General features: G+C 38.1%; 51 protein-coding genes, 7 pseudogenes and 1 riboswitch (1 of these 59 running past the window's edge). Of the genes and pseudogenes, 10 read left to right on the plus strand and 48 right to left on the minus strand.

Features of this window, described 5'->3' with window-relative positions; translation table 11 throughout:
* Positions 1 to 396 (plus strand): LPXTG cell wall anchor domain-containing protein (locus MAQA_RS12165; RefSeq protein ID WP_036074257.1); only part of this gene is annotated, 396 nt, incomplete at its 5' end.
* Positions 397 to 784: 388 nt separating this feature from the next.
* On the opposite strand, the gene MAQA_RS12170 is transcribed toward MAQA_RS12165, so the two are convergent.
* The 8 genes and pseudogenes from MAQA_RS12170 to MAQA_RS12195 all read right to left on the minus strand — a co-directional run bounded on the left by MAQA_RS12170 (position 785) and on the right by MAQA_RS12195 (position 9234).
* Positions 785 to 2944: a DNA topoisomerase III gene (locus MAQA_RS12170; protein ID WP_036074259.1), complete on the minus strand. Its 2160-nt coding sequence runs from the start codon at positions 2942 to 2944 to the stop codon at positions 785 to 787.
* A gap of 19 nt (positions 2945 to 2963) precedes the next feature.
* A complete protein-coding gene (gene recQ, locus MAQA_RS12175; protein WP_036074262.1) occupies positions 2964 to 4745 on the minus strand; it encodes a DNA helicase RecQ in 1782 nt (593 codons plus the stop codon).
* A gap of 683 nt (positions 4746 to 5428) precedes the next feature.
* The gene (locus MAQA_RS12180; RefSeq protein ID WP_036074265.1) at positions 5429 to 5965 is read right to left on the minus strand and encodes an O-acetyl-ADP-ribose deacetylase; all 537 of its coding nucleotides are present in this window, start codon (positions 5963 to 5965) and stop codon (positions 5429 to 5431) included.
* Positions 5966 to 6021: 56 nt separating this feature from the next.
* Positions 6022 to 6540, minus strand: coding sequence for a Crp/Fnr family transcriptional regulator (locus MAQA_RS13900; RefSeq protein WP_052008598.1), 519 nt, complete (start codon positions 6538 to 6540; stop codon positions 6022 to 6024).
* Positions 6541 to 6559: 19 nt separating this feature from the next.
* Positions 6560 to 6700: a hypothetical protein gene (locus tag MAQA_RS14665; protein ID WP_173400319.1), complete on the minus strand. Its 141-nt coding sequence runs from the start codon at positions 6698 to 6700 to the stop codon at positions 6560 to 6562.
* 143 nt (positions 6701 to 6843) lie between these two features.
* Positions 6844 to 8464, minus strand: a pseudogene (gene abc-f, locus MAQA_RS12190) (ribosomal protection-like ABC-F family protein).
* Positions 8465 to 8597: 133 nt separating this feature from the next.
* Positions 8598 to 8726 (minus strand): hypothetical protein, encoded by a 129-nt coding sequence (locus MAQA_RS16280; RefSeq protein ID WP_277619988.1) that lies wholly within the window; start codon positions 8724 to 8726, stop codon positions 8598 to 8600.
* Between the two features lie 76 nt (positions 8727 to 8802).
* The gene (locus MAQA_RS12195) at positions 8803 to 9234 is read right to left on the minus strand and encodes a VOC family protein (protein ID WP_036074266.1); all 432 of its coding nucleotides are present in this window, start codon (positions 9232 to 9234) and stop codon (positions 8803 to 8805) included.
* Positions 9235 to 9382: 148 nt separating this feature from the next.
* On the opposite strand from MAQA_RS12195, the pseudogene modA reads away from it, so the two are divergent.
* A pseudogene (gene modA / locus MAQA_RS12200) lies at positions 9383 to 10169 on the plus strand (molybdate ABC transporter substrate-binding protein).
* 64 nt (positions 10170 to 10233) lie between these two features.
* On the opposite strand, the gene MAQA_RS12205 reads toward modA, so the two are convergent.
* The 9 genes and pseudogenes from MAQA_RS12205 to MAQA_RS12245 form a co-directional block, all read right to left on the minus strand.
* The gene (locus MAQA_RS12205; protein WP_036074267.1) at positions 10234 to 10449 is read right to left on the minus strand and encodes an LPXTG cell wall anchor domain-containing protein; all 216 of its coding nucleotides are present in this window, start codon (positions 10447 to 10449) and stop codon (positions 10234 to 10236) included.
* Positions 10450 to 10839: 390 nt separating this feature from the next.
* Positions 10840 to 12018 carry a nitrate/nitrite transporter gene (locus tag MAQA_RS12210; protein ID WP_036074345.1) on the minus strand — a complete coding sequence of 393 codons (1179 nt, stop codon included), beginning with the start codon at positions 12016 to 12018 and terminating at the stop codon, positions 10840 to 10842.
* A gap of 115 nt (positions 12019 to 12133) precedes the next feature.
* A pseudogene (locus MAQA_RS12215) lies at positions 12134 to 12776 on the minus strand (response regulator).
* On the minus strand, positions 12776 to 13774 hold the full coding sequence (locus MAQA_RS12220) for a sensor histidine kinase (protein ID WP_036074270.1): 999 nt from the start codon (positions 13772 to 13774) through the stop codon (positions 12776 to 12778). The pseudogene MAQA_RS12215 and the gene MAQA_RS12220 overlap by 1 nt, the downstream one beginning before the upstream one ends.
* 45 nt (positions 13775 to 13819) lie before the next feature.
* Positions 13820 to 14281, minus strand: coding sequence for a GAF domain-containing protein (locus MAQA_RS12225; protein ID WP_052008599.1), 462 nt, complete (start codon positions 14279 to 14281; stop codon positions 13820 to 13822).
* 69 nt (positions 14282 to 14350) lie between these two features.
* Positions 14351 to 15028 carry a respiratory nitrate reductase subunit gamma gene (gene narI, locus MAQA_RS12230; RefSeq protein WP_036074273.1) on the minus strand — a complete coding sequence of 226 codons (678 nt, stop codon included), beginning with the start codon at positions 15026 to 15028 and terminating at the stop codon, positions 14351 to 14353.
* A complete protein-coding gene (gene narJ / locus MAQA_RS12235; protein WP_036074275.1) occupies positions 15018 to 15593 on the minus strand; it encodes a nitrate reductase molybdenum cofactor assembly chaperone in 576 nt (191 codons plus the stop codon). Before narJ ends, narI begins: the two co-directional genes overlap by 11 nt.
* Positions 15586 to 17154, minus strand: a complete 1569-nt coding sequence (gene narH, locus MAQA_RS12240; RefSeq protein ID WP_036074276.1) for a nitrate reductase subunit beta — start codon at positions 17152 to 17154, stop codon at positions 15586 to 15588. The genes narJ and narH overlap by 8 nt, the downstream gene beginning before the upstream one ends.
* Positions 17144 to 20844: pseudogene (locus tag MAQA_RS12245) on the minus strand (nitrate reductase subunit alpha). Before MAQA_RS12245 ends, narH begins: the two are co-directional and overlap by 11 nt.
* A 574-nt stretch (positions 20845 to 21418) precedes the next feature.
* Between MAQA_RS12245 and MAQA_RS15880 the strand changes: the two are divergent.
* Positions 21419 to 21967, plus strand: coding sequence for a hypothetical protein (locus MAQA_RS15880; RefSeq protein WP_241463238.1), 549 nt, complete (start codon positions 21419 to 21421; stop codon positions 21965 to 21967).
* Positions 21968 to 22016: 49 nt separating this feature from the next.
* The gene (locus tag MAQA_RS12250; RefSeq protein ID WP_241463239.1) at positions 22017 to 23636 is read left to right on the plus strand and encodes a Cna B-type domain-containing protein; all 1620 of its coding nucleotides are present in this window, start codon (positions 22017 to 22019) and stop codon (positions 23634 to 23636) included.
* A gap of 151 nt (positions 23637 to 23787) precedes the next feature.
* Here MAQA_RS12250 and MAQA_RS12255 read toward each other — a convergent pair whose 3' ends face one another.
* Together MAQA_RS12255 and MAQA_RS15885 are read right to left on the minus strand one after the other, a co-directional pair.
* A complete protein-coding gene (locus MAQA_RS12255; protein ID WP_338151632.1) occupies positions 23788 to 24363 on the minus strand; it encodes a carbonic anhydrase in 576 nt (191 codons plus the stop codon).
* A gap of 53 nt (positions 24364 to 24416) precedes the next feature.
* The gene (locus MAQA_RS15885) at positions 24417 to 24554 is read right to left on the minus strand and encodes a hypothetical protein (protein ID WP_241463240.1); all 138 of its coding nucleotides are present in this window, start codon (positions 24552 to 24554) and stop codon (positions 24417 to 24419) included.
* A 1191-nt stretch (positions 24555 to 25745) separates the two neighbouring features.
* Between MAQA_RS15885 and MAQA_RS12265 the strand changes: the two genes are divergently transcribed.
* On the plus strand, positions 25746 to 26141 hold the full coding sequence (locus MAQA_RS12265; RefSeq protein WP_036074282.1) for a hypothetical protein: 396 nt from the start codon (positions 25746 to 25748) through the stop codon (positions 26139 to 26141).
* Positions 26098 to 26391 (plus strand): GHKL domain-containing protein, encoded by a 294-nt coding sequence (locus MAQA_RS16700; protein ID WP_149023367.1) that lies wholly within the window; start codon positions 26098 to 26100, stop codon positions 26389 to 26391. The genes MAQA_RS12265 and MAQA_RS16700 overlap by 44 nt, the downstream gene beginning before the upstream one ends.
* Positions 26392 to 26560: 169 nt before the next feature.
* Here MAQA_RS16700 and MAQA_RS12275 read toward each other — a convergent pair whose 3' ends face one another.
* From MAQA_RS12275 to MAQA_RS12350, 18 genes and pseudogenes are all read right to left on the minus strand, one after another.
* Positions 26561 to 27457 carry a hypothetical protein gene (locus MAQA_RS12275; RefSeq protein WP_149023368.1) on the minus strand — a complete coding sequence of 299 codons (897 nt, stop codon included), beginning with the start codon at positions 27455 to 27457 and terminating at the stop codon, positions 26561 to 26563.
* A gap of 49 nt (positions 27458 to 27506) precedes the next feature.
* Positions 27507 to 28910: a polysaccharide biosynthesis protein gene (locus MAQA_RS12280; protein WP_052008600.1), complete on the minus strand. Its 1404-nt coding sequence runs from the start codon at positions 28908 to 28910 to the stop codon at positions 27507 to 27509.
* A gap of 79 nt (positions 28911 to 28989) precedes the next feature.
* Positions 28990 to 30291, minus strand: coding sequence for a lipopolysaccharide biosynthesis protein (locus MAQA_RS12285; protein ID WP_036074288.1), 1302 nt, complete (start codon positions 30289 to 30291; stop codon positions 28990 to 28992).
* Positions 30288 to 30794 carry a glycosyltransferase family 4 protein gene (locus MAQA_RS14275; protein ID WP_077913623.1) on the minus strand — a complete coding sequence of 169 codons (507 nt, stop codon included), beginning with the start codon at positions 30792 to 30794 and terminating at the stop codon, positions 30288 to 30290. The genes MAQA_RS12285 and MAQA_RS14275 overlap by 4 nt, the downstream gene beginning before the upstream one ends.
* A gap of 157 nt (positions 30795 to 30951) precedes the next feature.
* Positions 30952 to 31434, minus strand: a pseudogene (locus MAQA_RS16705) (glycosyltransferase family 4 protein); the annotation flags it as partial.
* 45 nt (positions 31435 to 31479) lie between these two features.
* Positions 31480 to 32085: a sugar transferase gene (locus MAQA_RS12300; protein WP_036074295.1), complete on the minus strand. Its 606-nt coding sequence runs from the start codon at positions 32083 to 32085 to the stop codon at positions 31480 to 31482.
* Positions 32086 to 32125: 40 nt separating this feature from the next.
* Positions 32126 to 33418, minus strand: coding sequence for a nucleotide sugar dehydrogenase (locus MAQA_RS12305; RefSeq protein WP_036074297.1), 1293 nt, complete (start codon positions 33416 to 33418; stop codon positions 32126 to 32128).
* A 23-nt stretch (positions 33419 to 33441) separates the two neighbouring features.
* Positions 33442 to 34701, minus strand: coding sequence for a nucleotide sugar dehydrogenase (locus MAQA_RS12310; RefSeq protein ID WP_036074299.1), 1260 nt, complete (start codon positions 34699 to 34701; stop codon positions 33442 to 33444).
* Positions 34698 to 35102, minus strand: coding sequence for a glycosyltransferase (locus tag MAQA_RS13905; protein ID WP_149023369.1), 405 nt, complete (start codon positions 35100 to 35102; stop codon positions 34698 to 34700). The genes MAQA_RS12310 and MAQA_RS13905 overlap by 4 nt, the downstream gene beginning before the upstream one ends.
* Positions 35068 to 35310, minus strand: coding sequence for a hypothetical protein (locus MAQA_RS13910; RefSeq protein WP_052008602.1), 243 nt, complete (start codon positions 35308 to 35310; stop codon positions 35068 to 35070). The genes MAQA_RS13905 and MAQA_RS13910 overlap by 35 nt, the downstream gene beginning before the upstream one ends.
* Positions 35311 to 35374: 64 nt before the next feature.
* Positions 35375 to 35923, minus strand: a complete 549-nt coding sequence (locus MAQA_RS13915; protein ID WP_149023370.1) for a glycosyltransferase — start codon at positions 35921 to 35923, stop codon at positions 35375 to 35377.
* Positions 35924 to 35929: 6 nt separating this feature from the next.
* On the minus strand, positions 35930 to 37219 hold the full coding sequence (locus MAQA_RS12320) for a hypothetical protein (protein WP_149023371.1): 1290 nt from the start codon (positions 37217 to 37219) through the stop codon (positions 35930 to 35932).
* 108 nt (positions 37220 to 37327) lie between these two features.
* Positions 37328 to 38149, minus strand: coding sequence for a polysaccharide biosynthesis tyrosine autokinase (locus MAQA_RS12325; protein WP_036074302.1), 822 nt, complete (start codon positions 38147 to 38149; stop codon positions 37328 to 37330).
* Positions 38150 to 38245: 96 nt separating this feature from the next.
* The gene (locus MAQA_RS12330) at positions 38246 to 38581 is read right to left on the minus strand and encodes a Wzz/FepE/Etk N-terminal domain-containing protein (RefSeq protein WP_036074304.1); all 336 of its coding nucleotides are present in this window, start codon (positions 38579 to 38581) and stop codon (positions 38246 to 38248) included.
* Positions 38582 to 38600: 19 nt separating this feature from the next.
* The gene (locus MAQA_RS12335) at positions 38601 to 38897 is read right to left on the minus strand and encodes a hypothetical protein (RefSeq protein WP_036074306.1); all 297 of its coding nucleotides are present in this window, start codon (positions 38895 to 38897) and stop codon (positions 38601 to 38603) included.
* On the minus strand, positions 38884 to 39099 hold the full coding sequence (locus tag MAQA_RS12340) for a hypothetical protein (RefSeq protein ID WP_036074308.1): 216 nt from the start codon (positions 39097 to 39099) through the stop codon (positions 38884 to 38886). Before MAQA_RS12340 ends, MAQA_RS12335 begins: the two co-directional genes overlap by 14 nt.
* Before the next feature lie 68 nt (positions 39100 to 39167).
* Positions 39168 to 42506: an Ig-like domain-containing protein gene (locus MAQA_RS12345; protein ID WP_036074310.1), complete on the minus strand. Its 3339-nt coding sequence runs from the start codon at positions 42504 to 42506 to the stop codon at positions 39168 to 39170.
* Positions 42507 to 42601: 95 nt separating this feature from the next.
* Positions 42602 to 43255: a cyclic nucleotide-binding domain-containing protein gene (locus MAQA_RS12350; RefSeq protein ID WP_036074313.1), complete on the minus strand. Its 654-nt coding sequence runs from the start codon at positions 43253 to 43255 to the stop codon at positions 42602 to 42604.
* A 347-nt stretch (positions 43256 to 43602) separates the two neighbouring features.
* On the opposite strand from MAQA_RS12350, the gene MAQA_RS12355 reads away from it, so the two are divergent.
* Entirely contained in the window at positions 43603 to 44307 is a 705-nt protein-coding gene (locus MAQA_RS12355; RefSeq protein ID WP_036074315.1) for a response regulator, read from the plus strand.
* A gap of 271 nt (positions 44308 to 44578) precedes the next feature.
* Here the strand turns inward: MAQA_RS12355 and thiE are convergent.
* From thiE to tenA, 4 genes and pseudogenes are all read right to left on the minus strand, one after another.
* Positions 44579 to 45218 (minus strand): annotated as a pseudogene (gene thiE, locus MAQA_RS12360) (thiamine phosphate synthase).
* The gene (gene thiD, locus MAQA_RS12365; protein ID WP_036074317.1) at positions 45215 to 46018 is read right to left on the minus strand and encodes a bifunctional hydroxymethylpyrimidine kinase/phosphomethylpyrimidine kinase; all 804 of its coding nucleotides are present in this window, start codon (positions 46016 to 46018) and stop codon (positions 45215 to 45217) included. The pseudogene thiE and the gene thiD overlap by 4 nt, the downstream one beginning before the upstream one ends.
* Positions 45981 to 46831 (minus strand): annotated as a pseudogene (gene thiM, locus MAQA_RS12370) (hydroxyethylthiazole kinase). Before thiM ends, thiD begins: the two are co-directional and overlap by 38 nt.
* A complete protein-coding gene (gene tenA / locus MAQA_RS12375) occupies positions 46818 to 47498 on the minus strand; it encodes a thiaminase II (RefSeq protein ID WP_036074319.1) in 681 nt (226 codons plus the stop codon). Before tenA ends, thiM begins: the two are co-directional and overlap by 14 nt.
* Positions 47499 to 47610: 112 nt before the next feature.
* A riboswitch (TPP riboswitch) is annotated at positions 47611 to 47716 on the minus strand.
* Positions 47717 to 48555: 839 nt separating this feature from the next.
* Between tenA and MAQA_RS12380 the strand changes: the two genes are divergently transcribed.
* From MAQA_RS12380 to MAQA_RS15895, 3 genes are all read left to right on the plus strand, one after another.
* Positions 48556 to 49200 (plus strand): histidine phosphatase family protein, encoded by a 645-nt coding sequence (locus MAQA_RS12380; protein WP_036074321.1) that lies wholly within the window; start codon positions 48556 to 48558, stop codon positions 49198 to 49200.
* 142 nt (positions 49201 to 49342) lie between these two features.
* On the plus strand, positions 49343 to 49492 hold the full coding sequence (locus MAQA_RS15890) for a putative holin-like toxin (RefSeq protein WP_241463242.1): 150 nt from the start codon (positions 49343 to 49345) through the stop codon (positions 49490 to 49492).
* Between the two features lie 735 nt (positions 49493 to 50227).
* The gene (locus MAQA_RS15895; protein WP_241463243.1) at positions 50228 to 50635 is read left to right on the plus strand and encodes a hypothetical protein; all 408 of its coding nucleotides are present in this window, start codon (positions 50228 to 50230) and stop codon (positions 50633 to 50635) included.
* A gap of 686 nt (positions 50636 to 51321) precedes the next feature.
* Here MAQA_RS15895 and MAQA_RS13920 read toward each other — a convergent pair.
* The 7 genes from MAQA_RS13920 to MAQA_RS12420 form a co-directional block, all read right to left on the minus strand.
* A complete protein-coding gene (locus MAQA_RS13920; RefSeq protein ID WP_052008604.1) occupies positions 51322 to 51564 on the minus strand; it encodes a hypothetical protein in 243 nt (80 codons plus the stop codon).
* Positions 51565 to 51712: 148 nt separating this feature from the next.
* Positions 51713 to 52210 (minus strand): TMEM175 family protein, encoded by a 498-nt coding sequence (locus MAQA_RS13925; RefSeq protein ID WP_052008605.1) that lies wholly within the window; start codon positions 52208 to 52210, stop codon positions 51713 to 51715.
* Between the two features lie 86 nt (positions 52211 to 52296).
* Entirely contained in the window at positions 52297 to 52689 is a 393-nt protein-coding gene (locus MAQA_RS12400) for a DUF4064 domain-containing protein (RefSeq protein ID WP_036074351.1), read from the minus strand.
* A gap of 402 nt (positions 52690 to 53091) precedes the next feature.
* Entirely contained in the window at positions 53092 to 54498 is a 1407-nt protein-coding gene (locus MAQA_RS12405) for a MucBP domain-containing protein (protein WP_077913625.1), read from the minus strand.
* A gap of 402 nt (positions 54499 to 54900) precedes the next feature.
* On the minus strand, positions 54901 to 56040 hold the full coding sequence (locus MAQA_RS12410; protein ID WP_036074329.1) for a globin domain-containing protein: 1140 nt from the start codon (positions 56038 to 56040) through the stop codon (positions 54901 to 54903).
* A gap of 733 nt (positions 56041 to 56773) precedes the next feature.
* Entirely contained in the window at positions 56774 to 57484 is a 711-nt protein-coding gene (locus MAQA_RS12415; RefSeq protein WP_036074331.1) for a LutC/YkgG family protein, read from the minus strand.
* Positions 57477 to 57671, minus strand: the final stretch of a protein-coding gene (locus MAQA_RS12420) for a LutB/LldF family L-lactate oxidation iron-sulfur protein (protein WP_036074333.1). 1281 nt of this gene lie beyond the right edge of the window; the window shows 195 of its 1476 coding nt (coding positions 1282–1476); its start codon lies beyond the right edge, outside the window; its stop codon occupies positions 57477 to 57479. The genes MAQA_RS12415 and MAQA_RS12420 overlap by 8 nt, the downstream gene beginning before the upstream one ends.

Below are 57671 nucleotides of genomic sequence, written 5' to 3' on the forward strand. Positions count from 1 at the left end.
ATTGAAGTTCACGCGATTTCCGATAGTTTAACAAGAAAAACAGCAATAGCACCAATGCTTTCCACTAAAATAACATTTAAAGTAGCGGAAGAACTATCAAAAGAGGATGACGTTACTCCTCCAGAGGGTAAAGAAGCGACATCTGATGACAAAGAGGCTATTCAAAATAATAAAATTTTCAAAAAAGAGCCGATTGTTATTGAAAAACCAACAAATAAAAAAGATAGTCGCATCATAGAAGATCCTAAGCAGTCGACTGTCAAAGGTAAAAAGTTGCCTCACACAGGAGACACTGACCAAAAAAATATAGTGGTACTATCATTAGGTATATTACTATGCTTGCAAGGTCTATATATCTGGACCAGACGAAAAGTGGATAGATACAGAATGAAATAAAAAAGGGCCATGAAGGCCCTTTTTTTATTTTGACTGATAATAGGTTATCCATCCTAGCGTGCTAAAACGATACCTACAATAAATAATACCGTGCTTAAGATAGATAGAATCTTGATACTTTTATTAATTTCATTTCGATTACGAAAACCCGTATTCTTTCGCTAAAAAAGGCTAGAATTTATAAATTCTAGCCTTAGAAAACATATTATAGATTATCCAAACGCTAATTTCTCAGGAAAAATCGGAATTAACGTTTGGATTTTTTATTTCATTCTTAAAAATTTTAAAAAAATTAACTTCTTCCTAAAAACAACTCAATTAGCCTAGTAGAGACGTCAGTCTTAAGTCGCAAAAAAGCTACTGATTTAGAACCAGCAGCTTCTTCTTGTTACTTATCTAATTTCAACTTCGCAAGAGCCTCCGCCATTGGATTATTAAACGGCTCCTCTTCTGTTTGATCTTGCTTTTTCATGTAATTTGCTACATCTCGCTTGGATACTTTTCCTTTTTTCTCCTTGCCGCGACGTGCTTCGAATGCGGAGAGTTTTTCACGATGCCCACAAGTTGCGCAAACGAAAATTTGTTTATCCCCTTGACCTCGCAACTCTAATTTGCGATGACAATTCGGGCAACGTGCATTTGTAAGCTTCGCAAGCGGTTCACGATGCCCACATTCCCGGTCTTGGCAAACAAGCATTGTGCCGCGTTTGCCTTTCACTTTAAGCATCAACTTGCCGCAATCTGGACATTTTTGTGAAGTCACATTATCATGCCTAAATTTCTTTTCATTTTGCTTAATTTCAAGTACTGCTTTTTTGGCGTATTCACGCATTTCGCCAGTGAAAGCTTGCTCCTTCAATTTACCTTTTTCAATTTGAGCGAGCTTCTGCTCCCACTTGGCTGTTAATTCTGGGGATTTCAAATCGACCGGGACAAGCTCCAGAAGTTGTCTGCCTTTTGAAGTGATGTGTAGCTCTTTTCCTTGTTTCTCGATCAAAAAGCTATTAAATAATTTATCAATAATGTCAGCGCGTGTCGCAACCGTCCCAAGTCCACCCGTTTCGCCAAGTGTCTTCGCCAGTTCCTTATCTCTTGAATCCATATACTTCGCAGGATTTTCCATCGCAGAAAGTAGCGTTGCTTCATTAAAGCGAGCTGGCGGCTTTGTTTTACCTGTATTGAGCTTTACAGCTCGCACTGGGATTTGATCGCCTTTTTTCACCTTCATTACTAGATCCGCTTCCTCATCTTTCCCGTAAATGGCTTTCCAGCCAAGCGATTTTACTACTTTCCCTTTCAGTTCAAAGTTTTGATCGCCGATTTTCGCTTCTGCTCGCGTTTCTTCATAAACATATGGCTCGGAAAGCACTGCTAAAAAGCGTTTCACAACGAGTTCATAAATTTTCCGCTCGCGATCTGATAAATCGGCTAAGGAAACACTTTCTTCTGTTGGGATAATCGCGTGGTGATCGCTTACTTTTCGATTATCCACAAACGAAGCATTCGCTTTAATCCCCTTATTTAAAATCCCCCGAGCAGGTTTCGCAAATTCACCGCGACCACAAGCTTCAAGACGTTCCTTTAACGTTGGCACAATGTCATCCGACAAATAACGCGAATCCGTTCGTGGATACGTTAGTGCTTTGTGGCGCTCGTAAAGCGTCTGCATGGCAGCAAGCGTTTCTTTCGCCGAAAAATCATAGCGCTTATTGGCATCCCGCTGCAGTTCTGTTAGATCATAAAGCCCCGGCGAGAAACTTTTCTTTTCCTTCATGGAAACCGATTCAACAACTGCATCGCTCCCGCGCAAGCTCCGCTCAATTTTTTCCGCTTTTTCCTTGTCGAAAGTTTGCCCTTCTTTCCAGACAAAATTTCCATTTTCCGTAACAGCCGTGAGCGTGTAAAATTCTTTAGGCTGGAAACTTTGAATGTCCTTTTCACGATTCAGTAGCATCGCAAGTGTTGGCGTTTGAACACGGCCACAAGATAATTGTGCGTTGTATTTTGTTGTAAGCGCCCGGGTAGCATTGATTCCAACGACCCAGTCCGCAACAGACCTCGCAACAGCAGAATGATACAAATTCTCATAATCACGACCAGGACGAAGTTTCTTGAAACCTTCGCGAATCGCCTTATCTGTCACAGAAGAAATCCAAAGACGTTTCACAGGCTTTTTCACCTTAGCATAGTCAAGGATCCAGCGTGCAACAAGTTCACCTTCACGACCTGCATCCGTTGCAATCACGATATCCGTAATATCGCTACGATTCAATAATTTCTTTACCGTTTCATATTGCTTGCGCGTTTCGCGAATAGGAACAAGCTTCATTTTATCCGGTAAAATGGGCAAATCATTCAAGTCCCATGATTTATATTTATTATCATATTGTTCAGGATCCGCTAGTGTAATCAAATGGCCAAGTGCCCAAGTGACAACATAATTTGAACCTTCCAAAAAGCCATTTTTTCCGCCGCCTTTTGCACTAAGTACACGGGCGATGTCTTTTCCAACAGAAGGTTTCTCTGCAAGTACAAGTGTTTTCGTCATTTTTAAACCTCTCTTTGTTTCAATCTTGATCTATCTTTTCATTTTGCAAAATCTGCAAAAATGTCATTCCATATTTTTCTAGTTTCACAGCTCCAACGCCTTTAATTCGCAACATTTCTTCTTCGTTTTGAGGCAAATAGCGACACATTTCTCGAATTGTTTCATCCGAGAAAATAACATATGGCGGAACGTGATCTCGCTCTGCCAGTTCTCGGCGTTTCTCGCGTAAAAGTTCAAACAAATCAGCATCAACATCCACCGCAATTCGCGTCGCTTCGGCCGCTTCTTTGCGCATAACTTTTTCTTCGCCGCGAAGGACTTGAACCGCTTTCGCTGTTAAATGAAGTGAAGGAAACTGACCATCTGCAGCCTCTAGAAACTTCTCCGCCGTCAAGTAATCAATCAGCTGTAAAACATCTTTTTGCGAGCGTTCTTTCATTAATCCATGCGTGCTAAGCGTTTCAAAATGCCATTGCTTAATCTTTTGATCTTTAGAACCCGTAAGCACTTTAGCAACCATAACTTTGCCGAATCGCTCTCCCATTCGCTTCACACAAGAAAAGACTTGCTGAGCCAGAATGGTCACATCCGTTTCAGTACGCGTATCTAAACAATTGCTGCAGTTTCCGCAATCCTCACATTCTTCCCCGAAATAGTGAACGATATATTTTTGCAAACAAATTTCCGTGTAGCCGTAACCCGTCATTTCTCGCAACTTGCGAAATTCGTTTTCCTTGCGGTCTTCAGGAAGTTCTGACTGCTCAATCAAGTAATGCTGCAGATGTGCATCTTGCGGTGAAAAAAGTAGCACACAATCACTTGGCAGTCCATCCCGGCCAGCTCTTCCCGCTTCCTGGTAGTAAGCTTCCATGTTACGCGGCAAATTATAATGAATCACGAACCGCACATTCGATTTATCAATGCCCATCCCAAAAGCATTGGTCGCAACAATCACCTGAACATCATCGTAAAGAAAAGCCTCTTGTGTTTCTTCTCGAAACAAATCCGAAAGCCCCGCATGATACTTCGCCGCTTTGATGCCTGACTTTGTGAGCATCGCTTCAATTCGTTCAACTTCTTTACGGGTAGCCGCATAGACAATCCCGGATTCTGCTTCATTTTTGCGCAAGTAATCAATCAAGAAGCGATCCTTATCCTGTCCTTTGACCACTTGAAAAGCCAGATTTTCCCGTGAAAACCCCGTTTGCACACGATTTTCCTTTCGAATTCGAAGCAACTTACAGATATCATCTGCGACAGCCGGAGTTGCCGTTGCTGTGAGAGCCACAACAAGCGGCCTTTCCGGCATCTCATTTAGATGCTCACAAAGCCGCAGGTAACTTGGACGAAAATCATGTCCCCACTGTGAAATACAGTGCGCCTCATCAATTGCAAAAAGCGACACTTCCACTTCTTGCAAAAGTTCTTTAAATCCAGCGGCCTCAAGTCGTTCAGGCGCAATATATAGCAGTTTAATCCCACTACCTGCGCGAATCAAATTCAAACGTTCATTTGTTTCACGCATCGTTAGCGAGCTATTAATAAACGTTGCTTCAATTCCTGCCGCTTGAAGAGCATCCACTTGGTCTTTCATCAGTGAAATAAGCGGTGAAACAACGATAGTCAGTCCATCAAAAATAAGTGCCGGAATCTGATAACAAAGCGATTTCCCGCCGCCCGTTGGCATGACAGCAAGCGAATCCTCGTGATTAAGCAAATGCGCAATCACATCTTCCTGTCCCGTTCTAAAAGTTGGATAACCAAATTGTTGTTGTAAAATAGCGCGGGCTTCTTCCATCATCACGACCGGCCTCCTTTTCAATATATTTAGTATAAAGCTTTTAAAGCTAAATAAAACCCTTTTGGAGAAAAACGTATTTTCAAGGTGTTTCTTTGAGATCCCAAGCTTCGTTTATCATTTTGGATATATAAAAATGGGGCTTTGAACCGTGGCTCAAAACCCGTTAAGTCTTTCAGGTCCCTAAACATCCCAATGATCACTTAACTTTTTTCCACACAAAAAACCAGTGTGGAAAAAGGGAGGAAACCACACTGGTCAAAAAAGGGAGTTTTGGGTTTTTCATTCAAAAAAGAGAAAGAATGAAAAAGTTGTGTTTGTTGTTAGCTTATAAATATATAATACCTTTCCTCGACTAAATTTCACTGTGTAGCAAATGAAAATTCACTAAGAAAATCATGTTTTTCTTTTCATCTATCTAACAATTTTAACTACGTTTTTTTACATATAAAAACCAGTGTGGAAAAAGGGAGGAAACCACACTGGTCAAAAAGGGAGTTTTGGGTTTTTCATTCAAAAAAGGGAAAGAATGAAAAAGTTGTTTGTTGTTAGCTTATAAATATATCATAACCACTTTTAACTAAATTTCACTGTGGAAAAAATGAAAATTCACTAAGAAAAGCATTATCTTTTTTTTAAAAAATAAAGCAAGCCTACGAAACTTCTTTGCAGGCTTGCTTTTCTATTTATATCAGATTATGTTCCACCATTTTTTGTTCATACCAGTTATAATTCTCATCATCGAAGCACACAAAATGAATTTCTTTAAGCACCGAATCATACGCCGTTTCTTCAATCCATTTTTTCACCGTGTAAGTCACAACCTCCGCAGCAAGCTCCTTTGGGAATCCATAAACTCCCGTTGAGATATTTGGAAAAGAAATACTTGCCAGTCCTTTAGATGCTGCAAGGTCAAGGGATTTAAAATAGCAAGAAGCGAGTGCACTTGTTTCTTGCTTGTCGCCGCCATGCCAAACTGGTCCCACCGTGTGAATCACGTAATCCGCTGGAAGAGCGTAACCTTCCGTTAAAACAGCTTCTCCTGTCGGGCAGCTCCCGATCCGCTTAATCACTTCTTTACATGCCGCTAAAAGTTCTGGACCTGCTTCCTTGTGAATAGCACCATCCACACCGCCCCCGCCTAGAAGCGTGTGGTTTGCGGCATTTACGATCGCATCCACGTTTTCTTTAGTAATGTCGCCTTTTATCAGTTTCACTTCCACGAAAAAAGCACCTCCTTTTTCTATTGTAAGCGATAGAAAAAGAAAGTGCCAGCGTCTTACAAACGATCCACATCCAAAATAATCCAAGGCTTTGGACGTACTTGTAAAATCCCTTCACAGGTCAACTTTTTAATAATCAACGCGACAAATTCACGTGTTGCTGTTGAGAAACTTGCGATAATCGGTTGTGTAATCGCAGCAGGTAATACGATTTCCCCGTTTTCACCTACCGTTCCAAGCTGTTCACCGATTTGTTTGATGCACATTCTGACGCGTTCTTCTTTAGATGTTGTACTCTTCCTTAAGTGGCTGAATGTATCTCTTGAAAGGCCTAGCAATTCATGGATGATGAACTGCTCTTTCACGTCATATTCCGTCAAAATCCGGTCAAAAAAGTAGCGGTCAATGACCCAACATGCACCGTCTGAGAGAGCCTTCACTTCGCTCGTTGACGGATAAATTTGAGAGAGCAAGTTCTTAGAAAACAATTGATTTTCTTTCACAAAATTTAAAATGATCTCGTTTTCTCCATTTTCATCAAATCGAACTGTAAGCATCAATATTCCCGTAATCAAGAAAAAAATCTTCCCGTTACTATCCGTCAAATCGAAAATCTTTTGGTTTTTTTTTAAAATAAATGGTCTTTGCATATTTATGAAATTCCGGATCTTGTTTACAAAGGGCCAAAATCGTATCTGCAGAATACATTTTTTTACGTTCTTTTGTCATGTACATCTTCACAATCTCCTTAAAATGTATTTACTGATGCAATCATACTTTATTACTACCGAGATGTTAACACTTTTTTCAAAAAAAAAAATTGATGCAGCAAATAAAAATTCACAAAAAAGACACAAATTCAGTTTTAAATTCGAGGATTACGTACTCTTTTTCACTTTTTGAGCAAAGTACGTATAATTTCCCGAATAAACATTTAACCGTCCTTCGTGCAAATGAATCACTTTCGAACAAATTTGGTCGATGAAATAACGGTCATGTGACACGGTAATAATTGTTCCTTTAAAGTTCCGAAGCGCTTCCTCCAGAACCTCGCGCGAAGCAATATCAAGGTGATTCGTTGGCTCATCCAAAATCAGTGTATTTACCGGTTGATGGATGAATCTGGCCAAGCGAAGCCGCATCCGTTCCCCTCCGCTCAGATTTGCTACTTTGCGAAAGACCATTTCCTGATAAAACATAAATCCGGCAAGCATATTTCTAGCTTCCCCTTCTGTCACTCGCACTTGATCACGAAAGGCTTCAAGCACTGTCTGGTTTGCATCAAGCTCCTCCATTTGTTGCGACAGATAAGCTAACTTGACGCTAGAGCCGAGTTTCACAGCTCCCGCATCAGGGATTTCTGCGCCCGTCAACAGTTTAAGCAAAGTCGACTTTCCAGCCCCATTATCGCCTACGATCGCGACACGCTCCTTCTGGTGAATCGTTAGCACTGCCTCAGCCAACAAGACTTTTTCCCCGTAACGCTTTTCTACACCTTCAAAAATCGCCACTTCGTCTCCGCTCCGCTTCGACTCCTCGAATGCTAAATTCATTTCTTTTTGTGCAAGAACCGGCCGTTTTACTTTCTCCATTTTGTCGAGCATTCGTTCCATGTTTTTCGCTCGACGGAAAAAAGCGTCATTGGGCGGATTAGCTCGCGCACCCCATTCGCGCAATTGTTTAATCGCTTGCTTCATTTTTTTTGATTTGCTTTTGTTGGTCCTTATACGCTTGAAACTCACGTAAAAGTCGCTCTTCACGCTCCTCCAAATAACCTGAAAAGTTCGTCCGGTAAGTAAAGAGTTTCTTATTTTCAAGTTCAACCATCTTCGTCACCACCTCATCGAGGAAATAGCGATCGTGTGACACGACTAAAACGGCTCCTTTGTAACTTTGCAAGAACTTTGTCAGCCAAATAACCGCATTTAAATCAAGATGATTCGTTGGTTCATCTAAGAGTAGCAATTCCGGTTTTTCAAGCAACAAGGCCCCGAGAGCTACCTTGGTTTTTTCACCACCACTTAGTTCCTGCCATTTTTTATCTAAGAGTTTCGAAAGCCCAAGCCCAGCAGTTACTTTCCCGAGCTCAGCTTGCATTTCATACCCGCCTTGATCCGCAAACAGCGCCATCAAATCCCCGTAGTGAGCCATTACTTTCTCACTTGCATCCACTGCCATTTGCTCTTCTAAATCTGCCATCTGCGTTTGCACCGCCAAAAGCTCGGTGAAACTTTGCTCCAACACTTCAACCACAGTCGATCCCGAAAGCCCTTCTGGAATTTGGTCGAGCATCCCTATTTTAGCATCTTTCTTCCGTGTAACAAGACCGCTATCCGCGATTTCCATCCCAGCAATCAATTTTAAAATCGTACTTTTTCCTTCGCCATTCCGGCCGATTAATCCAACTCGCTCGCCTTCCATCACTTGCATCGAAATCCCATCTAACACTTTATCGCCCGCATAGCTTTTTGTTACTTGATTTAAATCTACAATTTTCATTTCCTTTTCTCCTCTTCCTCTGAAGAAAAGCATAGATGTTTCATGTGAAACATTTTATACACAAAAAAAGACACCAGACAAGCGCCCGGTGCCTCCGTTATTTTAATTTGGAGATTCATCCATGCTTCTCAACTCATTTTCCATTCATACAGTTTTGATAAAAAAGGGCAGACTTATCCTCTGTAACTGTCATTCTGGAAAAAATCGCACGAACAGTGTATAAATACGCTAAAAATCCCGCTTGTGCTTTTGAAAGAAACATCTGAATCTCACCTACTTTCATTTCATAATTGATTTAAGGATAACGTGAAACCGTTTTATTGTCAAGAAGTCCAGTCTCACTCCATATTCTTGCGGTGCATCGCTTCTCGCTCTTCAAAACTAATTTCGCGATGAACTTGATGCAACATCCAAATATAGCCAAATGCATCTTTAAACATTGCATTGCTAACGCCGTAATCCTTCATCTCAGTCACGGCTTGAATCTCCGTACAACCTGCATCCAGTGCTCGCTTATAGGTTCTAGCGATATCTTCTACAGTGACATTGAACCAAATGGGTAAGTTCTCTTCTGGATTTGGCGCCGGAAGCCCGGCGTCCGCATTCGCATCAAGCATGTGAAACCTTGTTCCATAAATCTCAAAAACAGCTTCATTTTGACCCTTAGCAAAACTTGTCGCTTCAATTCGATTCACATCAAAAATCTCCTCGTAAAGCGCAAGTGCCGCTAAACTATCCTCTACAATAAAATCGATTTCAACCGACCTCATTCTTCCACCTTCCTTTTTATATGTTTTTTTAATAGTATAACGAAAATAATTGATTCGGGAAAACCCTATGACTTTTAAATTTTGCTGGTTACAACTAGAGTTTCTTTTGCTTTTTGCGGTAAAATAGTGAAGAAAAGGAGGCTAACTCATGAAACTCAAAAATTTCGGGGTCTTTCTTGCCATTTTTCTGCTAGTTATTTTAGCAGCTTGTGGAAACGAGGCAAGTCCATCCAAAAAGGAAACCAAAACCGATTTACATATCTCAGCTGCCGCTAGCCTAAAAGATGCGATCGATATGATCAAACCGCTTTATGAAAAGGCTCATCCTGGGACAAAATTAACTTTCGACTTTGCTGGCTCTGGACAGATTCGAGAACGTGTTGAAAGTGGCGCTCCGATTGACGGAGTTCTTTTTGCAAGCGAATCTGATATGGATAAATTGATACAAGCGAAAAAAAGCAACGAATAAAGCTGAATTCGCACAAAATACACTTGTTCTAATTGAACCAGCATCAAAAAAAGCAAGAAACAGTAAAGACTTGTCAAACAAGCTGGAAACTTATCAAAAATTCGCTCTTGGAAATCCTGAATCCGTTCCTGCCGGACAATATGGAAAAGAAACCCTCGAAAAACTAAATTTATATAATGACATGGAAGGCAAACTTGTACTTGCTTCAGATGTACGCCAGGTACTCTCTTATGTAGCTTCTGGAAACGCAGATGCTGGTTTTGTCTACAAAACTGACGCACTGATTTCTAATAAAGTACGTGTTGTACAAGCTGTTCCAGATTCCTTACATGCCCCTATTGGATACTATTCAGGAGTTGTATCTGACACGGAGCATCAGCAAGCTACCGAATCTTTTATGGCTTTTATGCGTCATCAAAAAGCGCAGAAAATTTTGGAACGGTATGGGTTTAAATCAGTGAAATAAATTTTAAGTTCATAAAAAAGCGAGAAAAAATGTTCTGCACTTCATTTTTTCTCGCTTTTACTATTTAAAACTTTCGACCGTATAATAAAGCTGCTCCTAAACTGAGTAATCCGACTCCTGCCAGTCCTCCAAATGGAATGGCATCATCATCTCCTGTCGGCGGTAGTACTGCCGTATCTGAAGAACCTGTTAGAGTAACTTTCGGCGCTTCGTCTCTCGCTGCTTCCTGCTTCTTCGCAAGTGCTTTTCCGGTTGTCACATCATCTAGTCGGTACGTCATACCTGATGTGCCAGCTACTTCCGTATAGCCTGCAGGAACATTTTCAGCCGAGCTACGTAGTTTCTTGCAGTTAAGTACATCCGTTATATCATTTATTGTTTCTTTTCATCCAAAAGAAACAAAACTATCTTTTTCAATCATTCCACAATTCTATTTTCTTTAAACATCAAATCTGTGATCAATCAATTTCTAATTTTACTAGATGAAAATTTCACTAACCTACTAGTCGAATTATCTGAGTCTCCCAACCAAAATCAAAAAACCAAAACAAAAAGAACAGAATCCTAAGAACTCCCATTTTATAAATGGTTTCGTTTCAAAGTTTCTGTTCTTTTCATTTTTCCTAAATATCATAATTTTATTTGTTACGCTTTAGAGTTATTCATTTTATTAAGAATTTTGATAGTTTGTCTTCGGCCTTAAATAAACAGCCCAAACTACAATTAGACAAATCACGGCGAATAGTGCTAAGAGGACAAATCCTAATGAAAATGAACCTGTGGCATCCTTAATAGCTCCGAGTAAAAGCGGTGGGAAAAAGCCCCCAAGTCCGCCAGCTGCCCCTACAAACCCGGTAACAGCACCTGTGTTCCCTTTAGAGACCATTGGGACCATTTTGAAAACCACACCATTTCCAATCCCAATCGCAAGTGCAGTTAGGAAGATACAACTTATGAAAATAATGAAGTTTTGGAGTAACAGTGCCATGACAAGCGCAAAGATAATCACAAGAAAGAATAATCCCGTCAAGATCTTCGTAGGGCTCGCTTTATCTGCAACGACACCACCGATCGGTCGCATTAGTGTTGCAACAGCCGCAAAGGCTGCAGAAACAAGTCCTGCATTAACAGGGTTCATCAAGAACTGGTCTGACATAAAGGCTGGTAGATAGTTACTAAGCGCAACAAAAGCTCCGAATGTTAAGAAATAAAATAATGACAGGAACCAAGTATTTTTATCTTTCACAACAGATAGTTGCTCGCCAAGTGTCTTTTTCTCTGCCGAGATCGGCATTTCTTTTGCGAATAAGCTGAACAAAATGATGATAACTAGAAGTGCAATGATGAGTGAATAGTAGACCCAGTCAAATCCCCAAGACTTATTAATTTGTGGAATAATGAGTCCTGCAAGTGCATTTCCAATATTCCCCATTCCTGCAATACCAAGGATAAGTCCCTGCTTTTCTGGTGGAAACCATGCAGAAACATACGAAATGGCAATGGCAAATGTTGTTCCTGCCATTCCAAGGAAAAGCGCTAATAAAATGAGTAGTGGAAACGAAGAAACTTGCGGAACAAAAATAAGTGGAATAATGATAAATAGCATTGTTCCAATGTAAACTTTCTTTCCGCCGATTCGGTCACTGAGGATCCCCATTGGGATGCGCATGACAGAACCAAGTAGTACGGGTGTTGCGATCATTAAACTTTTTTGCGATGCCGAAAGTCCAAAGTCGGATGCGATTTGATTGGCTACGGGCGACAAACATGCCCATACCATGAATGAAATCGCCATGGCAACCGTCGCAAAAATGAGTGCCGTGATTGCATCTTTTTTTGAGTAATTCATTTTCATATCCCCTTTAACGGTTTTGTACATCATTATGATACCTTTTTCACAATTGAAACACTATTAGGGAAATACCTAAAAAAGATATTGCACACAGGGCAATATCTTTTACAAATCAATCAAATTTTTTTTTGATTGCATAGTGCACTAAATCTGTGCGCTTTTCAAATCCCAACTTATGCATGATACTCGTCTTGTGGGCTTCCACCGTTTTCACAGATACAAACAGCTTTTCAGCAATTTCCTTATTTCCGTATCCAAGCGCGATTAGTGGCAAAATTTCTTGCTCCCGTTTTGATAGAAGTTCATAGGAATTGATTTTTTCATCCACTTCATTTTTTGTTAAAAATTCTCGAACAAGAGCGGGCGCAACACTTGGATGGATATAAATACCGCCTCCATAAACGGCACGGATCGCTTCGAGCATTTCTTCGTCATAGGCATTTTTCAGCAAATATCCTGATGCTCCAACTTTGAGTGCCCGGAATAGATATTCTTCATCGTCATGCATTGTCATAATCAATACTTTGACTTTCTCGTTTACTTCCTTGATTTTTTTTCGTTGTCACAAGCCCATTTTCTCCTGGAGGCATGCTAAGATCCATCAAAATAACATCTACTTCATTTTGTTCCAGTTTCATCATTGCTTCTAACCCATCAGCAGCATCGGAAACCACTTGCATATCTGACTGCTCGTTAATGATATATGACAAGCCTCTTCTCACGACCACATGATCGTCTACAACCATGATTCGAATCATCGGACCTCAACTCCTACTTTAGCAATCACTTCTGTTCCCTTGCCGTACTCCGAATGAATCTCACAAGTCCCCCCACACAGCTCAACACGTTCTTTCATATTCATCAAGCCTAGTCCAGAGCCTTTAATTTCAATGTCCTCCGTCGAAAAGCCACAACCGTCATCTATTACTTCAAGAATCAAGACCTCATCTTTCCTCCGCAAAGTAACAACAATATCGTCAATATCCGCGTACTTAGCAGCATTTAATAACGCCTCTTGGGCTACACGGTAAAGTGTGGTCTCAATGAAAGGGTCAAACCGCGCATTTTGAATGTCAGAAATAAGTGCAACTTCTACGCCGAAAATCTGCTCGTAACGCTTACAATAAGACTTTAGGGCTGAATATAAGCCCAAGTCATCTAGAGCTGCCGGGCGCAAATCCACTGCCATATTCCGAATATCACTCAAAATATTAGCCACATAAGTTTCGACACCATCCATCTGCGTATCAAAAGAAGAACCCTTTTCCATATATTTCAGTTTTCTAACTTCCATTAACGCACTATACAATTCTTGAGCAATCCCATCATGCAGTTCACGTGAAAGTTTTTTCCGTTCCGCTTCATGGGCATTCATCACATATTTTGTCAGCATTGATTTTTGCAGTTCTTTGGCCGTTTCCTGTTGCTCAGTTAAATTACGTAGTGACAAAACGCCGATGCCATTTTTTTCTTCCAAAACTGTAAAACTTGCACTGTAAGGCACTTCTATTCCATCTAAGCTCGTTAGATAGATTTGAAAAGATTCGCCGTTTTCTCGTTCTTTGATGCGGCAATTAGCACATGTGTGCTCTTCTTCAAACGACATACAACCACGACAAATTTGACAAAAATTTTTGATTTGTTGCCAGTCCAGCGTTGTTCCATGCTCAAATAATTCTTCGGCTACATGGTTCTGTTTAATGACTTTCTGGTTGCCATCCATGATAAAAATCGCATCACTTGTTTTTTTCAAAAAAAAAGATCAACTAAATGAGGATGGTTTGCAAATGCAGTCAAGCTAATCTTCCTTTCTTTGCATAAATTGAAGCAAATAAGGCGAGAGCTTTGCCGCTACCGCTTCCATTTGCCGTTTGATTCGTCCGTCCATCACGGTTTCCTTGCGATATCCGCCTAGAAAAATTGCCAAAACTTCCTGCTCCATGAGAATTGGAATAGCCACGATCGAAACTAGATTTTCCATGATCGCAATTGGAAACTGCGAAAGATCATCCACTTCTTCTCTTAAATTCTGAACAGACATTGCCCGCCCAGTCTTCCAGACAATTCCAGCTATTCCTTTTCCGTTTTGTAAAACAATTTTCTGATAGCGATTATTACGATTCCCAGAAGCAAACAACCATCTAATTTCTTTCACACTCGTTGCACTTGTATTTAATGCTATCCCAAGAAAATCGACACCTAAATCCAGTCTTGCTTCAATTAAATAATCCGTTATTTCATGTTTTAGCTGTCCTTCCATTTTCTCGAATCCTCCATGAACTGATACTATCACTATAACGCAATTCAACTGAAAAAAACAGTCAGATCATTAAGATGGATTTTTGCGATAAATGATATAGCGCCGCCTCAAGTAGCTAAGCGGCACACTCCATGCATGAACAAGTCGTGTATATGGAAACAAGCCAAAAATGATGAACGCACTTAAAATGTGTAATTTAAATAGAACTGGAACGTGTATCATCAAACTTGCATCTGGCCGAAACAAGAAAAGTTGTCGAAACCAAATCGAAATGGATTCACGATAATCAAAACCAGGGATTTCTTGCGTTCCAAAGACTGTACTAGCCATCCCAAGAATAACGGTGAGAAGTAACGTGATGTTCACAATAATATCTCCTGTCGAACTGATTCTGCGAACACTAGGATTTGATAAGCGACGAAACGTCAACAAAAACATCCCAACAAATGTCATCACACCAAAGATGCTGCCGATCCCAACCGCAAAAATATGATACATATGCTCACTGATTCCAAGCGCCGCTGTCCAAGATTCTGGGATAACAAGCCCAACAAAATGACCACCAATCACAAAGATGATTCCTACATGAAACAGGAGACTCCCAATCATTAGCTGCTTTTTCTCTAGCATTTCACTTGATTTTGCGGTCACACTAAACTGATCGTAACGATAGCGGAAAATATGACCGACAATAAAGCTCGCAAGAACAAGATAAGGAACAATGACCCACAAAAATTCATTCCACATACTGAGAGCCCTCCTTTTGTAAAAGACATGCCTTAAGTTCCACACGCACTGCTTCAATTAGATATCGATAAGGATTTTCTTCTTCATTTAAGTTTTGAAGTAAAAAGTAAGTCCCATCTTCCATCACACCAAATAACACTTCTAAATCCTGAACGCGCTCATCTTGAAACCAGTCTCCCGCTTCATAAAATTCAAGCATCAGCGGTAAAAAGTCTGTTAATTCAGCATCGACAGCTAGCAAACCAAACATTTCATATAAAAATTTTAATTTAGAGAGCATCTGTCCACGTTCACGCGCATCTTCAAATTTATAGAACGTCATATATAGCGATAATTTTTTAGTAAAATCAAAACTATCCGTATAAAACTGTTGTAACTCAAACAGACTTTTCGTTTCAATTTCCTGCCAAAAGCGAAGAAGAAGATCCTTCGTCCCCGCTTCAGCAGTATCTAATTCCGTTTCAAGATAGGCTTCATTCATATACAGTTTATTTGGATAATCAAGCAGGTTTGATAATTTACCAAATACCGGCCGTTTTTCATTTAAAACTGCTGCATTAATCACGCCAAATCCCTCCATAGAAACTTTCCTCGTACATTTCTTGAGTTGTCTTCCCATCTGCTTGAGCCTGCATCATCTGTCCATGTTCCGAAGCAAGGCTACATCCATTACAAACATCATTCGAGTAACCTGTTCCACCTTGTGCTCGGTAAGTATCAATGTAGTCCTCTTTATGACTCATTGGAATCACAAAGCGGTCTTCATATTTAGCAATTGCAAGCAAGCGATACATTTTCTTCACTTCTGTTTCTGTAAGTCCAACTCTTTCAAGACGTGTTACATCAAAGTCCTTACCAGAAGAAGCTGCTCGCATATAAAGCCGCATCATCGCCATTTTTTGTAATGACGACTTAATCACCTCTGTATTCCCTGCCGTCAAAATACTCGCTAAGTAATCAACTGGAAGGCGCATCTCTTCAATTGCCGGAAAAATCATATCTGGGTTTTCAACCGAATCTTTTCCTTCAAAATAATTCATAATCGGTGAAAGTGGTGGCACGTACCAAACCATCGGCATTGTACGATATTCAGGGTGGAGCGGAAAAGCGATTTTGTATTCTTTTGCCATTTTATAGATCGGTGAGTTTTGAGCTGCCTCAATCCAGTCTTCCGAAATCCCATCTTTACGTGCTTGTTCAATCATTTTCGGATCATTCGGGTCAATAAAAAGATCAAGTTGTGCTTCATAAAGTGCTTTTTCATCTTTTGTTTCTGCTGCTTCCTTTACTCGGTCAGCATCATAAAGCATAACACCTAGATAGCGAATTCGACCTGTACAAGTTTCCGAACAAACTGTCGGCAAACCTGCTTCGATCCGTGGGAAACAAAATGTACATTTTTCTGCTTTGTTCGTTTTCCAGTTGAAGTAAACTTTCTTATAAGGACAGCCTGTCATACAATAGCGCCAGCCCCGACAAGCTTCCTGGTCAACAAGCACGATCCCATCTTCATCACGTTTATACATCGCGCCACTCGGACAAGAAGCTACACAAGCTGGATTTAAACAATGTTCACAGAGGCGAGGCAAATACATCATAAATGCCGTTTCAAAATTCGATTTGATTTCCGACTCAATTTTCTTCATGTTCGGGTCTTGCGGCATCGTTTTCGGAGCCCCAGCAAGATCATCTTCCCAGTTTGGTCCCCATTCGATTTCCATATTCGCACCCGTCACAACCGATTTCGGACGAGCAACTGGTTGATTGTTACGCTGTTCTGGTGAGAACAAGTTTTCATAGTCATATGTCCAAGGCTCGTAGTAATCCTTCATTTCTGGCATATCAGGATTATAGAAAATCTTCCCAAGCGCTACTTTATTTAGTTTCGAACCAGATTTCAGTTCTAACTTCCCTTTCTTATTAAGCGTCCAGCCACCTTTATACTCTTCCTGATCTTCCCAGCGTTTCGGATAACCAATACCCGGCTTTGTTTCAACATTATTAAACCACATATATTCCGCACCCGGTCGGTTCGTCCACGTATTTTTACACGTTACGCTACAAGTGTGGCAGCCGATGCATTTATCTAAATTCATGACCATTCCAATTTGCGCTTTAATCTTCAAGCCAGTCCACCTCTTTCAGTTTTCTCACATTCACATACAAATCACGTTGATTCCCAATTGGGCCATAATAGTTAAAGCCGTAACTAAGTTGTGCATAGCCGCCCACCATTTGCGTTGGTTTCACATGGATCTTCGTTGGCGAGTTGTGGCTACCGCCACGTTGCCCCGTAAGTTCACTACCTGGCACATTCACATGTTTATCTTGCGCATGATACATAAACATCGTTCCACGTGGCATTCTGTGACTAACCACTGCTCGGGCTGTTACAACCCCATTTCGGTTATAAACCTCAAGCCAGTCATTATCCTGAATTCCCGCTGCATCGGCATCTTCATTATTGATCCATACATTAGGGCCGCCACGGAAAAGTGTTAACATATGAAGATTATCCTGATACATACTGTGAATATTCCATTTTCCATGTGGCGTCAAATAACGAAGTGTGATCGCATCCGCATCTTGTTTTTCATCAAAATTGTCACGCTTTGCAAATACATGCGGTGGAAGCGTAGGTTTAAATATAGGCAACGATTCCCCGTATTGCAAGAACAATTCATGATCCAAATAAAATTGTTGTCTTCCTGTTAATGTTCGAAACGGAACAAGCCGCTCAATATTTGTTGTAAATGGTGAGTAACGCTTCCCATTCGTATTAGAACCCGTAAATACAGGTGTCGGAATGACTTCACGAGGCTGAACTGTGATGCTTTGGAATGTGATTTTTTCAGCTTCCCGGTCCTTCGCAAGATCAGCAAGCGGAACCCCAGTCGTTTCTTCCGCACTTTCCCAAGCACGAACCGCCACCTTCCCATTGGTCGCACTCGAAATCGTCAAAATCGCATCCGCCGCATGCCGCGCATCTTTCAAAATCGGTTTTCCATCTTTAATCGTGTCGTCCTCGTAAACACCGTTGGTTTGCTTAAGCTCCTCATATTCCTGCGCCACAGAAAATTGAGTCCCATGCGCCCCAACTTTTCCGCTAGAAACATTCGGTCCGAGCGTGATAAATTTGTTGTAGATTTCGCGATAATCGCGTTCCACGACTTGAAAAATCGGCATCGTTTTGCCCGGTATAGCTTCCACTTCGCCCCGCTTCCAGTCTTTGATTTGACCGTAAGGCTGAGCAATTTCCTTCTCAGAATCATGCCCAAGCGGCAGCATCACAATATCGCGTTCTGGCTTCTCAAACACATGTTTCGCCATCTTCGAAAACACTTCTGCAAGCCCTCTAAACGTATTCCAGTCCGACTTAGATTCCCAAAGTGGATCAATCGCCGGATTAAACGGATGAACAAATGGATGCATATCCGTACTGGATAAATCTGTTTTTTCGTACCATGTAGCAGCTGGAAGAACCACATCTGAATACATCGGCGTTGCAGTCATCCGAAAATCAAGCGTCACGAGTAAATCTAATTTGCCACGAACCTCTTCATCCCGCCAAACCATTTCTTCTGGCCGGAACTCATCATTTTGCTTCGACATCAAATTATCCGTTGTCCCAAGCAAGTGCTTCATAAAATATTCTTGCCCTTTCCCGCTTGAAGAAAGCAAATTCGAACGCCAAACAAAAAGCCCACGCGGGAAGTTCACCGGATTATCCGGATCTTCCACCGCAAAATTCGTCTCTCCCGATTTCAAATCCTCAACTAACTGTTCCACCAGTTCCGCATCCGACTTTTCAGCCGCCTCTTGCCCATAAGAAAGCGAACTTTTATCAAACTGCGGGAACGAAGGCAACCATCCAAGTCGCGCCGCTAACACATTGTAATCAGCCGGATGCTGATACCGAAGTTCATCCGCAATCGGCGACTTCAGCGCCGCATTTTCCATTTCTTCATATTTCCATTGATCTGTTGCAAAATACCAGAAACTTGTTCCATTTTGCTGCCTAACCGCGCCTTGCCAATCTTTCGCGAAAGCAACCGTTTGCCAGCCTTCGATCGGACGGCATTTTTCCTGACCTACATAATGCGCCCAACCGCCGCCATTCACACCTTGCGATGCTGTAAGCACAACGAGATTCAAAATCGACCGATAAATCGTATCACTATTAAACCAGTGATTGATTCCAGCGCCCATGATAATCATCGATCGCCCTTCCGTATCAATCGCATTTTGAGCAAACTCACGAGCGATCTGCGTGACAATACTTGCTTTCACGCCCGTAATTTTTTCCTGCCAAGCTGGCGTATACTTACTCGATTCATCATCCAAATCTTTTGCCGCAAGCTCGTCGCCATCAAACATTTCAATTCCGTACTGGCTTAGCATCAAATCATAAACTGTTACAGCTTTCCGAATCGTCCCATCTGCAAGAGTCATTTCTCGAACTGGAATATGCCGTTCAAAAACACCATTTCCAGCATCATCAAAGAATGGGAAAACAATTTTTTCAAACTGTCCTTCTTCTTGCAATGAAAGTTTCGGAGCAATCGTTGTTCCATCTTCATTTTCCAAACTTAGATTCCATTTTTCATCTTTAGCCCATCTCTGTCCGATCGTCCCGTTAGGAGACACAATTTCTCCTGTTGTTTCATCAATCAGGCATGTCCGCCACTCGGCATGCTCGCTTTTTTTGCCAAAGTCTGCTTCACGAAGGAAACGCCCTGCTTTATAAACACCACTTGCATCTTGATCTAACAAAATCAAGAAAGGCAGATCCGTATATTTTCTTGCATAATTTAAAAAACATCGGTTCTTTTTTATCTTGGTAAAACTCTTTCAAAATAACGTGCGTCATTGCTTGCGCAAGCGCGGCATCTGTTCCTGGATTTGGCGCAAGCCAGTTATCAGCAAACTTTACATTTTCTGCATAATCCGGCGCAACTGCCACAACTTTTGTACCTTTATAGCGAACTTCCGTCATAAAATGTGCATCCGGCGTTCTTGTAAGTGGTACGTTTGAGCCCCACATCATGATATAGCCAGCATTGTACCAGTCACTCGATTCGGGAACATCGGTTTGCTCACCCCAAATTTGTGGAGATGCGGGTGGTAAATCTGCATACCAATCATAGAAACTGAGCATTTCGCCACCAAGCAATGTAATAAAGCGCGAACCCGCTGCATAACTAATCATGGACATTGCAGGAATTGGTGTAAAACCAGCAATCCGGTCTGGTCCGTATTTCTTGATGGTATAAAGTAACATAGCGCCAATTAAAACGTAAGCGTCATTCCAAGAAACTCGGACTTGCCCACCTTTTCCACGAGAAGCCTTATAGGCCTGTGCTTTTTCTGGATCTTCAACAATACTTGCCCAAGCGGCAACAGGGTTTGGATGCTGTTTAAGTGCATTTTGCCACATTTTCCAAAGTAAGCCGCGTATATATGGATATTTCACACGAAGTGGGCTGTATTCATACCAAGAAAAACTCGCACCTCGCGGACAGCCACGCGGTTCAAATTCTGGCATGTCTACGCCACAAGATGGGTAATCAGTAGCCTGATTTTCCCAAGTGATAATTCCATTTTTTACAAAAACTTTCCAGCTACATGATCCTGTACAATTGACACCATGTGTTGTTCGAACAACTTTATCATGCGACCAGCGATCACGGTACATCTTTTCCCAAGCCCGGCTTTTTTCTTCCAAAATCGTCCAGTTACCATTAAATTTTTTCTGTTCGTTTGAAGAATTTTAATCCTTTTTTTCGATATTTCACGATTTTCACCTCTATTTTCATTTCAAAATCAAGAGATTTTCTTAATTATACTATAGCGTTTGTGAGGAGATTTACATATTAGGGAAACCGCTATATTTGAACTGCTACAGAAGAAATCAAAAAAAATTTTCAAAGCTCTTCTGAAACACCTGTCAAGGTTATAAATTTTTAAAAAATATAAAGCATAGACTTCAACAACGAGCAGGAATTTTTGCTAAAAATCATTTATTCGATTAAACCTGATATTAATTTCATCAAACCCTGATAGCAAAACCCGAGAATATTCGTTATTTAAACAAATCATTATTTCCTATTGAATGTCACAAACAACAATCTTTCATTAAAACTTATATGTAAGTTACTAAAAATTTTTTTAGATACTAAAAAGAAAATAAAGTCAAGAGTTATTTGAGTGCCTTTTGCACTTAAATAACTTAATTATTCACTCTTTTTCTACAGCCTTTTTTCTTGTAAAAAGTATACAATTTGAAATGTTACTACGAAAAAAGGGGGATAACATAACTAAATACAGATATCGTAACTTGTTTGACAATTTAAAAGTAATAGAAACCGCATTGATAAAAGGAGTAGGTTAATGAAAAAAATAATAGGTATTCTAGTAATTAGTTTATTGGTATTAGGTTCTATACTGGATTTCGTGAGTAATAATCATTTCGTAAAGGCAAAAGAAGAGGACGACCCTGGGGTTACACTACTTGCTCCAGAAACTTTGACTTCACGTCAGCAAACTGAAATTCGAGTTACTTTATCTGCATCGGCTGGAAAACTAGAAAAAGATGGAGAAATTCAAATCAAGATTCCTAAGAATACAGTTGCACAAGTTTCTGATTTAACCAATAATTTATTACTTGGTGACCCATTTTACTTACCAGATTCAGCCGTAACTGAAGACAATGCCGGAAATTATGTACTCCATGTTGCATATCATCATTCAAAAATAAATCCAATTGAAGCAACTGGCCAAACTTTTACAATCAAATACGGAACACCCGTTTTTAAAGATGGTGCCCCAGATTCTGCAACATATGAAGCGATTTTATATAAAGCTGGCATAAAAATGAGCACAGCCACAGATACATCAAAAATCAAAAAAAGATATATCCGGGCTACCTCTATTAAGTAAGATGAGCACTCGACCACACAAAGATATAAATGGAGAAAACGTTGCAATTATGAGTACGAGTGCACCATCTTCAAATGTATTTGCTATCCTTGTGAATTATAACCAACAGGAGATACCAAATGCAGTTCTTGAAGATGTAATTCCTGAGCAAACTGAACTAATTGATCCCATCAAGTATATTAGTGCAAGTGGTAGTGCTACACCTTCGCAACATATACGAATCGCAGAAGTGACAGAACGGGATGATGCTGGTTTACCAATTGCTTGGAAATATGTGACAAGTGAATTTATAGACAAAATCTCAACTTCATCCTCTGGTTTTAAAATTAATTTTGGTACTATTTCACCAAACAAAAGCTATGTCGTTATGTACGCACAACAAGTAGATATAAATGCAACGGCAGCAGATTTCGGGGTGAAATACAATCAAGCAATTCTAAAAAGTAACGGCACAACACTTAGAACTGCAACAGAGCCTTTGGCATTAGACACTTTAAGCTATGAATCGATAGGACTAATTAAAAGAGTCAATCAAGAAACCATTTCAACGACCGGCGGCTCATTTATTTATTCACTCAATTTAAGCTCTAAAGTGGGGACGATTCCAGCAGGAACTGAAATTGTTGATCCACTACCGGATTATACGTCTTTTTCAAACACAGTTGAACCGTTAAGTGACTATTTTTCGAACGGAACCTATGATAGCACCACAAATACTGTTAAATATACTTTATTAAAAGACCTTACAGAAGGCGAGCAGAAAAAAATACAATTTAAGGTGAATTATCATAATTCGGCAGCAAAAGAAGGCTATAAAATTACAAACAAAGCATATATCAATTATGCGGGAACCAAAATTTATAGTAACGATGCTACAACAACTGTTAAAGGGACTGCGGTACTCAAAAAATCAGATGATTTAACCCACAAGCCTTTGGCGAATGCTCTCTTTAATGTCGTGAATGCAGAAGGAAAAGTAGTCAAAGAAAAATTACGTTCTGACGCTAACGGGCAGGTTAATACTGGTCTACTTGAACCAGGAAAATATAGTTTTGTAGAAGTGGCGGCTCCTGATGGCTATATTTTAGATGCAACGCCTATCCCGTTTACTGTGCGACCAAGTGAGGAAAATACCCTTCAACTAGAAAAATCAAATGTTGAAGGCGTTCAAATTTCTGGCAGTAAGACATGGCTTGACAATCAGGATGCCGCACAAAAAAGGCCAAGTTCTATTACAATTGAACTTTATCAAAACAGCAAAAAGGTTCAGTCTAAAAAGGTCTCTGAAAGCGACAATTGGAAGTATACATTCACTTTACCGAAGTACGATAGCGAGGGAAATGAATATAAATATACGCTTAAAGAAGCGCCTGTAGAGGGTTATCAAACTATTCAAACCGGAAATGACTTTACAAACGTCTATAAACCGGTTGAAAATCAAATTGCCGTACCAATAAAGATTGATCCGAGTAACACGGTACCAGCAAATCCAACAGTTATTGATCCCATACCACCCAAAATGAGTGATCCAAAAACGGAAACGAAAAAATTACTTCCAAGAACAGGGGACACTTATCAAAGTGATCTATTACTCATTTTCACGGGATTTATTATTTTTATCGGTACATTTATTTTCATTCGTCGAAATAATAGACGAACAGAAAAGTAAATAAAAAGTTGATGCTAAACAGAATTTTCACTGTTTTAGCATCAACTTTTTACTGTTATCCGTGCATCCGTTCCATGACAAAATGGAGCACCAATCATAATGAATTTATTTCTAAATATAAACGTTTACTTACTCATGGTGTCTACGCTAATTATTCAGCGTGCTCTAAAACACTCCGACCATTTAGTTTTTGGACTTTACGATTATTGGAATCATAGTATTTATTAAAAGTTTCAATTTGTGCTTTTGAAACTTCCACAGGATTTTTCATAACATACCATTCTACATTCTCGGAAAGCGGCGGAGTAGTCAATGATCCAATATAATGATAATACGTTTTATTCGTTGGAATCATTTGTGTGACTTCAATTGGATTCGAAACATCTGCCTTCTTACCTTTTTTGATATTATTTAGAACATCTTGAAAAGCGGCATTTTCTTTCCCTTCCTTGAAGAAAACAGCGACCACCGCTAGGCGTCCATCTTGCGCTTGATTAACGAAATGCACCTCAATAGGATAATGATTTCCATCTACAGTATGCTCACTTTTTGCATGGAAATGAAATTGTTGCAAATCGAAATTGCGTCCATCTATAACTGCTGATCCGGTATCATCAACTTGGATACTATGACCATTATCAACTTCATCAACCATTGTCTTACTATAGTTTAGTTCAATTTTACCCTCATCTTTCATTGGTTCTGTTTTTGCTGTCTCGATATTGATTGGAGATTGCGAATCCCCTGCTTCAAATTCCCAGCCTTTTTGATCACTATAATCTAAATGATCCTCGGATTTTTTTCTGTTTTACTTCCATTGCTCGCGCTTGATTTCTTAGCTGATCCATCATCCGAACACCCTGCAAAAAGCAGTGATAACGAAAGAACAGAAGCGGCTGCTAATGCTGTCTTTTTCAAAAGTATTTCCTCCTTGGAATGAATTAATTAACACTACTATACTATAACGCTTAGTCACCCAAAAAACCTATGGACAAAATATTACAAAAAAAAATAAAATGTCCCTACTTTTAAATAAAAATATACCTTGACAGCTAACACCTGATTTAAAACTCCAATACAATCATACTCAAAACAAATTCCAAAAAATTTCATCTGTCAAATTTTTTTTGGAAGCCTATTCGGTGAACTTACATAACTTGAGAGATCTTTATAAATGATGAAGCAAATCAAATAAAAAAAAAGGCAAACCTCCTTTTACTCGGTTAGCCTTATGTTCTCTTTTATTGTCATACATAACGCCATTAACTTATCACTAAAATATGAATAGAAACCTGCTCACAGTATATCTACTCTATCATTCCATACAAATCATCTTTTAGGGATTGCAATTTTTAAATAAATGCTCTATATTATTAGAGCAATACTAACTGATATCATTTGGAGCTTCTCTTGAAAAATTGTAAATAATTTCGTGAAAGGATAATCTTAATGATTCTTAGTTCTGTTTCCTCGCTCTTCATTTTTGGCTTTTTACTGTCTAAGTGGGTTGTTACAATCTTATTTAGAAAGGTTTTTAATCTCTCACTTGTAACAATTATTTCTCTTTCCCTTATTTCACTCATTTTTTCTTCTGTGCTTTTTTCTATGAATTACCTTCCTTTTTACTTATCTGCTGTTCTCTTTATTCTTTCATTTTTCATTGTATCTTTAAATATGAAATGCTTGGGAAAAAACATTATTTTTTTTTATACTAACCTACACTCTCTCATTTTTAACTGTCTATATCACTTATAATTTTATCGCACCTATCATATTTCAAGATGACAAAGTATCTATTATCTTTATTTTAATTGCGCTTAACACTCTCATCGCCTTTAATTTATCTCTCTTCGTACTCAGGATAAATCAAAAATTCCAATTTTTTTTCTTTATCTATCGACGTATCGAGTAAACAAAAAAAAAAGTAACTCTAATCATTTTTATAGCATGGATAGTTTGTTCCATTTTATTATTACTATTTGCTTCTCATGCTGTTCTTGTTGATTCATTAAGTGATTTTTTATTTTTCCTCAATATTATTTTTGGCTTTTCCATCCTCTATCTATATGCGAGAATGAATTTAAAAAAATCAAGAATTGAATAGCCTCAATGTTATCTACAAAAAAAGAACTCCAAAAAATTCAACTTACACAAGAACTAAAACATGATTTTTCTGGATTGCTTTTTTCTTTGAGTTATCAAATTATGGAAAAAAATAACGACGCAGCTTTGGAAATGATCAATAATCTCAGCAGTTATATGAACACCCAACTTCATTCTTATTTTGACTCCAAACTGTTAAGATTACAATCCCCTGAACTACTGGGTTTGTTGATCACTCACTTCAAGAAATGGGAAATTGAATCCATTATCCTTAAACTCGAAGAAATTGATGAATTAGTGGTTTTACCTGCTATGCCCACATTTGATTTAGTTCGCTGTTTAAATATTATCTTGGATAATGCTTTTGAAGCTGCGTCAATTAGTACTGAGAAAAAAAATTAATGTTCGTATAAAAGTGGAATCCACCTACTTATTATTTGAAATAAAGAACTCATTTGCAAAAAACATCGATCTTGAAAGTTTATCTACTAGAAAAAGATTCTCCACTAAAGGAAATGGCAGAGGGCAAGGACTCCATATTTTGCAAGAATTTATTAGAAGGGAAAAAGATGCCTATTTCGAAATGGAAGTTACACCTCAAAACATGTTTCGCGTTCTACTAACACTTCCATTGCAAAACAAAAATGTGTGATTTCAACTCCAAGGGTTAGAACTGACCATTTTAAACGGCTTTAGTAGAATTAATTGATACTTTTTAGTTGAACAACTAAAACCTTATAATTGCTCTCCCGTATCCATTTATATATTCTAATCATTTTATTTTCTATGAATTTGGATTGATAATATGATTCTTTCAATTTCTAATAAGGTTCTAACCCTCCTGTGCCATTCGAAAGCCCAATAATAGTAAAAGGTTCTGTAATTTTATTTAATACAATGTCTCCTCTTTTTCCGATAATTCCACCAGCAACGGCTGTTTCACCATTAAAATAACGAATCCCACGAATTTTATTTGCATAAAAATCAGACGTCTCAATATTTGCTATTTCCGTGCCCATACTTGCTTGTATATCAATGCGTTGTAGTGTACATCCTCTTTTAATGGCATTTTCAATAAAGGCTTCTGAAAAATTATCAATGCCAACATCCATGATAAAGGCTTCTTCCTTTAAATAGCCTAGCCAATTGGAATCCAATTGCTGTTTTGCTGATATAGCCGAAATAAATACATCAGAAGCTTGTCTTTTATTTTCTTGAAATACTTTAATCGATTGAGGCACATATGCCGGTAAAATCAAATTTAGCGCATTTACAAGTTGCTCGACTTTCACTAAGTTTCTCCCTGCAACATATGTGTTTACACCTAATTCTGCAAGTTTTAATGCAATTTTTATTGCCAAATTCCCAGTCCCATAAACAGTGGCCGACAAATTGTCAAGTTGATTCGAAAAATAAATCATGAGTGTATTTATTGTAGCATTGACGGTTACATCATTAGCTTTAAAAGGGTGAACTTCACTCTGAGAACAGCTTGTCCATGCAATTTGATAAAGCTCAACGGGTTGCTTCCTTTCTGCATCTACAAGTAGATGAGGAATGACGCCATCAACCTGCTTAAAAACTTGTTGGGCAAAAAAAGAGCTTGCAATTTGTATATTCAAAATCCGTCCAAAAGGTGTCAATCTATCAGGAAGAATTTGGTCCTTATTTCGTTTGTTTGCCGTATTCGTAAACATCGCAAATTGATAATTTTTCAAATCTATCGCTTCTAAATTTTTAGATAGGCTTTCGATTATATTCACTCCTTTAACCAATTTCAGTGACATTAGCTTGTTGAATAATTTGTTCCTGAAGTTTTTTTACAGGCTCCCGTTTGTAAGTTAACATTAATGTATAAATCATATTCAAGTCTTCTAAACTCGTAAAATAGTGACCTTCAAATAACTTTTCACTGATTTTTTTGGCACCCTCATTATCGTTAAAAAGCTCCTCTTTCATTTTTTCCCCTGGTCGAATCCCCACATAATTAATAGGAATGTCCTCCTTATTTTTACCTGCTAAACAAATTAATTCGTCCACCATATCTGAAAGACAAAGTTGCTCACCCATATCAAGAACAAAAATCGCATTTGGCTTTTCTAACAAACTTGCTTCAATCACTAATTTACTTGCTTCTGGAATCGTCATAAAATAGCGTTTCATATTTGGATCTGTAATTGTTAGTGGTACATAATTGTGTAATTGTTCCCAAAGTTTAGGAAATACACTCCCTCTACTTCCAAGTACATTTCCAAAGCGAACAACATTACAGCATAAACCACCAAGATCATTCATACTAAGCGTTAGCTTTTCGGCTAGGCGTTTGGTCGCCCCCATGTTGTTCGATGGGTTAACCGCTTTATCTGTTGAAATCATTATAAATTGATCAGCCTTACTTATTTTAGCTGCTTGAAGGACATTATGCGTTCCGATCACATTATTACTAAAAGCTTCATAGATATTACTTTCCATTAAAGGGACATGCTTGTGTGCAGCAGCATGATAAATGATGTTGGGTTGTTGTTCTTCAAACACACGATTTATAGTCTCTTCATCTCGAATATCGGCAATAATTGTTATAATTTCGGTAGACTGATTCAATTTTTCTTGGACAGCCCTAAGATCCATATCAATTTTGTAAATGCTTCCTTCACCATGTCCAAGTAAAATAAGACGCTTGGGATTACAAAGAAAAACTTGCTTCGAGATTTCAGAACCAATTGATCCTCCTGCTCCAGTAATTAGAATCGTTTTATTTTGAAAGTTCTCCTTAACATTTTTATAATCTAGAGCGAATTCTTCTCGTCCAACGAGCAACTTACTATAGTCCAATACTGGCACAGCCGCTTGCTGACTTTGAGCCGTGGAAAAAACAGAAGGTAATACGTAATAAGTAATCTTCATTTTACTAATCTCATTAATGATGGTTTGCTGTTTTTTTACATCCAATGTTGGAATCGCAAGCACCACATGTTGAATTTTTAATTTAATAATGCATCTTTGTAATTCCTCAATCTTGCCAATTATGGGGACCCCTAATAACGACCTTTTACTTAGGTCATCATCTAAAATCCCTATCACGGTATATTTTGATTTATCGGTGCTCTGCAGTTGTTCAACAACAAATCTACCACCAATCCCTGCACCAATCACTAATGTTTTCTTTTTCACAAAATCCCCTCACTTTAACTTACTAAATTTGACTTATCTTCAAAACATGAATTTGCCGACTAAAATGATAAAGTTGTTCTCAGTTTCTATTAAGCATCGAACGTTTCCTGGCATGCTGTTGAACTTGAGTTGAAATATAGTACCGACCTAGCAAGTACAATAGTAGATAAAAACTTGTTGAAAAAATCGTATAAATTCCAATCGTAGAAAGTTCTCCTATCTGAAAAAAATGACATGACCAAAAAATTAGATAAAAACAAGCAAATCTGCTAAAATCCCAAATCGTTTGTACAATTTGATTATGAGTAATATATAGTACTTGGGAAACTGGTAGAACAATCAATTGCGAAAAAAATGAAACAGCTAATATCTGAAAATACTGTCCAGACAGAAACCAATCTTTTCCAAAAAAAGCTTGGAAAACAAACGGAGCAATAAAGGAAAACACAACGAATACGGGAAGTGTCACGAAAAACAGATTCCGCGTAATTTTTTTATAAAGAACGAGCACCTGAATAGGATTAGAATCAATACTTTTTGCTGCGGTACTATAAAAGACTTGTGCTACTGCTGTTCCAATAAGAGTAATTGGAATGCCAATTACTTTTTGTGTAAGCATAAAATTACCTGCGACAGAAGCATTAAAAAATTGGTTTAAAGCGAGAATTGGAATTTGTAATGAAAGTGCATTAAAAAGGACTGAAATAGAAGTAAAGAGGGGAAATCGATAGTACTTTTTCCAAATATAAGCACTCCATATTTTAGTTTTAAAAATTCCTTTTACTTGCTTTAAACGTATGAAACTCATGTACTGCATGGAAAAAGCTGCTAATCGTCCAAATGCATCTCCGATAATCAACCCGCTTGATCTTAAAGCGTCAAACTGAGAAAATAAAGCTTGACTAAAAACATTTCCCAAATTTTGAGATACTTTAGCTCTTGAAGTTGATGCAAAATACTGTTCTCGTAAATGCCAAAAATTTAATGTTTGGGTAGCACTGGCACTAAATACAGATAGAATCAAAATAATTTCGAGCCAAAGTGAAGTTCTGCCAGCAAACATTTTGAGTATTGAAAAGCTAGTAGTTGTTACAACTACTATATAAAGGACACTGAAACAAGCTGCTAATTTTAAACTTAGTACCGTAATTTGTCCTGCAATCTTCCTATTTATCGCAAGTGGAATACATTTTTCGAACGTCAAAGCAAATAACACCGACAAAACACTCACAAGCGAAACAAAAGTCGCATAAAAGCCAAATTCTTCAGGGCTATATAAACGAGTGAGGATTGGTGAAGCAGCAAAAGTAACAGTCTGTGCAAGTACATTTCCTGAAATAAGCGTCCCAACATTCTTCTTGAATTCATTTATATTTTTCATTTAACACTCACTTCTTTATAAAAAGCGATCAATTTAGCTTCTTCTTGTTCCCAGCAATAATCTTCTAAAAACCTTCTCCTACCTTCATTTGCCCAAAATTTCAATAAATCATCCGTTTCTATAATTTCGGCTAGTTCCCCAGCCAGTTGTTCTATCTGATAAGGAGAACACGTTAATCCAACATGATTAATCGCGAAAAACTCTTCCCATAATGGAAAATTTGATGCAACAATTGGAACTCCTGCTGCCATATACTCAAAAAATTTCGTAGGTAGACTTTCCACGTAGTTCGGAACGGGATGAAGCAAACAAAGTCCTAAATCAGTTTGTCGAAGTTCCTCCCAAATTTCCCGATAACCGAGTCGTCCCAGAAACTGAATTTGTTGGTCGATCCCATGAGTAATCGAATAATTTTGCAAAGTCTTTTTGAGACCCTCGTCTATTGGTCCAATTAGTCTTAGCTGTACTACTTTTTTTTTGCTTACTACGCATAAAATGAACAAGTTGAATCATCTCCATCGCTCCGCGTATTTTAGTTATTCCACCTACATAAGTCATTGTAAAAAGAGCATTTTTGTTGTGCTCCATAAAGCCTGGATCATGAGGTAAATTATAAATATCAACTGTCTTTACTTGAAGCGAGTAATCTTTTTTATAACTTTTTTCTGCAAAAATCACACCACTCATTTGGTTTAAAAATTTGGGTTCTAAAAAAGAAATTATTTTTTTAAATGATTTACGTAGTATCTTTGGTAACCATTCTTTTGACTCGATAGCTTTTGGAAAATTTTCATGCATATCAAAAATGACCTTCATACTACTCTTCTTTTTTTTGAGCTTAGCCCCCACATAAAGCAACTCAGGATCATGTAAATGAATAATGTCTGCTTCCGAGTTTATAGCCTTTTGATAGACGGCTTTAATCGCCTGGATACGCGACAGTGATTTTTTAAGAACCGTTAACTTAATCCTAGGATCCACTTGAGGAGAAAACTCTCCTTCAAACTCACGAGCGATAATTTCCACCTCAAAGCCAGCATTCAAAAGCGATAAAGCTTCCTTATAATAGATTCGTGTATCAAACCAAACATGAACTGAAGAAGCAATTAATATTTTTTTCTCATTCATTAATTCTTTCACCATTTTCTTTCTCCTGGAAATCAGATAGCATCAGCACTGCGAATAACTTTAAAAAAAGGTTAACATTAGAATTTTCAAATCTAAATTAATGGACCAATGCTCCACGTAATAAATATCCAAATCGATCTTTTTCCCATGATTAATATTGCTTCTACCATTCACCTGTGCCCACCCTGTTAACCCCGGTTTCACTTGCAATCGAATTTTCTGTGTTAAATTGTAGTTTTGACTGATTTCAATAATTTCAGGGCGTGGACCGACAAAACTCATTTCACCTCTCAAAATATTCAAAAATTGAGGGATCTCATCCAAACTGTATTTACGAATAAATTCTCCCACTTTGGTGACTCCATTTTGCTTACACGCAGTTGATTTAAAAACAAAATCGTCGGGGACCCCTTGTGGCCAGTTATAAGTTCCTACTACTTTGGATTCATTTCTTCCCTCGTGCATGGATCGAAATTTATAAATTTGAAAAGGGACATTGTTCTTCCCTGACCTCCATTGTTTAAAAAGAACAGGTCCAGAAGATTCAAATTTAATGGCTACCACTACAACAAGAGTGATCGGGCTAGTAATCAGTAAGCCTAGCAAACTCGCAATAATATCAAAAAAAACGCTTAATCCCTTTTTGAATGAGCTTTCGATGGTAATCTACCGTTTTTTCTGAACTATCCACTTCTTTCCCCCCTTTTTAATGAACAGGCATTTTATGTGAAGAGCGATGGCGTGTGTCGAGTAGCAGGCTCGCTTCACGATTGATCTTCTCCCTATCAAAATCTGTATGATTCGTTAAAAGTATAACTAAGTCGAAATCTTTTAAATGAAGCGTCTCCCAGTCCAAACTATTTTGAAGTACACCCGATTTTGTTTTGAAGAAAGGGACATAAGGATCACAATATTCGACTATCGCATTTTTACTTAATAATTCTTCATAGACTTCCAAGCTAGGTGATTCTCTTAAATCATTGATATTTTTTTTATAGGACATTCCTAATAATAAAATTTTACTTTTAGATATCGCAGCTCCCTGTTCATTTAATAAATTTGTTGCTTTTTCGACTACTTTTTTAGGCATATTACTATTAATATCTTGCGCCGTTTCTATAAAACGACTAAAAAAGTTCGTTTGTTTTGCTTTCCAAGACAGATACATCGGATCAAGTGGAATGCAATGCCCGCCAACTCCTGGTCCTGGATTAAAACGCATAAATCCAAATGGTTTTGTCTCTGCAGCATCAAGTGTCTCCCAAATATCAATTCCAAGCCGATCACACATCAAACTCATTTCATTCATAAATGCAATGTTTACACAGCGAAATGTATTTTCAAGTAGCTTACTCATTTCTGCCACCTCAGGAGAAGAAACTACAACAACCTGATCAATTACTTGTTTATAAAGCATCTCTCCGATTTGAATGGATGCTTCGGAAATACCACCGACAACTTTAGGTGTATTTTCTGTGTGGTAGAGCGCATTTCCTGGGTCCACTCGTTCTGGCGAAAAACAAATAAACAGATCTTCATCTAAATGTTTTCCAGTCTCTACAAGTGGCTTCACGATCACTTCCCTTGTACATCCCGGATAAGTAGTGCTCTCAAGCGAGATAAAAACCGGTTTTATAATATGGGCTTTTATAAGCGAAACCGCCGATTCAATCGCAGATACATCTGGCTCATGTGAAGATGTAAGTGGTGTTGGTACGCAAATGATTACAGCATCTACTTGGGAAAGAAGCCCCGGATCACTTGTTGGAACTAGTTTCCCCTCAAAAAGAGCCGTTTGCAACCGGTGATTTGAAACATCCAAAACAGAAGTCTCACCATTTTTCACCTGCTCAACCGTCATTTCAGAAATATCAAACCCAATCGTTTTAAATCCTCGCTCAGCAAAAGCTAAAGCAAGTGGAAGCCCTACATAACCAAGTCCCATTACAGCGACAATAGCATCTCGATTTTCTATTTTATTGCTTATTGTATGATTCATTTTTTAAACCTCTCCCCAAACATTTATACTTCTATGGCCCCAACAGATTGACTATTTCCTAATCGAATAATTTCAAGCCCCTTGCTTTCTTGCACGATTTGCTTTGTATCAAAAACCTTAGGTGCAGCCATTGCTTGAACAAGTTCGTGATCGAGTGTCGTAAATTCGTTATGATCGGCTAAAACTACAGCTAAAGAAGCCCCACAAAACTTCTCCATTAACAACTCCTTGTTACCTGAATAACCTTTCACATGCGGATCATATAATTCAATTTCGTATCGTCCTGCTCTTTTTAAACGTTCAACAATTTCAAGCGCTGGGCTTTCGCGCATATCATCTACATTTCCTTTATAGGTTAATCCGAGAATCACTATTTTTTGAGTTGGCGCCTCATCCATTAATCGATCAATTTGCTTAACAACAAAATTTGGCATTGAACAATTAATATCACGCGCTTGCTCAATCAATTTTGCTTGTTCAGGCGCTTTTGAGATAATGAAATAAGGATCAACCGCCAAACAGTGTCCGCCAACACCAGGCCCTGGATTATGGATATGAACTCGCGGATGCTCGTTTGCAAGTTCAATCACACGGAGTGCATTTGCCCCAAGAACTTCAGCAATCAGTACAAGTTCATTGGCAAGTGCAATATTGACATCCCGATACGTATTTTCCATTAATTTACTCAGTTCGGCAGTTGTAGCATCTGTTTTTAAACATTTACCTTTTACAAAAGTTTGATAGATTTCAGCCCCCTTGTTTGCACAAGCTTCCGTCATTCCACCGATAATCCGGTTATTTTCCTCCAGTTCCCGTAAAATTTGTCCTGGCAAAACACGTTCAGGACAATGAACAAGAAAAATATCCTTTCCAATGATAAAACCCTTATCAGAAATAAGAGGTGCAATCAAATCTCTTGTGGCTCTTGGCTCGATAGTAGACTCAACAATAACCGTATTTCCTTTTTGCAAGAACGGCAGAACCTCTTTTACTGCTTGAAGTACATAGGTCATATCACAAGACTTATCTATTTTGTTTGGTGTTGGAACGGCGATAATAAATACATCAGACTTCTCCATTTTGTTTTGAATAACAAGATTACCCTTGACAGCATCTTCAAACGCTTCTTGAAGTCCATTTTCCTCAATATGAATTTTATTATTTTGAAGAGCTTCGATGACGGCTGGACTTGTATCAAATCCCCTCACCTGAACGCCATGATTCGCGAACATCACCGCAGTAGGAAGTCCAATATAGCCTAGCCCAAGAACTGTTAATTTCATTTTCCTTTTCCTTTCCCAACTTGATGAGTCAAAACGCCTTCTAACTGGTTAAGCAATTGATTTCGCTCAAAAAATTGTTGGGCTAAAGTTTTCGCATTTTTGCCCATTTGCTTTCTTTGTTCAAGATCTTCTTGTAAAGATTTCAGTATTTCGTAAAATGCTTCTTTATGTTCCGCTCTTACTCCAAATCCCGCTTTGTATTCAGCCAGTAATTGACTTTGCCACCCTTCAAAATTTAAGATTACAGGCTTTCCAGCAGCCAAATAGTCAAAAAACTTGTTTGAACTGTTTTCATGTAAAACAGGATAGTCTCCTAAAATCACCATGCCTACATCACAAGCAGCAATCCACGCATAGACACTTTCTTTAGAAACCCCATCTAAAATAAATACATTTTGAATATTTTCTTTTTTTAGCCCGCTTCACAAGGTTTTCCTTCTCTTTTCCATCACCGATCAGGACATATGCGATATTAGGATTATAAAATGTTGTTGCAACATCTAGAATAAAGTCTAGATTATTCGCAAAGCCAAACGTACCTGGATAAAGGCAAATGCACTTCCCCTCTAATTCGGGATACTGTTTTTCCACTTGCTTTCGCGCATCCAAGTCCCCCCATTTTCTAAAGCGATCTAAATGAGCAAAGTTTGAAATAACCGTAATTTTCTTTACGTCAACCCCTTTTTTTCACTAGATTTTTTTCCATTGCTGGAGATAAAACGATAATTTGATCTGCCGCTTTATAAAGCCATCTTTCAATCCGTATCATTATTTTCTTTAAGCTCCGATTTTGTATAAATCCCAGTTGGATCGGAGCATCAGGCCAAACATCGCGAACTTCAAAAATAAAAGAACGATGTTTCATTTTAGCGACAAGGGCACCTGCGATACCAACTGTAATGGGAGGCGAACTTGCATAAACTGCATCAACATCTTTTTCTTTAAGTGCTAAAAGTATGCTTTTTAACATGTAATGCACAAAAGAAAGTACCCTTTTAACAAATCCATATTTCTGGTTATATTTTGTACGTGTTGTTTTCACCGCAATATCCGTCACATCATCTTGGTTTTCCCCGCACACTACTAAAATTTCCCACCCTAATTTTTTTAGGTGTTTACTTATCTCATACGGGCGTGTTAATCCCGATTTACTCGAAAAATGCTGTGTTATATAGATTAACTTCATAACTTCCCTTTCTATCTCATATTTATTAACTGGCAAGAAAGCTCACTTACTTCTAATTCCATCCGTCCTTAAAAAACAAGCCAACAAAACAGCAATTAAAATACCATGCGTTAGCATACTCGTAATAAGTGAGGAATCAATTAATCCCCAGATAGGCATAACAATAAATCCTGTGAAGAACAATACATTTTTGCCCTCAACAAAGCTATCATAGATCCATAGTATGAATGAAAGAATACAGGTGAAAAGAAAAACACCAAAATAGCCAAACGCGGAAAAGGCATCCGCCCATAAATTTGCATTAGCTGAAACTTCTGCATCTCCAAAATAAGTCTCCCCAATCAAAAACGCAGGAGTCGAATGATAAGAATATGGAAATAACCACCCTAACACACTATGTCCAAGATGCGTTTGTGGGTTAATGGAAAAGAAGTCAAAATAGTGACTGGTTAAAACCGCAGGGAGCATCAAAAGTCGTCTAGAAATCAACTCCGTAAAAGCTATCCCTCCACTCAGTTGATCCATTAAAAAACAACCAGTTACAAGTAAGAATGCAAGAATCGAAAAGTTCCTTCCAAAAAATTGTCCCTTTTTGAACATGGCAAGCATTACCGCAACAATAAAAACGACCGATAAAATAATCGATTTTTGTCCGGAAATATTGTAGGCAATAAACTGCGCTACAAGTCCCAAAAATAAAAACAAGTATTTTTTAGATACAATTCCCCAAACGAACAGTCCTGGCCCGACAATTTTTGACCACCAGCTGAGCACATAACCTGAAATTCCAATCGTCGAATCTCGGTAACTAAAACGCACGTCATAGACATCATCAAAACCAACCAACTTTGTTTTAAGTCCATACGTTTTAATCAAAATGAAAAGCAACCCGATCGCAAGAACCCCTAGCCCTAATTTGATAAAAAGCGGATAAACTTTAAACTGATAAACCTCTAACAAATTCATTTTCCCCGCTCCGTAAAGAATGCAAAGCGAGAGAAGTACACATAACTTAAAAAAGAAGAAATTATCAAATGGATTTTCCCTCACATAATCCGGGATAATCATGATGGGAACAGCAACAAATAGATATAAAATCCAGAAAACAGCTTGACTAGGTCGCTTAACAGAAATGTTTGCAAAGCAGGCAGGGAGAACAGCTAAAAAAGCAGAAAGTAAATGAACCCCAGCACTCGGATGCAAGTTTGTCAGTGTATAGTAACTATATACGGGTGAAATTAGATGACTGTATGCATATTGAAGAAAGAAGATATAACCTAGGATTGATAAAATTGTCACCATTTTATTCAAGTCAAAACTGATTGTGACCACCTACTCTTTATTTTCATTTCACTTTACAGATAGTAATTGGACGTTTCCTCCTGCATCTGTACTTTATTTTTAACAATGCCATAGATAGGGAGGTTGACTAAGTTGAAATCACTCAGTCCTTTGGCAAATTTTTTGTTTCGTTGTTTTCCCCATTTCAACGACAAGAATCGTCCCATCACTTTCTTTAGCAACATAAAATGTATCTGAAATAAAAGATGGAGGTGCATCAATTAAAACAAAGTCATACTCTTCTTTTGCCCAAGATAAAAGCGCCTTTACGCTTTGATTACTTAATAGATTTGATGGATCTACGGAGATCGTTCCAGATGTAATTAAATCAACTTGGTCGATATAAGAAGATTGAACCGCTTCTTTAAAAGCTAAATTTGAAAACATAATATCCGCTAGTCCCACAGAATTAGAGGTTCGCCAAATTTTATGCTGCTTTGGCAGACGAAGATCAGCATCAATTACCAAAACTTTAAGGTTTTGGTTGCCGAATATTGCAGCTACATTGGCAACTGTACTTGATTTTCCTTCTCCTCCTCGTATTGACGTGAAAGTAAAGGTCTTCAAATGCTTGTTTTTTCCAAGAATAGTTAAATTGGCACAGAGCATTCTAAAGTCTTCCACAGCATGATTAATGAGACTGTTTCCCCCACTGTACCTTGTTAGTATCTTCCTTGTTGTAGAATCTTTTTTAGTTTTCGTATAGTTAATAATATGTCCAATTATTGGAATTTGAGTAATCTCGCGAATTTCATCATCAGTTCTTAACGGTGACTTAATAAGCTCTATTACCATAATTCCTAATCCTGATACAAGTAGCCCCATAATAACTGCAATGAACAAATTCGTTTTTAAATTGGGGCTCACTGGTTTTTGAATTTTATCCATATTAGAAAGCGAAATAATTTGAATAGAATCCATATTCCATATTTTTTTTTACTTCTTTTTTTAATGATTGTGCTGTTTGATTAACAAGTTTAACAGCTCTAGCCGCATCGTTATCCTTGGCACTGATTTCTAGTGCTCGAGAATTGCTGTCATTTGAGATATTAATTTGTTTTGAAATATCCTTTGCACCTGGAATTTCAAGTTTTTTTTTTCCACGTCATCTAATACAACATCACTTGTAACAATATTTTTATATGTGTTTAGCAACTGAATATCGTTTGCATCACTTGTTTCACTGGATGCTGGTTTTGCAACGACCCATGAAGATGCACTATAGGTCGGCGTGATAATAAATTTTGTTATTGTTGCTCCTGCAAAGACTGCTACAATCATGACTACACCGATGAAAAGCCAGTATTTTTTCACAAGGAACAACAGATATGACAACCTAATTGTTTTGTTCATAGTTTCCCCCGCTACCCCACTATTTTTCTTTTCTTTCTATGTTAAGATCCCATTTGAGGACCTTTTTCCCTTCTTGTAAATATGAAAGCGTAAACGATTTTGACGATTTTGTGGTTTCAAAATACATACTTCCTTCAAGTGTTTTTAAAACTCCAACCTCTCCACCTAAATTGTCTCCCTCTGCCACTTTATATACTTCACCAGCATTACTTTCCAAGTTAAAATCTCCTGCTCCAATTCCAAAAGCCTCATTCTTTGATTCATTCTTCACTGCTGTTACAATTTCTAATTTCTGTTTATTTTTAATGTAGCTCACATTTATTTGCTTGATTGTAATGGAGATATTCCTCCATTTTTTTAGTTTCATTGACCTCAACTGTAAAAGGTTTTTCTGTGATAATGGATTGTTTTTTCGTAGATTTATGTTTTTCATCTGAAGAGCTGTGACCAGTACAACCCACTAAAATCAGTGGTATGCTTAAAATAAAAAGAATTGTTAAAAATTTAATTGCTTTCACCACGTTACCTCCATCAGCATCTATTTATAATCTGTCCGACTAGAAGCCGGACAGATTATAAACGTTCATCATTTGACTACACTTGTTGTACTGTTTCCTTCAATTCCATTTGCATCTACAGGATGCACTTCAAATGTTTGACCTGCAGTTTTTAAAATATCGCTTGCCCAAATTTTGTAAGTGCCATCTGTTGCTACCGCCCCGTAACGAACCAGTTTTCCATCAACATATAGTGCAATTCTTGTAGTTCCTTCTGAAACTGTTCCTGTTACGTAACTTGTTGCTGCTTTATAATCATTAATAACTGGTGCTCCAATTGTAGAAACACTTTTACCTTTTACAATTGCCGTTGCTGCTGGACCTTCTGCACCATTTTGATCGACTGGACGAACTTCAAATGCTTGGCCAGCTGTAGTCAGAGTATCTTTACCCCAGATTTTGTAAGTACCATCTGCTGCTACTGCTCCGTAACGCGCAAGCTGTCCATTTACATAAAGTGCAATTCGTTTTGTGTTTTCACCAACTGTACCTGTTATATAAGTTTCACCTAGCGTATAATCAGCAATGGTTGGCGCTGTTGTTACGAGTGAAGCATCAGAAACGACTTTTGCTGTTGCTGCTGGGCCTTCAATTCCATTTGCATCAACTGGACGAATTTCAAATGACTGCCCAGTTTTTGTTAGAAAATCTTTACCCCAAATTTTGTAAGTACCATCTGCTGCTACTGCTCCGTAACGTGCAAGTTGTCCATCAACATAAAGTGCAATTCGTTTTGTATTTTCACCAACTGTACCTGTCACATAAGTGCTACCAAGCTTGTATTCATCAATGGTTGGTGCTGTTGTAACTAATGATTTTCCAGAATCAACTGTTGAACTTGCTTTTTTACTTAGCTTTCCATTAGCATCAACTGCATAAACATCAAATGTTTGACCAACTGTTTTTAACGCATCTTTACCCCATATTGAATATGTGCCGTCTGCTGCTACTACTCCGTAACGAACTAGTACTCCGTTTGAATACAAAGCAACTCGTTTTGCACCACTTGGAGCTGTACCCGTTACATAACTACTATTTATAACATATTTATCAATTGTAGGAGCATCTAACTGTCCAGCTGAAACAGTTACTTTTGCTGCATCACTTGCAATTCCATTAGCACCTGTTTGTGTTGCACTCAAAATAGATCCAGCCGTTAATTTTGAAATTGTAAATGTAGCTTTTCCACTTGCATCAGCTGTTTTTAACATGCTTGTTCCATCTGGAAGCGTGATTTCCATTTTCGCTCCAGGGTTACCAGTAACTGTTACAGACGTTTGATCTGCTGTTACAGGAGAAATCGTTGGTGCACTAAGTGTTGTATTTTTCACTGTCACGCTAGATGCCGGGCTTACATTACCCGCTTTATCTGTTGCAGTTACAGTGATTACAGATCCACCTTTTTGTGAAGCGATCGTTGCTGAATAGTTTCCATCTGCATCTGCAGTTGCTTTAGCAATTACAGCATCTCCAGACTTAATTGTTACAGTAGAACCCGCTTCAGCTGTACCAGTTACTTTTGTGTCTATGTCGGAAACTGCATTCAAAGTTGGTTGTGCAGGAGCTGTGTTATCTACAACTGTAGTAGTCACAGTTCCACTATCTAAACCGCCCTTCGAAGCTGAAACATTAATTTTAGTTCCTACTTCTTGTTTACCAATTGCGATGCTATACTTACCATCTGTCCCAGCTGTTCCAGTGTAGGTAAGTGTTCCGCCATTATCATTTGGAATCGAAATGGTTACTTTTGCTCCTGGAGTTGCAGTCCCTGTTATAGTCGTATCACTATCTCCAACTTTATTGACAGTTGGATTTTCTAAAGATGTTGCTGCTACAGTCTTATCTGTACTGTCGCTTTTATTTCCCGCTTCATCCGTTGCGTTTACAGAAACAACTGTCCCCGCATCTTGAGCTGGAATTGATACAGCGTAATTACCATCTGCATCAGCGGTTCCAGTTCCAATCACTTTTCCTCCAGCCGAAACCGTCACTGTGGATCCTGGTTCTGCTTTACCTGTTACTTCCGTTGTTTTGTCATTAATCGTATTTACTGTTGGTGCGTCTGGCGGAGTGGTATCCGCTACACCTGTCGAAGCAAGTCTATGGAAGCTTTGGTTCTTAAAGCCATTCACAAAACTGCTTGTTTGAGAACTATTTCTGGAAGAATTTATATCAGAAAGATACGAAGTTCCCACTAATCCATCCCATGCATAATCAGGGGTTTCTGTTGAATTTCCACGATTAAAGGCATTTACTTGTTGATTATCAAAAGAAAGATTCGTTCCTGAACCATAGAACGGAGAACCGTTTGCTATATTTTGGTTATTGATATCAAAAATACTATTGTTAATGATTGAGAACGATCCGCCTGACATGTAAATCGCATAAGGGGTCCCTGGAGCGCTAGTAACATTGAAAGCCTTCGTTCCGTCAAGTGTAACTGTTCTACCATATAACCGCGCGTTATTTGTCACATCAGTAGCATAGTAAGTTAAGTTTGTCGAAGAACCTTTTCCAAAAGTCACTTCAGCTGATGGTGCATAAATTCCGTGGCTCTTACTTGTGATATCTAATGATGAACCATTTCCCACTTTGATGACAGATGTTCCGTCAGCATAAATTCCGATACCTTTTGTAGTGATTTTAACCTTTGCGTTGTCTTCAATGATAGCGTTCCCTTGATTAGCAATATAGATATCGTTTCCCGTACCTTCTGTGTTTTGTAAGGAAACATTCGAACCTGATTTAAAGTAAATGTTCTTCACTTCAGCAACTTCTTGTGTATAATGAGCATTAATCGTCGTATTTCCAGAAATATTCAATGTTCCTCCTAATAACCAAGCAATTTGCGGGCCATTATAAGTCACATTATCCAAATTAACGACATATCCGTTAACAGAAGATTTTACTAATCCATAAGCTGCCCAGTCAATTACTTGATAAGTAGCATCGATATTGACGTTTTGGAAAGTAATGGTATTAATTCCATCTTGTTCTCCATTGATAGTTTGACGATACATGTGGATCGTGTGGTTATTCCCTTCAATCACAACAGAATGATTGGCACGTACATCCTGACTAACTGCATCTGGGAAAGAAATATCCCCTGTTAAGTTAATTTGTTTAACTGTTGCATCTTGCATTGCAGCTTTAAACTCATCAAAATTTGATGCATCAACGATTCTTGTTCCTAATGCTCTTCCTTGAATACTTGTTGCAAGTGCCTTAGCTTTTGTCACACTAGAAGTATCAGATGATTGCACACTATCCGCTAACACATTCATAGGAGCTAATAGTATTTGACTTCCAACTGTTAGTGAAGCAACCCCTAAAATAATACCTTTTTTAATACTTTTCTTTTTATTCATTTTCCAAATTCTCCTTTTTCAATTTTCAATGAGGCCTTGCTTCTTAACCTTTTTTTTGATGATCACCCCCTTAATTTTTTCTTCCATAAACACAACTACATTCCTACATTCAATCGCCAATTTGATTCTAAAGTTGAATTGCTTAAGAGTCCTTCATCTGCAAGCTGTTTCACACTCTGAGATGTCATTGAAATTGAAGAGTTACTCATTTTTGCTAGTAACTTGATACGCACCCATTTGGGCAACTCTGCCCAATTAGGATTTTTGCTATCTATCACGCCACATTTTGCAGCAATAAGTTGCAACGTAAAGAGAACTTTATCTCGGCTTGATCCCACGGCTAAATTAATAATAGATTCAAGTATCGCTGTTTCTTTTTTCAATTGTTCATATAAAAAGTCTGACAGAAATTGATTTGAATCCAAAAAATCCAGAAGATTGCTAGTATTAAAAATATTCAACTGAGCATCTTCAATAGCCATAATTTTATATGCTTTACTATGAATATAGTCTTCCGAGGTCAATAGCATAATAAAATTTCCGCTAGTGGAAAGGTCAAAAATAAAATTTTCTTTTATAGGATGTAATTGTCCTATTGTTCCGCTCGCCACATAAGTTGTCTCAGCAGATGTAAGAACTATCTCTTCTCTCTTGTTTAACTGGATATTTCTGAAAGGTATATTTTTATTAATGTACTCATCTAACATGTCTTCTTTTTGTATCAGTTCATGATATTCTGTGTAGTTCAAAAGGCGACCCCTCCTTCTGCTTTCATTTAGAATAACTTTTTAAAATGTGTCTTTCACTAAGAAAAACAAATTAAATCAATTGTTTTCAAAATAAATATTGACATTTTTTTGACATTTCCTTTTTAATTGTAATAAGCTTATATACCTGACAATTACTATAATCATTGCTATAATAAATCTACTCTCAAGAGAGAAAGTTTACTGAAATTCCTATTGTGTTTAAATTTGAATTATCTGTTCTCAACTGGATAATCTTAGAATATTACATAAATAGTCCATAAAATGGAGGTAGGCCCTATTGAAAAAAACTCTATATACTTGAGGATAATTTTCTACGCCGTGAGTACATGCTTAAATCCGTTCATGCCATTGATGAAGTGAATACATTTGAATATGAGATTGAGATTGTTACTGAATTTAATTCATTTGCTCAAGAAATATCGAATAGATCGATTAGCGACCTCGATATTTTTTTAATTGACATTGATTTAAATTCTTACTTTAGTGGACTTGATATTGCTGAGCGCATTCGCCAAATCAATGAAGAATGTATTTTGATCTTTATCACTGCAGACAATACAAAGGGGCTTGAAGTGATAAATAAACATTTAAAACCTTTTGCTTATATCATTAAAGATGTTCAGTTCTCACAATTAAATTTAGAAAAAGTGTTCAATAAAGCTTTTGAATGGATGTATTCTCCAAAATTAGAACAACATGTCGTTTTAAATTCCTCTTTTAACAAATTAATCTATCCTGCAAGAGAAATTAATTTCTTTAGGGCTCTTCCTAAAAATCGCTATCATGTTTTAATGCAAACTTCGAATTCTGAAAAAATTATAGGAATGTCTATTGGGAAGGTTAAAAAGTTGGTTCCTAAAGATATCTTCTTAACAAATCTAAAATCTTATGTTTTTAATGTTAAAAATATCATCGAGGCAGATGTTGGGGAGGGGAAACTTATCTTTAAAGGCGATTCAAAATTATCTCTTACACCACATATTGTAAGAAAAGTAGTTAATGATCCTCTGTTTATCAAATGGATGAGTTAGTGTTATAAGCTTCCCTCATGTCTTAATGATAACAAGCTTTATATAAAAAAAAATTTAAATTCATGCTGTTTACTGTTAAATTTATGTTGTTTCTAAATATAATTAGCATGAAAACAAATTTAAAAACCAATTAGCCTCAAAATATTGGACAAATGATCTAAGTAAGTTTTTTCCGCCCTTCATACGCAAGAAAACAGTACGAGGATATTCTCTATAAACAAAGTGTTTCATTTCTTGATAACTTTTAATCAAGAAAAAAACACTCCTGCATTCAAACACAATTTCCCTTGAGTTTTTCTATATCCCCCTCCAACTCCGCAGCACGCGTGAGTACAGAAATCACTGCCACTCCATCTGCTCCTGCCTGCAATACGCGATCGACATTTTCAATCGTGATTCCTCCAATGGCAACAACCGGTAACGTAATCCCTAAATCTCTCATCTGTTTGAGTAGTACGACCCCAGATGGTGCCTTCGCATCGCTTTTTGACCGTGTTGCAAAAATCGGACCAGCACCTAGATAATCAATTCCTTCCATTCTACTTGCAACAACTGCCTCTTCCACCGTGCTCACCGACAAGCCCACCTTCATTTTCGTACCACAAAGAGCGATCACTTCTTGGATTTGGCGATCATCTTGACCAACATGAATACCATCTGCCCCGAGAATAAGCGCAAGCTCGATATCATCATTCACAAAAAAAAGGCACCCGATACCTTTCGCAAAGCAGTTGACATTTCCGTGCCATTTCGATTATCTGAACACGATCTGTCAAGCTACCGACCCCTTTTTCTCGAAACTGGAAACAAGTAATCCCTGCTTGTAAGGCTTTCTCCAGAAAGCCGACCAAATTCCCCTTCGCGACATCCTGCGTTCCTGCTATCAAATAAACAGCTAGTTCTTGCCTCATTTCCATTCACGCTCCCGATAAGCAAAATGATTGGTTGGACCGTGACCATGACCTATTCCAAGTGTTTGCTCAATCGCACAACTGATAAATGCTTTTCCAATACGAACACTTTCAGCAAGTGAAGTGCCTTTCGCAAGCTCTGCTGTGATGCAAGCCGAAAATGTGCACCCTGTTCCGTGTGTGTGTTTCGTATCAAATCGCTTGCTTGTAAGCCACGTTGCGAGCTCCGAACTAAAAAAGAAATCCGAGGCTTGCTTCATATTGGCGTGACCTCCCTTAATCACCACAGCACCTGCTCCCATATCTACGAGCATCCGTGCTGCCCGTTCCGTATCCTCTACCGTCTCAATGGACATTCCAACTAAAGCTTCTGCTTCAGGAATATTCGGTGTAACCAAAGTTGCAAGCGGAAGCAACTCCTTCCGAAGCGTTTGAAGAGCTTCCCATTCTAGTAAAGCTTCTCCGCCTTTTGCAATCATCACAGGATCGATCACCAGTTGCATTCCAGGCCAATCTTTCAATTCTTGTGCCACGTGGTGTATAATTTCTGCATCCACTAGCATCCCCGTTTTCACCGCTTGTGGCATTAAATCCTCCCGAATCGCATCCAGCTGATCATCCAAAGTCATAAGTGGAACTTTATGAAACGACTTTACGCCAAGTGTATTCTGAGCCGTCACCGCTGTCAAAACAGACATCCCATAAACCCCACGTTCTTGAAAAGTTTTCAAGTCTGCTTGGATGCCAGCACCGCCACCGCTGTCAGAACCTGCAATTGTTAATGCCTGTGCAATTTTCATTCCGCATGACTCCCTTCTTCAATGAAGCGTGCTCCTGAATGGCCTCTTTCGACCAATTCGCAAGCGCATCCAGAAATGCTGGCCGAAATGATCCCGGTAAATTTTTGGCACTAAGGCTTTCTTCTGCAAATTCAGAAGCAACCGCATAGCTCGCACAGGCCTCAAGGCACGCTACGTAAGCCGCATCAATCGGTAAAGTCGCGATAAAGGCCCCACAAACCGCACTCAAAAGACAGCCCGAACCCGTAATTCTTGGTAAAAGTGAACTACCATTTGTGATTTTCGCAAACCGTTTACCGTCTGAGATCACATCGCTCGCTCCACTCAAAACGGCGATTGTTTTGTGCTTTTTCGCCACTTGTCGCGCAATCTCGATTTGATCTGCATAGCCACTACCTGCATCAACACCTCTGCCCTGCCATTCTACACCAGCGAGCACAGCCATCTCACTCGCATTACCGCGAATCGCCGTAAACCTTATCGTCTCAAGTAGTTCAGCTACTACTTCACGGCGAAAACTTGTTGCTCCAACACCAACTGGATCGAGTACAACGGGCTTCCCTGCTTCATTCGCCGCTGTTCCAGCCCGTTTCATCGCCCGAACAAGTTCAGCATCAAGCGTGCCGATATTCATGACAAGCACATCAGCATTCTCCGCCATCTCGCTACTTCTTCTAAAGCCGATGCCATAATGGGTGAAGCTCCAATCGCAAGTAAACCATCAGCCAAATCTCCGGCCACAACGATATTTGTTATATTATGCACTAATGGATTTCCCTTTTTCACTTGTTCTAATGAATCAAATCGTCGCATTTTTTACACCTCGCCACAATTGTTTTTGGAATGCCATATCGAAAAACTCAACTTCTAATTCTGCGCTGATTAAAAAGCTTTTTCGCATCTGCTCACGTACTTTTTTATCAGCATCTTGCGCTGCATTTTCCACAAGTTCTTTCTGCAAGAAAACTGCCGCCTGATATTCATCTGCCGAATAGCTTGTTAATAACTCTTGATAAAGCGGATTTGGACTTTTTTCCTTCGCATATAGATTGCCCATATCTGCATATAGCGCATAGCAAGGCAGAAGCGAAGCCATCGTTACTCCAAATTCATCAGCAAAAGCCGACCTGTATAAATGAGAAGTATAGTGATAGGCTGCAGGTGACGGTTGTACCACAAGTAGATTTTGTTCCTTAATTCCAGCTCTAGGATAAAAGGTTTGCCGCATGCTTAGCTCAGAGGCACTTAGGCGTCCAAGCACTTGATTTAATTCTTTCTTAATTTTAGGATCACATACTTGTCTTTTTGCTAGTTTAATCACTCTCACAAAATGTGTTAGATAATAGTAATCCTGTAATAAATAATGAATAAATTTGTCTTCTTCAAGTGTGCCATCGACTAGTCCCTGCACAAATGGGTGTTTGAGACTTTCCTGCCAAACATCGTTTGCTTCTTCTTCCCAAATCTTCACAAATTCCATATAGCCATCATCCTTTCTTTTAGAAAAAATGCGCCTATTTCTTAGCACAAAAAAACGCACTTTCTATTTCCATGTATGTAAAAACAAACAAAGAAATAGAAAAGCACGTTGCTTTTTGAATTTTCCACTTCCCTACGCTTGCACTAACAAACAGGTTCAAAGGGTCAGAAAGTACACTTTCTATCTCAGCCACAACCGTGGCCCCCCTAGTGTTGCATTATTTACTTTTTTCAATCATAACATAGCCTATTCCAAGCGACAACCTTCCTCCATTTTACTCAGTCAAAACTGATTTTATACAGAGTAGTTTTTGTCGGCTTATCTTAAAATGGCCTCCAATTCCCTTTAATGTATTGAATTATTCAAAACAAAACTAAGATCACTATCCGAAAAGTCCTGTTCTTTCGTTACAGCAAAACAAGTCTAGAAGTTATAACTTCTAGACTTGAAATTCAATTCACGATTTTTCACATCTTCCTATATTATAATTTACTATTTATCCCCTTCACCAAACAAGGCATAAAAAATTGCTCCCATTGTCACCAAAATAAATAATGGACAAACAAATGTAATGACTACTTTCCAAATCACATAGTTGTTATTTATGACTTTGACGAAAAATTCGACTTGCTAAAAATAAACAAGCAAAAAAATGCCCCCATCCACAAAAACTAACACATATTTTCAACTTATTGATAGAATTGTTCAATTTTATATTTATCTAAGACCGCTTTAACCATCAAACTATATCTTTCTATAATGACTGAATGCTCTCTTATTTTTACTCTGTCTAAGTATTCTACATTCTCTATTCCATCCAATGGAAGTAGCGGAACAAATTCCATAGTCTGTTAAATTTGAAGACAGCTTTACTTCAACACCGCCAAGTCGAAGAACAAAGGAATATATTCTCCTTCTAATATCTACATCCCGTCGTTACGCCTTTACTTTAGCGTTGTTTTGGGCGGGTGGGTCTGGTACAATGTTAGTAATTTCTTGGTTCGACTATTGCTGATAAGGTAAAGGGATTACATAAGATTATTTCGGAGGCTAAAACATGAATTCAACAGTTACTTTCTATGTTACTCGACACGGGGAAACATTACTTAACCATTTACATAAAGCACAAGGTTGGGTAGATTCCCCATTAACTGAAAGAGGAATCCAAACAGCCTCACAACTAGGACTGCAACTGAAAAATGTCCAATTTTCGGCTGCATTTTCCAGTGATACATCCAGAGCTTTACAGACTGGAAAAACCATATTAACTGCACAGGGGCAAAATGAACTGCAAGTTATTACTGATAAAAGGCTCCGCGAATGGTGTTTGGGCTCCTGGGAAGCAGAAAATAATAATAAGTTTATTTCCAGTATGATGAATGAATTACAGATACAAAATGATTTTTCAGAACTTAATTTCCGTCTGCCGGAAGTTCATGAGATTATTTATAAATCCGACATAACAGGTATGGTTGAACCGTTTCATATGATTACGGATAGATTGGAAAGTTTTCTCAAAGATACAGCTGATCATTTTATTCACTTGAATAATCCAAACGTCCTGATTGTTACTCATGCTTTTGCTATTAAAACATTGCTGTATTTATTTTCAAAAGAAATGTTGCGAAAAAAACCTAAAATCAAAAATGTTGATATTATTACTATTAAATGGGATGGTAAAAATTTTTCTATCCTTACATGATATACCTATACGGCTCGGGGCGAGAATTGTATTTTTACAACGACTAGCTCGTTTGCTGCCACAAAGCGGTGGCATGTTACGCTGAAACGCTCCGAGCATTAGTTTAGATGCTTGTTGCTATTTTGTAAGTCCCTCGTAGCTCATGCTCGACTTTGGAAGTTTTGTGCTTTCATTTGTTGGTCTTGTTGTTGTGTTGATTAAGCTAAACGACAAAAAAGAAAGTAACCTCATTTACCTGACCTGGCAGAGATTACTTTCTAATTTATCTTTATCTCCGCCACCGTCTTTTTAACGGTGCTACTGTTTAGGGAGTCATGTTCACGCATAGCTCTCTTTCCACGTTTATAATAGCATGCCTATTCAGTCAATAAATCGAGTAAAAAACACTAATCATCGCCAGATTTTTCGCTACTTCGAAATCTTTTGCTGATCCGCTACCGTATTCAGCATGTTAGGCATACTGGCCTGACTCCAAATCAAGAAAAATGGACTACTCAAAAATATGCTCCCCCTCTCATTTTCATAAAAGCACTTCTTTCTTATCTCTTTACTTTTATTATAGAGATAGCCACACTCAAGTATCAATTCAAAATCATTCAATAGAATTATAAAAAACCCCCACATAACCTCCTAGTTTGTATGAGGAGGTTTTGACAGAGTTTTATAATCCAGAATTATAAATAAAACGTTTAATAATTGATTTTACTCCTTTTATTCCTGTAAATCAATATGATTTATTGTGAATAACTCCACATTTAAACAATAATAAGTATAATTTGTTAAATATTTCGTTTTGAGTTCACTTATTGTTTGTATGGATATATAATGAGTGTGTATTAAAGAATAAAGGAGGAGTTTTAAATGTTTAGAAAAGTTTTTTGTTGTTGGCTTATCTGCATTATTGTTCAGTTCTTCTTTTGCACTAGCATCCCCTCCATCAGCTCATGCACAAAGTGCAAATCAGGAATCTACTAACGAAAGCCAGAAACCTCAACCACGAACCCTTATTTTAACTGCTACTGGTGACTTGGAAGGAACGGTCGTCCCTTACTATGATAAAGGGGATATTCAAGGTCTAGAAACTGGATACATCGATTTACATTATCATTCCTTTGACACGGGCTTTGTAGATGGCGATCATGCTTATCTTACGATTGAACTTCCTAAAGAATTTGCAACACTAGCTAAACAAGCCTCATTTAAAGAAAACATCAGCGGAACTATGCAACGTAAAGGCCTGCTTGGTGATCGCTCCTTTACAATCTCACAGGATGATCTCACTGTGAGTGGAGCACGTATTGTTGTTAAGATTCCAAGAGAACTATGGATTATATCTGGAGAAATCATGGCGGATATTTCTATAAACTACGGAAATATACAAAAAAAACTTCCCTATTCGTCTGGTGCAAAACAGTGCAGAAGGATACGTATTTAAATCAGCACTTAGAAGATCTATGGCTCCATGGGATCCATTGCAATATCCACTTTTAGGTACAAATAGCGATACATGGGAGAGCCCTTACACAACAGCTTATTGGGATTAACAGCTCCTGAAACTTCCAGTTACTATTAAAAGTTATTCACTTCTTAGGTTATCTATGAAAAGTAGATAACCTATTTTTATACTTTAACTTTACTTTTGTTTGACCGCCTATTTAGGAAGCGAAATTTTGTTGACAGCTTCTTGGTGAGATTTATCCTTTGTCTCTTTTTCGGTGACAATGCTAGTTTTCGGTTCTTATTCACCCTTTACGAAGCTCACAGAAGTTATCCGTATAGGTCTGCTTGAAACAGGGAATCCTCAATAATTGATGTTTGCATTTGGTTGGATGTTTCTACTTTTTTTACTTCTCTTCTATCTCCCGAGTAAATAGATCAGTGAAAATAGTTAGATTTGATCGTTCTTCTTTCATAGACAGGAGTAAATGATTGGTGAAATGAAGAAATACGGATTGTTCAGCAACTTCGCATAGCTCCGCTCCAAAATGTCTTCATTCACTTAAAAACCTGGATTTATAACGAGCAAAACAAGTGTAGCAGTTATAACTGCTACACTTGTTAGCCCTATATGATTTTCAGGAATATTCTTCTCAATAGCTACGAAAAAATCTTGCTTTGGCTCTATTTCCTCGATTTTCGGTGCCTAGTAAGTTGCTCCTTTTGCCGCTCAATTCGTTCTTTTTGTCTTTGTAATTGTTGAATTTCATACTCTAATTTTCCTGGGTCATGTGATTTTTCCATCGTTTCTTTTCTTGACTGAATTTCTTTATCGATTTGATTTTGCCACTCCTCTATAATAGCTTGCCATCTATCTGGTTCACTATTTTTCAAGGCTTCTCTTAACAGCTGAGAATAACGTCGCATTTGATTTCCCCATAATTTATTTCGATTTTGATAATACTGGACTTGCTCACTTTCGTCTAATGAGCTAACAAAACGATCTTCTTCATGTTCGACAATATTACTCAAAAACGAAAGAATAGGGATGATTAAATAAATGATTAATGCTGCTTTAATAAAGTAGATGGAAAAAATTAATTAACAAAACACGTAGAAAAAGAGTGATAAGCCCTTGTGCAATCTGTTCTTTTTTGTATCTTTTTTTAAGTTTAGCGTTTGTTGTACTCTGCAAAGTTAAACTATAAATCAAGCATTTCAAAAAGAGCATTATAATTAAATTTAAAATTCCATAAATGAGCATCGTTTGAACACTAGTATCTTCAATCAATAACTTAGTTGTTGATGGAATAAGAGAGAGAAAGAACAACAAAAGCAAATAGACAACTAAATCTAGATTTCGTACTTTTTGCACCTGATTAAAGGCATTAGCTGTCTGAAACCAAATTCCAGCAACAAAGCAAAAACTAATAAAGTAAATGCCTATCGCACTTATCAAGTCGATAATAATAATTTCTCCGCTACTTGTCAGATTTATCGGCAATTCAATTACCATAATTGTTAAAATAATAGCGAAAATAGCATCACTGAATAAAGTTATTCTTTCTTTCATAATGGATTTTCCTCCGTTTATTTCAATCTTAAAATTTCAAAAAACGAGCAAATATTCATTTGCTCGTTTTCCCAATCAAATCCCATCTAAATAGATACTTTTCTCGCCAGGCACATGATTCCAGCAATAACTGCCAAAACTCCTGGTACAACCCAAAGGAATCCAACTAAAAAGAAACCAATGACACCTAAAATAAGTGTCAAAATTCCCCACAACTTAGCATTTTTCTTGATAAAAAATGAAAAGATGAATAATAAGATCCCGACTATTAATGCAAGGATTGCTAGGATAACAACCATACCGCTCGTCGCTGCTAGGATATCCATATCAGAAGTGTCATATGCAGCGTTTGTTGTAAACTCTGATGACTGTGATACAGCACCTATCAGCCCTCCACCTAAGATACCAAATAAGCCAGCAATTATCCCTGTAATTCCTGCTATTAAGGTTAAAACAAATTCAGCCTTTCTTGGATTCATTTTCGCCTCTCCCTTTTTTCTTTTTTTTGTCATAATATACAATACTCGACCTTATTATCATAGCATAAATACAAGCGTAAATCGTGACGAATTATTGACAATTTGTCTAAATGTTATTTTTTATCACAAAAATGCTTTGATGTATCTCTGAAGAAACGCCTCCATCCCCAGAATAACAAGGATTGCTACTAAGTTAAAAGGCGTGGACAAAATGATATAGCAAGAGGTGATAAATCCCTCTCCTTGATAATTTTCAGCAAAGATCAAGTTTATTTAATGAGAACTTTGCCGCCTTAATTTGCTAGCTCTATTCTTTGTCCTGATTTTGGCATAGCGCTTTTTTTAATTTTAGCCAACTTTTGACTATATTTTAATTCAGCATCATCAAATCCACTGATTTTTTTATTGTCTTTTATATAAATAGAGAGATCCAGCAGCAACAACAAGCCATAGGCCAAGAAGTGATATTGGTAACTCAGAATGGTCTCCAGTTGCAGGTAAGGAGGGCTTAACTGTAGTTGGTTTTTTTGAAGAAAATTTTACTGGTGTTGCAGGAGCCTTCTCCATTTCGGAAGCTGATTTGATTGTAGAGATGGCTTCTTCTTTGTTTTCTCCCACCTTAGTTGCTTCTTCTGATTGATTAGATTTTGCCGGATCATCCATATCTTCATCTGGATCGTTTGGAGCTAGTTTTTTTTCATAAATCAGTGTCACTTCCGAACCTTTACTGCTGTACAAGCCTGTAAGATTCCCTTTACTTTCTTTAAATCGGTAGTTAGAAATAGGCTGTACTCCGACCTCGTAATACTTACCTATTTCCCCTTCCATCACAACATCTTCTGCAAGTTTATTTCCTGCCTCATCTAAAAAGTGAACTGTAACCTGTCCTTTTATAGTAGCGGGTTGGATGATTTTCTCATAAACGAATTGGACACTTTGCTGTTCTGACGAAAATAGACCTGATTGCTTCCCATTAATGGTTTTTAACTGATACCCTTCTAGCTGTTTCGCCTCGATTTGGTATGGTTCACCCACCTCGCCTTCTATATTTTCCGTTTCTGCGAGTTCCATCCCATTTCCATCGACAAAAGAAGCACTGACTTTTCCTACTTGTGGCATAGGTTTTGCAGCATAGGTATAAAAAATTTCTTGTGTTTGGTTAGTTAAAATCGGATCCGTATAGATACCTTGCTGCTCAGCACCTTCTATTTTTATCAAGGAATAGCCCGGAATTTGCGGAGCTTCTTGAACAGCGTAAGGCTCTCCAATTGTTCCAATAGATTTAAATGGCGGTGCAAGTTCATCTCCGTTTTCATCCAAATAATAAGCAGTCACTAAGCCGTTAATAAATTTAATGTTATACCAAACACGTTTTACTGTCCCGTCTGCCATGTTTTGGTAGTCAATAAAGATGGTGAAACCTTGGTAGTTAATGTCTGAACTGCTTTTAAAAAAATTATTAATTGATGACATCTGAATGACGTTTTGCTCACTTGTCGGTCCGATTGTGTTCGTATAATCCACCGACTTCATTCTTAATAGAGCGCTTGATTTATAGCCAAAAAAATTATCTGTCAGCGAAATTACGTATTTTAATTTCTGACCCTGCAACTCCTCAGGAATGGGTAAAGTTACTTTAAGCTTTTCAAAAGAAGACGGATTGTACGACACGTCTAAATCATATTCAAGTTTACTTTCTGCCTCAGCTTGTAATGGTTGCGTGAATAGAAAGAATCCCATCAGCAGAATCCCTAACAGACTAAAAATTTTTTTTGGCCATTTACGACACTCCCTTATTGATTGTTTCATTTATCGTAACATGTAAAAATATAATGAATATAGGAAATGAAATGCATTTTTTGGCATCAAAACTGTAATTATGTCCATTTTATGAATATCAACAGAATTTTCGTTTTTATATAAAAAGTATTTTGTCTCTTGACCAGGAGCTAGCAAAAAACAAAACACGCCATGTTTAAATTCGAATGCATTTCAATTTTTCCACGGATTCCTCCAAATTCGCAGCATGCGTAATCTAATAATGACCTTGCAAGCTGCTTTTTCTCAAGTTTTTACAAATTCCATCCAAGCATTACCCTTTTTCCAGAAAAAATGCGCCTATTTTTCAGCACAAAAAACGTGCTTTCTATTTCCATGTATGTAAAACAAAGAAATAGAGAAGCACGCCACTTTTAAAATTTTCTACTTCACTCAGTCAAAAATCGTCGCCATTTTCGGTGCATCAAACACTTCATAATAGATGTCTGATTCATTTGCACCAGCAGCGATCAAAGCATTTTTCATACCAATTGTAAATTCTGGTCGGCCACAAAGATAAAAGGCCATTGGTTCATTAAAATCAAGCCATTTCTTTAATTTTTCCGCATTGATTCGCCCTTCAGAACTCGTCTCGTTGGTAATAATATCTATTTTATCACAAAGCAATGCTACTTCCTTTTCAAAAATATTGTCTGTTAAGTGACGAAAGTTTTGAATCCAAATCGTTTTCTTACCTTGTTCATAAGAAGTTTCTGCCATAGGTAAAATAGGTGTCATACCAATCCCCGAGCTAATAAGTACATTCGTTTTGCTATCCTGAGCCAAACAAAAATCCCCTGCTGGAGCGCTAAGACATATTTCATCGCCAGGTTTCACATCTTGAATCAAATAGTTCGAGACAATACCCTCATTTTCCTTTCGAATGGCAATATGAACTTGGTTCTTTGTTTCATCTGCCGCATAGATGGAATAGTGACGATTGGAAAAATAAGTTTCCCCATCTTTTTTTATTCGAACCGTAATATATTCACCCGGAATGACTTTGCCGATCGGAAAGTCTGACTGTAAACCAATTTTGACAAACCCAGCCGCCGGTTTCTCGACAGAAATCACTTTGAACGGTTTGAAATCATGCCAAGCCTCTTCTTTGTACATTTCTTTTTCAGCATCAATAAAGACTTGAGCAATCTCACCATAGGCCGCTGTCCATGCATCAATAATTTCATCCGTCGCCGCATCACCAAGCACAATTCCAATTGCCTCAATCAAATGATGTCCAACAATCGGATAATGTTCTGGCTTTACTTGCAGTGCGCGATGCTTATAACCAATTTGAATCACGTGCGGCTTAAGCACAGAAAGGTCATCAATATTCATAGCTGCCGCTAACACCGTATTCGCAAGCGCCTTTGATTGCGTGCCTTCACGTTGATTATTCTGGTTAAAAATATTTAACAATTCTGGGTGTGCTTTAAACATATTTTGGTAAAAAATACCTGTGATTTCCGTTCCTTTGTCTTGCAAAAATGGAATGGTGCTTTTCACAATTTCTCTTGTTTTTTCATCTAACATTTGCGTTTTCCTCCATTCGGTTCATGCTACGCTGCCTTACTTTGTCGGTCTTTACAGTAACTGAAAACGCCTCAGAGTCCAAAAGCTAAATACATCTGTTCAATAAACTCAAAACTCGCTTCATCTATTATTTTTTCCATTTCTTGTTCGTACATTCAACCTCAACAGCCTTGAAAGCCGTTTTATCCGCTTTCTGACACAACTGACTATTCCAAACTAGTCCCTTTATCTGAATCGCAACAACAGCTTCCTTTCTAGTTTCACGCTCAACGTGAACCAAATAAGAAATTGTTTTTTTTCAAATGTATTCTTAGCTTTTGATGCGGTGAAGCAATATTTCTTCTGAAACTTCCGGTAAAGCATCTTGCATGGTTGTTACAAATACATTGTTATTTTTTTGAACAAGCTATTCACCTAGCCCCTAACTTCAGCCCTTGAGTCTCTTCCTGATAAATCTAGTAGTCCACAACCGCCCGATCAGCTTTATCCGCTTTCTCGGAGCGACTGCAACCACTTTACTATCATCAAAACCGACTAGGTAAGTATTAGCATCACACAAGCTTTTTTATTTCTTTCCCTTGATGCCACAGAAGATTCTGCTGTTTATCTTCCTTGGCCATATATATTCGTAAAATTTTCTATGGTTCATTTAAAAAAGCCTTGTTCTAACTTTTCCTAGAAAGCATGACTCAAATTTGTTGGACTAGGAAAGAAGAAACTCTTTCGTTCAAAATTATTTATCCAAAACCACAACATAAGTCACTTCAATTGGCCCATGAACCCCAACGACAAGCTGCATTTCTATATCTCCTGAATTAGATGGTCCAGAAATAAAGTTAATGGAAGAACCTACTTGTTCTCCGTCTCTTTCTTTTTGATCATAATATTCAGCGGCTTGCGTGGAACGCGGTACAATTTTGCTTTTAGGAATGATCGCGATATAGTGAACCGGTAAAAAGTGAAGTGACCGCCCTTGTTCGGGACTTGATTCGACAACTACCGAACCGCTTTCTGCAAGTAAAAATTCCGCAAAAACAATCGCAATATTCGCCTTACTTGCTGCAACAATGTTTTCTTCTCGGTTCGCATCGCCTTTTTGCCAAACTTTCACCGAAGCTTTTGGCCAGTTACCGGCAGGAAGTGCTTCTAATCCATATTCAGAAAAACGCGGATCGTCTGCGATTAAAACAGACTCATCACCAAATTGATGGCAAATCGTTTGAAGCGTTTCAGCTAACTCTTCAAGTGAAGTCTCCACTAATTCCGTATGAATCTTAGCGCTTGACTCTTTAGCAATTTCAAGTAGTTCATCCTGTGTTTTGTCACTGAGCGTTGTGTGGACCACATCATGAACATAATCCGGATGCGGAACCTCTCCGCGAATTCGTTCACGACCGAGCCGCTCCGCCACATGGTTTAAAAAACTTTCTTGGTTATTACTCATCCGCTTCGCCCTTCTTTTCTCGATTTTTATACCAATTACGGAAATTATCTTTCGGTTTTGGCGGACGCGGCAAATCACGTACCTTAGTCCAACCTTTGATCAATCCAAAGCCACCAGAAACAAAACCACCAAATTGATACATATTGTCAATTTTCGCATCATGATGTAATCCAAGCATACCCATCCC

The organism is Listeria aquatica FSL S10-1188, assembly GCF_000525795.1.
Lineage (GTDB): Bacteria > Bacillota > Bacilli > Lactobacillales > Listeriaceae > Listeria > Listeria aquatica.

Excerpts from the sequence above, each read along its gene's own strand:
- MAQA_RS12265 (WP_036074282.1), top strand. The coding sequence starts at position 25,746 with ATGTTATCTACAAAAAAAGAACTCCAAAAAATTCAACTTACACAAGAA.
- MAQA_RS12415 (WP_036074331.1), bottom strand. The coding sequence starts at position 57,484 with ATGAGTAATAACCAAGAAAGTTTTTTAAACCATGTGGCGGAGCGGCTC.
- MAQA_RS12250 (WP_241463239.1), top strand. The coding sequence starts at position 22,017 with ATGAGTACGAGTGCACCATCTTCAAATGTATTTGCTATCCTTGTGAAT.
- MAQA_RS12405 (WP_077913625.1), bottom strand. The coding sequence starts at position 54,498 with ATGAAACAATCAATAAGGGAGTGTCGTAAATGGCCAAAAAAAATTTTT.
- MAQA_RS12285 (WP_036074288.1), bottom strand. The coding sequence starts at position 30,291 with ATGAAAAATATAAATGAATTCAAGAAGAATGTTGGGACGCTTATTTCA.
- MAQA_RS12330 (WP_036074304.1), bottom strand. The coding sequence starts at position 38,581 with ATGAACAAAACAATTAGGTTGTCATATCTGTTGTTCCTTGTGAAAAAA.
- MAQA_RS12355 (WP_036074315.1), top strand. The coding sequence starts at position 43,603 with ATGCTTAAATCCGTTCATGCCATTGATGAAGTGAATACATTTGAATAT.
- MAQA_RS15890 (WP_241463242.1), top strand. The coding sequence starts at position 49,343 with ATGCTCGACTTTGGAAGTTTTGTGCTTTCATTTGTTGGTCTTGTTGTT.
- recQ (WP_036074262.1), bottom strand. The coding sequence starts at position 4,745 with ATGATGGAAGAAGCCCGCGCTATTTTACAACAACAATTTGGTTATCCA.
- MAQA_RS12205 (WP_036074267.1), bottom strand. The coding sequence starts at position 10,449 with ATGACGTACCGACTAGATGATGTGACAACCGGAAAAGCACTTGCGAAG.
- MAQA_RS12305 (WP_036074297.1), bottom strand. The coding sequence starts at position 33,418 with ATGAATCATACAATAAGCAATAAAATAGAAAATCGAGATGCTATTGTC.
- MAQA_RS12210 (WP_036074345.1), bottom strand. The coding sequence starts at position 12,018 with ATGAATTACTCAAAAAAAGATGCAATCACGGCACTCATTTTTGCGACG.
- thiD (WP_036074317.1), bottom strand. The coding sequence starts at position 46,018 with ATGAAAATTGCACAGGCATTAACAATTGCAGGTTCTGACAGCGGTGGC.
- MAQA_RS16700 (WP_149023367.1), top strand. The coding sequence starts at position 26,098 with ATGCTTTTGAAGCTGCGTCAATTAGTACTGAGAAAAAAAATTAATGTT.
- MAQA_RS12400 (WP_036074351.1), bottom strand. The coding sequence starts at position 52,689 with ATGAATCCAAGAAAGGCTGAATTTGTTTTAACCTTAATAGCAGGAATT.
- MAQA_RS16280 (WP_277619988.1), bottom strand. The coding sequence starts at position 8,726 with ATGTTTCTTTCAAAAGCACAAGCGGGATTTTTAGCGTATTTATACACT.
- MAQA_RS12195 (WP_036074266.1), bottom strand. The coding sequence starts at position 9,234 with ATGAGGTCGGTTGAAATCGATTTTATTGTAGAGGATAGTTTAGCGGCA.
- MAQA_RS12170 (WP_036074259.1), bottom strand. The coding sequence starts at position 2,944 with ATGACGAAAACACTTGTACTTGCAGAGAAACCTTCTGTTGGAAAAGAC.
- MAQA_RS12345 (WP_036074310.1), bottom strand. The coding sequence starts at position 42,506 with ATGAATAAAAAGAAAAGTATTAAAAAAGGTATTATTTTAGGGGTTGCT.
- MAQA_RS12310 (WP_036074299.1), bottom strand. The coding sequence starts at position 34,701 with ATGAAATTAACAGTTCTTGGGCTAGGCTATATTGGACTTCCTACTGCG.
- MAQA_RS13925 (WP_052008605.1), bottom strand. The coding sequence starts at position 52,210 with ATGAAAGAAAGAATAACTTTATTCAGTGATGCTATTTTCGCTATTATT.
- MAQA_RS15880 (WP_241463238.1), top strand. The coding sequence starts at position 21,419 with ATGAAAAAAATAATAGGTATTCTAGTAATTAGTTTATTGGTATTAGGT.
- MAQA_RS12410 (WP_036074329.1), bottom strand. The coding sequence starts at position 56,040 with ATGTTAGATGAAAAAACAAGAGAAATTGTGAAAAGCACCATTCCATTT.
- MAQA_RS12380 (WP_036074321.1), top strand. The coding sequence starts at position 48,556 with ATGAATTCAACAGTTACTTTCTATGTTACTCGACACGGGGAAACATTA.
- narI (WP_036074273.1), bottom strand. The coding sequence starts at position 15,028 with ATGTGGAATGAATTTTTGTGGGTCATTGTTCCTTATCTTGTTCTTGCG.
- MAQA_RS12325 (WP_036074302.1), bottom strand. The coding sequence starts at position 38,149 with ATGGATTCTATTCAAATTATTTCGCTTTCTAATATGGATAAAATTCAA.
- MAQA_RS13920 (WP_052008604.1), bottom strand. The coding sequence starts at position 51,564 with ATGCGACGTTATTCTCAGCTGTTAAGAGAAGCCTTGAAAAATAGTGAA.
- MAQA_RS12225 (WP_052008599.1), bottom strand. The coding sequence starts at position 14,281 with ATGGAAGGACAGCTAAAACATGAAATAACGGATTATTTAATTGAAGCA.
- tenA (WP_036074319.1), bottom strand. The coding sequence starts at position 47,498 with ATGGAATTTGTGAAGATTTGGGAAGAAGAAGCAAACGATGTTTGGCAG.
- MAQA_RS14665 (WP_173400319.1), bottom strand. The coding sequence starts at position 6,700 with ATGTACATGACAAAAGAACGTAAAAAAATGTATTCTGCAGATACGATT.